Origin of the sequence: Arthrobacter sp. UNC362MFTsu5.1, from assembly GCF_000685965.1 — a bacterium.
Taxonomy (GTDB): Bacteria; Actinomycetota; Actinomycetes; order Actinomycetales; family Micrococcaceae; genus Arthrobacter.
Map to the genome: position 1 here is coordinate 1 of NZ_JMLE01000031.1, position 56,514 is coordinate 56,514.

General features: G+C 67.1%; 43 protein-coding genes and 1 pseudogene. 15 read left to right on the forward strand and 29 right to left on the reverse strand.

The window, feature by feature from the left end:
• The 4 genes and pseudogenes from BS38_RS27985 to BS38_RS0120675 all read left to right on the forward strand — a co-directional run.
• Window positions 1-145, forward strand: a pseudogene (locus BS38_RS27985) (GmrSD restriction endonuclease domain-containing protein); the annotation flags it as partial.
• A gap of 482 nt (window positions 146-627) precedes the next feature.
• Window positions 628-1,443, forward strand: coding sequence for an AfsR/SARP family transcriptional regulator (locus BS38_RS0120665; protein WP_231511373.1), 816 nt, complete (start codon window positions 628-630; stop codon window positions 1,441-1,443).
• 139 nt (window positions 1,444-1,582) lie between these two features.
• Window positions 1,583-5,248, forward strand: coding sequence for a transcription-repair coupling factor (gene mfd / locus BS38_RS0120670; protein WP_028272491.1), 3,666 nt, complete (start codon window positions 1,583-1,585; stop codon window positions 5,246-5,248).
• Window positions 5,249-5,252: 4 nt separating this feature from the next.
• Window positions 5,253-6,077 (forward strand): metal-dependent hydrolase, encoded by an 825-nt coding sequence (locus BS38_RS0120675; protein WP_028272492.1) that lies wholly within the window; start codon window positions 5,253-5,255, stop codon window positions 6,075-6,077.
• Between the two features lie 137 nt (window positions 6,078-6,214).
• Here BS38_RS0120675 and BS38_RS0120680 read toward each other — a convergent pair whose 3' ends face one another.
• From BS38_RS0120680 to nirB, 13 genes are all read right to left on the reverse strand, one after another.
• Window positions 6,215-6,445, reverse strand: coding sequence for a hypothetical protein (locus BS38_RS0120680; protein WP_028272493.1), 231 nt, complete (start codon window positions 6,443-6,445; stop codon window positions 6,215-6,217).
• A 72-nt stretch (window positions 6,446-6,517) separates the two neighbouring features.
• The gene (deoC, locus tag BS38_RS0120685) at window positions 6,518-7,264 is read right to left on the reverse strand and encodes a deoxyribose-phosphate aldolase (protein ID WP_028272494.1); all 747 of its coding nucleotides are present in this window, start codon (window positions 7,262-7,264) and stop codon (window positions 6,518-6,520) included.
• 92 nt (window positions 7,265-7,356) lie between these two features.
• Entirely contained in the window at window positions 7,357-8,235 is an 879-nt protein-coding gene (locus BS38_RS0120690; protein WP_028272495.1) for an FAD-dependent oxidoreductase, read from the reverse strand.
• A gap of 251 nt (window positions 8,236-8,486) precedes the next feature.
• Window positions 8,487-9,893, reverse strand: coding sequence for a patatin-like phospholipase family protein (locus BS38_RS0120695; RefSeq protein ID WP_028272496.1), 1,407 nt, complete (start codon window positions 9,891-9,893; stop codon window positions 8,487-8,489).
• A complete protein-coding gene (locus tag BS38_RS27730; RefSeq protein ID WP_231511374.1) occupies window positions 9,890-10,390 on the reverse strand; it encodes a hypothetical protein in 501 nt (166 codons plus the stop codon). Before BS38_RS27730 ends, BS38_RS0120695 begins: the two co-directional genes overlap by 4 nt.
• Complete coding sequence (locus BS38_RS0120705; RefSeq protein WP_028272497.1) at window positions 10,387-10,869, reverse strand: DUF1772 domain-containing protein; 483 nt, start codon at window positions 10,867-10,869, stop codon at window positions 10,387-10,389. The genes BS38_RS27730 and BS38_RS0120705 overlap by 4 nt, the downstream gene beginning before the upstream one ends.
• Window positions 10,866-11,849 (reverse strand): acetoacetate decarboxylase family protein, encoded by a 984-nt coding sequence (locus BS38_RS0120710; RefSeq protein ID WP_051629064.1) that lies wholly within the window; start codon window positions 11,847-11,849, stop codon window positions 10,866-10,868. The genes BS38_RS0120705 and BS38_RS0120710 overlap by 4 nt, the downstream gene beginning before the upstream one ends.
• Complete coding sequence (locus BS38_RS0120715) at window positions 11,846-12,910, reverse strand: alpha/beta fold hydrolase (protein WP_051629065.1); 1,065 nt, start codon at window positions 12,908-12,910, stop codon at window positions 11,846-11,848. The genes BS38_RS0120710 and BS38_RS0120715 overlap by 4 nt, the downstream gene beginning before the upstream one ends.
• The gene (locus BS38_RS0120720; RefSeq protein WP_028272500.1) at window positions 12,907-14,979 is read right to left on the reverse strand and encodes a hypothetical protein; all 2,073 of its coding nucleotides are present in this window, start codon (window positions 14,977-14,979) and stop codon (window positions 12,907-12,909) included. Before BS38_RS0120720 ends, BS38_RS0120715 begins: the two co-directional genes overlap by 4 nt.
• Before the next feature lie 13 nt (window positions 14,980-14,992).
• The gene (locus tag BS38_RS26560; protein ID WP_028272501.1) at window positions 14,993-17,710 is read right to left on the reverse strand and encodes a GMC oxidoreductase; all 2,718 of its coding nucleotides are present in this window, start codon (window positions 17,708-17,710) and stop codon (window positions 14,993-14,995) included.
• Between the two features lie 177 nt (window positions 17,711-17,887).
• On the reverse strand, window positions 17,888-19,042 hold the full coding sequence (locus BS38_RS0120730; RefSeq protein ID WP_028272502.1) for a uroporphyrinogen-III synthase: 1,155 nt from the start codon (window positions 19,040-19,042) through the stop codon (window positions 17,888-17,890).
• 19 nt (window positions 19,043-19,061) lie between these two features.
• The gene (gene cobA / locus BS38_RS0120735; RefSeq protein ID WP_028272503.1) at window positions 19,062-20,096 is read right to left on the reverse strand and encodes a uroporphyrinogen-III C-methyltransferase; all 1,035 of its coding nucleotides are present in this window, start codon (window positions 20,094-20,096) and stop codon (window positions 19,062-19,064) included.
• 2 nt (window positions 20,097-20,098) lie between these two features.
• Entirely contained in the window at window positions 20,099-22,738 is a 2,640-nt protein-coding gene (nirB, locus tag BS38_RS0120740) for a nitrite reductase large subunit NirB (RefSeq protein WP_028272504.1), read from the reverse strand.
• Window positions 22,739-23,031: 293 nt separating this feature from the next.
• On the opposite strand from nirB, the gene nirD reads away from it, so the two are divergent.
• Window positions 23,032-23,397, forward strand: coding sequence for a nitrite reductase small subunit NirD (gene nirD / locus BS38_RS0120745; RefSeq protein WP_028272505.1), 366 nt, complete (start codon window positions 23,032-23,034; stop codon window positions 23,395-23,397).
• Between the two features lie 31 nt (window positions 23,398-23,428).
• Here the strand turns inward: nirD and BS38_RS0120750 are convergent, their stop codons facing one another.
• Window positions 23,429-25,168 carry a phospho-sugar mutase gene (locus BS38_RS0120750; protein ID WP_028272506.1) on the reverse strand — a complete coding sequence of 580 codons (1,740 nt, stop codon included), beginning with the start codon at window positions 25,166-25,168 and terminating at the stop codon, window positions 23,429-23,431.
• A 97-nt stretch (window positions 25,169-25,265) separates the two neighbouring features.
• Between BS38_RS0120750 and BS38_RS0120755 the strand changes: the two genes are divergently transcribed.
• On the forward strand, window positions 25,266-25,754 hold the full coding sequence (locus BS38_RS0120755) for an RrF2 family transcriptional regulator (protein WP_028272507.1): 489 nt from the start codon (window positions 25,266-25,268) through the stop codon (window positions 25,752-25,754).
• Here the strand turns inward: BS38_RS0120755 and BS38_RS0120760 are convergent, their stop codons facing one another.
• Window positions 25,755-26,573 (reverse strand): purine-nucleoside phosphorylase, encoded by an 819-nt coding sequence (locus tag BS38_RS0120760; protein ID WP_028272508.1) that lies wholly within the window; start codon window positions 26,571-26,573, stop codon window positions 25,755-25,757.
• 95 nt (window positions 26,574-26,668) lie between these two features.
• Between BS38_RS0120760 and BS38_RS0120765 the strand changes: the two genes are divergently transcribed.
• Window positions 26,669-28,084, forward strand: a complete 1,416-nt coding sequence (locus BS38_RS0120765) for an NAD(P)H-quinone dehydrogenase (protein WP_028272509.1) — start codon at window positions 26,669-26,671, stop codon at window positions 28,082-28,084.
• 38 nt (window positions 28,085-28,122) lie between these two features.
• On the opposite strand, the gene BS38_RS0120770 is transcribed toward BS38_RS0120765, so the two are convergent.
• From BS38_RS0120770 to BS38_RS0120790, 5 genes are all read right to left on the reverse strand, one after another.
• Window positions 28,123-28,764 (reverse strand): hypothetical protein, encoded by a 642-nt coding sequence (locus BS38_RS0120770; RefSeq protein ID WP_028272510.1) that lies wholly within the window; start codon window positions 28,762-28,764, stop codon window positions 28,123-28,125.
• Window positions 28,765-28,867: 103 nt separating this feature from the next.
• Window positions 28,868-29,137 carry a hypothetical protein gene (locus BS38_RS0120775; RefSeq protein ID WP_156037203.1) on the reverse strand — a complete coding sequence of 90 codons (270 nt, stop codon included), beginning with the start codon at window positions 29,135-29,137 and terminating at the stop codon, window positions 28,868-28,870.
• A gap of 467 nt (window positions 29,138-29,604) precedes the next feature.
• A complete protein-coding gene (locus BS38_RS0120780; RefSeq protein ID WP_028272512.1) occupies window positions 29,605-31,206 on the reverse strand; it encodes an FAD-dependent oxidoreductase in 1,602 nt (533 codons plus the stop codon).
• Window positions 31,203-33,440 carry a molybdopterin oxidoreductase family protein gene (locus BS38_RS0120785; RefSeq protein WP_028272513.1) on the reverse strand — a complete coding sequence of 746 codons (2,238 nt, stop codon included), beginning with the start codon at window positions 33,438-33,440 and terminating at the stop codon, window positions 31,203-31,205. The genes BS38_RS0120780 and BS38_RS0120785 overlap by 4 nt, the downstream gene beginning before the upstream one ends.
• Before the next feature lies 1 nt (window position 33,441).
• Window positions 33,442-34,854 carry an MFS transporter gene (locus BS38_RS0120790; protein ID WP_028272514.1) on the reverse strand — a complete coding sequence of 471 codons (1,413 nt, stop codon included), beginning with the start codon at window positions 34,852-34,854 and terminating at the stop codon, window positions 33,442-33,444.
• A gap of 268 nt (window positions 34,855-35,122) precedes the next feature.
• Between BS38_RS0120790 and BS38_RS0120795 the strand changes: the two genes are divergently transcribed.
• Entirely contained in the window at window positions 35,123-36,535 is a 1,413-nt protein-coding gene (locus tag BS38_RS0120795) for an MFS transporter (protein ID WP_028272515.1), read from the forward strand.
• A 66-nt stretch (window positions 36,536-36,601) separates the two neighbouring features.
• On the opposite strand, the gene BS38_RS0120800 is transcribed toward BS38_RS0120795, so the two are convergent.
• From BS38_RS0120800 to BS38_RS0120810, 3 genes are all read right to left on the reverse strand, one after another.
• Window positions 36,602-37,333 carry a glutamine amidotransferase gene (locus BS38_RS0120800; RefSeq protein ID WP_028272516.1) on the reverse strand — a complete coding sequence of 244 codons (732 nt, stop codon included), beginning with the start codon at window positions 37,331-37,333 and terminating at the stop codon, window positions 36,602-36,604.
• A 94-nt stretch (window positions 37,334-37,427) separates the two neighbouring features.
• A complete protein-coding gene (locus BS38_RS0120805; RefSeq protein WP_442853356.1) occupies window positions 37,428-39,284 on the reverse strand; it encodes an acetyl/propionyl/methylcrotonyl-CoA carboxylase subunit alpha in 1,857 nt (618 codons plus the stop codon).
• Between the two features lie 124 nt (window positions 39,285-39,408).
• A complete protein-coding gene (locus BS38_RS0120810; protein WP_028272518.1) occupies window positions 39,409-40,113 on the reverse strand; it encodes a Maf family protein in 705 nt (234 codons plus the stop codon).
• Between the two features lie 484 nt (window positions 40,114-40,597).
• On the opposite strand from BS38_RS0120810, the gene BS38_RS0120820 reads away from it, so the two are divergent.
• Window positions 40,598-42,199, forward strand: a complete 1,602-nt coding sequence (locus tag BS38_RS0120820; RefSeq protein WP_028272520.1) for an HNH endonuclease signature motif containing protein — start codon at window positions 40,598-40,600, stop codon at window positions 42,197-42,199.
• A 135-nt stretch (window positions 42,200-42,334) separates the two neighbouring features.
• On the opposite strand, the gene BS38_RS0120825 is transcribed toward BS38_RS0120820, so the two are convergent.
• Together BS38_RS0120825 and BS38_RS0120830 are read right to left on the reverse strand one after the other, a co-directional pair.
• Window positions 42,335-44,866 (reverse strand): MMPL family transporter, encoded by a 2,532-nt coding sequence (locus BS38_RS0120825; RefSeq protein ID WP_028272521.1) that lies wholly within the window; start codon window positions 44,864-44,866, stop codon window positions 42,335-42,337.
• Between the two features lies 1 nt (window position 44,867).
• Window positions 44,868-45,566 carry a TetR family transcriptional regulator gene (locus BS38_RS0120830; protein WP_081818998.1) on the reverse strand — a complete coding sequence of 233 codons (699 nt, stop codon included), beginning with the start codon at window positions 45,564-45,566 and terminating at the stop codon, window positions 44,868-44,870.
• Window positions 45,567-45,748: 182 nt separating this feature from the next.
• On the opposite strand from BS38_RS0120830, the gene BS38_RS0120835 reads away from it, so the two are divergent.
• Window positions 45,749-46,300 carry a hypothetical protein gene (locus BS38_RS0120835; protein WP_028272523.1) on the forward strand — a complete coding sequence of 184 codons (552 nt, stop codon included), beginning with the start codon at window positions 45,749-45,751 and terminating at the stop codon, window positions 46,298-46,300.
• Window positions 46,301-46,398: 98 nt separating this feature from the next.
• On the opposite strand, the gene BS38_RS0120840 is transcribed toward BS38_RS0120835, so the two are convergent.
• From BS38_RS0120840 to BS38_RS0120855, 4 genes are all read right to left on the reverse strand, one after another.
• Window positions 46,399-47,847: a dicarboxylate/amino acid:cation symporter gene (locus tag BS38_RS0120840; protein WP_028272524.1), complete on the reverse strand. Its 1,449-nt coding sequence runs from the start codon at window positions 47,845-47,847 to the stop codon at window positions 46,399-46,401.
• Between the two features lie 258 nt (window positions 47,848-48,105).
• Window positions 48,106-49,791: a DUF885 domain-containing protein gene (locus BS38_RS0120845; RefSeq protein WP_028272525.1), complete on the reverse strand. Its 1,686-nt coding sequence runs from the start codon at window positions 49,789-49,791 to the stop codon at window positions 48,106-48,108.
• Window positions 49,792-49,900: 109 nt separating this feature from the next.
• Complete coding sequence (locus BS38_RS0120850; protein WP_028272526.1) at window positions 49,901-50,089, reverse strand: acyl-CoA carboxylase subunit epsilon; 189 nt, start codon at window positions 50,087-50,089, stop codon at window positions 49,901-49,903.
• Window positions 50,090-50,172: 83 nt separating this feature from the next.
• Window positions 50,173-51,756 carry an acyl-CoA carboxylase subunit beta gene (locus tag BS38_RS0120855; RefSeq protein ID WP_028272527.1) on the reverse strand — a complete coding sequence of 528 codons (1,584 nt, stop codon included), beginning with the start codon at window positions 51,754-51,756 and terminating at the stop codon, window positions 50,173-50,175.
• Window positions 51,757-51,979: 223 nt separating this feature from the next.
• Here BS38_RS0120855 and BS38_RS0120860 point away from each other — a divergent pair, with 223 nt between their 5' ends.
• The 5 genes from BS38_RS0120860 to BS38_RS0120880 all read left to right on the forward strand — a co-directional run.
• Window positions 51,980-52,870, forward strand: coding sequence for an SDR family oxidoreductase (locus tag BS38_RS0120860; protein ID WP_028272528.1), 891 nt, complete (start codon window positions 51,980-51,982; stop codon window positions 52,868-52,870).
• A 50-nt stretch (window positions 52,871-52,920) separates the two neighbouring features.
• On the forward strand, window positions 52,921-53,889 hold the full coding sequence (locus tag BS38_RS0120865; RefSeq protein WP_028272529.1) for a biotin--[acetyl-CoA-carboxylase] ligase: 969 nt from the start codon (window positions 52,921-52,923) through the stop codon (window positions 53,887-53,889).
• Complete coding sequence (locus BS38_RS0120870; RefSeq protein WP_028272530.1) at window positions 53,882-54,508, forward strand: PH domain-containing protein; 627 nt, start codon at window positions 53,882-53,884, stop codon at window positions 54,506-54,508. The genes BS38_RS0120865 and BS38_RS0120870 overlap by 8 nt, the downstream gene beginning before the upstream one ends.
• A 55-nt stretch (window positions 54,509-54,563) precedes the next feature.
• Window positions 54,564-55,904, forward strand: coding sequence for an adenylate/guanylate cyclase domain-containing protein (locus tag BS38_RS0120875; RefSeq protein WP_028272531.1), 1,341 nt, complete (start codon window positions 54,564-54,566; stop codon window positions 55,902-55,904).
• 166 nt (window positions 55,905-56,070) lie between these two features.
• Window positions 56,071-56,514 (forward strand): hypothetical protein (locus tag BS38_RS0120880; RefSeq protein ID WP_231511375.1); only part of this gene is annotated, 444 nt, incomplete at its 3' end.

Here is a 56,514-nt window from a genome sequence, read left to right on the forward strand (position 1 = left end):
GGAGATGGCGTGGCTGGCGGACCAGGGCATTTCCACCGGCTGGGTGGAGGCCAACGGCACGGTGACGTACCGTCCGCTGCAGTCCATCAGCCGTGATGCGATGGCAGCCTTCCTCTACCGGATGAGCACCAGGACGGCCGGCTAGCACCGACGTTCGCACAGCAAACAAAAGCAGGCCCCGGTCCAACCGGGGCCTGCTTTTTGCATCCAATTCGTCACTCCTTTCCCACTCCGGGTACTACTCGCTCAGGGGTAACTCCATTAACTCCAATTACTTGGCAAAACTGCCGGGTACTCCTGTGGACCTCATCCCTACTACGTGGATTCCGTAACGGTCTTACCTGTCTTTATGCGCCATGAAAAAACAGGTATATCGATCCCTTGGACGTCCCCATTTGCCGTGTCACGGTGGTTTGGAAAGCCGGAGCAAGCAGCATCGCACTTTCTGCCTGCTCCCACCGGAAGACGCGCGCTAACTGCTTGGCCTGACAAATGGAGAACATCGTGGGGACAACTCCTGAATTATCAAAGTCAATATCTGTTCGTCTGTTCGGAATGTTCGACGTGCGGCGCAATGGAGTTCCACTGGCGACCTCCGACATTGGCGGATGCAAACCGAGGCATATTTTGGAATTACTGCTGCTGAACTTAGGCAGCCCCGTATCGAAGAGCCGGATCATTGAAATTCTTTGGGGTGCCAGGGCCGGCACCGGAACAATCGCGACGCTGGAGAGCTACATCTGCGGCATCCGCCGCGCCATCCAGCCGGGCGACACGCGGAACGGTCCGCTCCGCACCGCCAACAGCGGCTATGTCCTGGACCCGGAGCTCGTTGACCTGGACCTCTCGGCGTTCCGCCGGCTGGTACAGGACGCCGGTCAGGCGGCTCCCCGGGAAGCCTATGCGATGCTGACGGAGGCCCTGGAGCTATCCGCCGATCCGCTGCTCGGTTCAGAGCTGGCGTCCGACTGGGCCGATGAAGCCCGCATTCGGCTCGGCGCCGAACGAGTGGCGGCACAGGTCCGGACCGCAGAAACAGCTGTCCTGCTCAACAGGCCCGCGGAATCCGTCCGCTGGGCCCAGGCGGCCGTGGCGTCCGAACCCCTCAACGAACGGGCCTGGACCGTCCTGGTAACAGGCTATGAACTGTCCGGACTTCCGGTTGAAGGCCTGTCCGCCTACGCGCGGTGCCGAAGGATCTTCGACCGGGACCTGGGCTGCGCACCGGGACCCGCGCTGCAGGCCGCACACCTGAGGCTCCTGCGCCAGCGCGCCGAGGCGGACGTGGAGTTGTCCGAAGTCCTGGCCGCCCTCCTGTACCTGGGGGAGTCAATGAAAGGACACCGGCACGCACCGGAGGCCGGACCGGACGCCCTGCTCACCCGTGAGAATGCCGGACGGATCCTTGACTCCTTCCTTCAGCGCGCCAGGGCGGCCGTCTGACACCGGCCCGTCCATGGTCGAGGGCAACTAGGCCCACGCAGGCTCCGCCGTCGCGGTAGGCTGGGAAGACCCGGGATTCTTGCGAATTTCGGGTTTTCGTGTTGCCTGCTTTCCCGTGATCATTTCAGGAGCTTCTGCCATGAGCCTCAACGGCCCGTCACTCACAGGCCTTCGCCGCGCGCTCGCCGGAGACACAACGTTTGCCCGCGTGCAGGCTGAAGCGTCCCGGGGTTTCGGAACCCGCAGCGAGGATTACCAGATCAGCGCCCCGGCAGGCCTCCGCGCTGCCCTGCTGGCCGAGATGTCTGACGGCCTCGCGGCCCTGCATGCCGCCGAAGGCACTGCCGCAGTTGGAAACCACGACGGCGGCACGCCCCTGGTGCTGGCCGTCACCGCCACCGGCCGTGAAGCGGAGGACCTCACTGCCGCGCTGCGGGCCTTCCTGCCGGCCGATTCCGTGGCCGAGTTCCCCAGCTGGGAGACCCTCCCGCACGAACGGTTGTCCCCGCGCTCGGACACCGTGGGCCGCCGCTTGTCCGTATTGCGCCGGCTGGCCCACCCTGAATCTGTTGCCGGAGGACCGCTCCGCGTGGTGGTGGCTCCGGTCCGCGCCGTGGTGCAGCCGATCGTGGCCGGCCTGGGCGACCTGGTGCCCGTGACCCTGAAGGTCGGTCAGGAGGCCCCCTTCAGCAGCGTCGTCAAGAGCCTGGCCGACGCCGCCTACGCCCGGGTGGACATGGTGTCCCGCCGCGGCGAATTCGCCGTCCGCGGCGGCATGCTGGACGTTTTCCCGCCCACCGAGGACCATCCCATCCGGGTGGAGTTCTTCGGCGACGAGGTGGACCAGATGCGGTGGTTCGCCGTTGCCGACCAGCGCTCGCTTTCCTCGCCCGGCCTGCACCACCCCACGGAACTGCACGCCCCGCCGTGTCGCGAAATCCTGATCACCCCGTCCGTGATGTCCCGGGCCGCGACACTGAAGACACAGCTGCCGGCCGCCGCGGACATGCTGGAAAAGATCGCCGGCGGCATCGCGGTGGAAGGCATGGAATCGCTGGCTCCCGTCCTGGTGGATGCCATGGTGCCCTTCGTCGAACAGCTGCCCGCCGGGTCCATCTCCGTGGTGATCGAGCCTGAAAAGGTCCGCACCCGCGCCCACGACCTGGCCGCGACCAATGAGGAATTCCTCGAAGCTGCATGGTCCACGGCGTCCGACGGCGGCACGGCTCCGCTGGATCTGACGTCCGCGGCCTCGGCTGCCCTGCATTCGGCCAGCTTCCGCTCCCTGACGGAGACCCGCACCGCGGCCCTGGGGCAGGAGGTTTCGTGGTGGTCGATCACCTCGCTGGCCACCGACGAAGAGCTGACCCCGGACATCAACGTCCTCAACCTGCACGCCCGGGAACCCCGCGGCTACCAGGGCGACGTGGCGGAGATGATGGAGTTCATCGGCTCGAACGTCCGGGACCAGTGGCGCATTGTGGTTGTCACGGAAGGTCCCGGCCCGGCCCAGCGGCTGGCTGAACTGTTCCATGACGCAGACATCCCGTGCGCCCGGGTGGACTCGCTGGATGACGAGCCGCAGGCGGGCATCATCGAGGTGACCACCGCCGCCGTCGGACGCGGCTTTGTGCTGGACGGCCTCAAGCTTGGCCTGCTGACGGAAGCGGACCTGCTGGGACGCACGTCCGCCGGTTCCACCAAGGACATGCGCCGGATGCCGTCCAAGCGCAGGAATGCCGTGGATCCGCTCCAGCTCGTGGCCGGGGACTCCGTGGTGCACGAACAGCACGGCATCGGCCGGTTCGTGGAGCTGATCCAGCGCCGGGTGGCCGGTGGCGGCGACGGCGTGCGCGAGTACCTTGTCCTGGAATACGCCCCGTCCAAGCGCGGGGCGCCGGGCGACCGGCTTTTTGTGCCCACCGACCAGCTGGACCAGGTCACCCGCTACGTCGGCGGGGACACCCCGGCGCTGAGCAAGATGGGCGGCGCGGACTGGGCCAGCACCAAGTCCAAGGCCCGCAAGGCCGTCAAGGAGATCGCCGGCGAGCTGATCCGGCTGTACTCGGCCCGGATGGCCTCCCGCGGTTACGCCTTCGGCCCGGACACCCCGTGGCAGCGCGAGCTGGAAGAGGCTTTCCCGTATGTGGAGACGCCGGACCAGCTGACCACCATCAATGAGGTCAAGGCCGACATGGAGCGCGAGATCCCGATGGACCGGCTGATCTCTGGTGACGTGGGCTACGGCAAGACCGAGATTGCCGTCCGGGCCGCGTTCAAGGCCGTTCAGGACGGCAAGCAGGTCGCTGTGCTGGTCCCCACGACGCTGCTGGCCCAGCAGCACTACGAGACGTTCACCGAACGGTTCTCCGGCTTCCCGCTGGTGGTCAAGCCGCTGTCCCGTTTCCAGAGCGGCAAGGAGGCAAAGGAAACCGCCGACGGCGTTAAGGCAGGTTCCGTGGACGTCGTCATCGGCACGCACCGGCTGCTGTCCAAGGACTTCGGCTTCAAGGACCTTGGCCTGGTGATCGTGGACGAGGAGCAGCGCTTTGGCGTCGAACACAAGGAAGCGCTGAAGAAGATGCGCACCAACGTGGACGTCCTGGCCATGAGTGCCACGCCGATTCCCCGCACCCTGGAAATGTCCCTGACCGGGATCCGCGAGACCTCCACCCTGGCAACGCCACCGGAAGAGCGCCACCCGGTGCTGACCTATGTGGGCCCGTACACGGACAAGCAGACCTCCGCTGCGGTCCGGCGGGAACTGATGCGCGAGGGCCAGGTCTTCTTCGTCCACAACCGGGTGTCGACGATTGAGCGGACCGCCGCCAAGATCCGCGAGCTGGTGCCCGAAGCCCGCGTGGAGGTGGCCCACGGCCAGATGTCCGAAAGCCGGCTCGAGCAGATCATCGTGGACTTCTGGGAGAAGCGCTTCGACGTCCTGGTGTGCACCACCATCATCGAAACCGGCCTGGACATTTCCAACGCCAACACCCTGATCGTGGACGGCGCGGACAAGTACGGCCTCTCCCAGCTCCACCAGTTGCGCGGACGCGTGGGCCGCGGCCGCGAACGCGCCTACGCGTATTTCCTGTACCCCTCCGAGAAGCCCCTGGGCGAGGTGGCGCTGGAACGGCTCAAGGCCGTGGCCACGCACAACGAACTCGGCGCAGGCATGCAGCTGGCCATGAAGGACCTCGAAATCCGCGGCGCCGGCAACCTGCTGGGCGGCGAACAGTCCGGCCACATCCAGGGCGTGGGTTTCGACCTCTACATCCGCCTGGTGGGCGAAGCCGTGGCGGACTTCCGCGGCGAGGCCGAGGAGAAGGCCGCCGAAATGAAGATCGAACTGCCCGTCAACGCCCACCTGCCGCACGACTATGTGCCGGGCGAACGGCTGCGCCTCGAGGCCTACCGCAAGCTCGCGTCCGCGCTCACGAACGAAGCGATCGACGAGGTCCAGGCCGAACTCGTGGACCGCTACGGCGAACCGCCGCTGCCGGCGCAGAACCTGATCGCCGTCGCGCGGTTCCGGGTGGGGGCCCGCGAAGCCGGGCTGTCCGACGTCGCCCTGCAGGGGAACTTCATCAAGTTCTCCCCGGCTCAACTGCCCGAGTCCAAGACCATGCGCCTCAACCGCATGTACCCCGGTGCGCAGTCCAAGCCCGCCCTCGACGCGGTGCTCATTCCCAAGCCGAAGACCGCCAAGATCGGCGGCCGGGACCTGCAGGACGCCGAGATCCTGGAGTGGGCCAACGGGGTCATCCGGAACATCTTCTCTGACGCGCCGTTGGCGGTGAAATAAAAGAATGATGGGAGGACATCACGCCGCGTCGGGAGCCGCGGCGTGGGTAGCCATTGCCTCAACGGGGCCGTACACCCTGGGCTGGTACCCGCTGGACGCCACCGGAATCCTGATCGGCGGCATGGCGACGGCCGGAACCGCGCTGGTGTGCGACTGGGACCACCGGCACAGCACCGTCGCCAATTCGCTGCCGCCGCTCTCGAACGTGATTGCCGTCGGGATCGAAAACGCCAGCGGCGGCCACCGGCAGGGAACGCACTCGGTACTGGGGGCGGCCTTCTTTGTGCTGCTGGCCACCATTGCCGGGCAGATCCAGCTGCACACGGACTGGGGCCTGCTGTCCGTGGGCGCCGGCCTGCTCTGCATGTTCATGATCAATATCGCCGCCAAGGCCCTCAAACTCTTCCCCAAGTCAGGCTTTATCAGCAACTGGCTCTTTGCCCTGACCATGGCCGGCCTCGTCACCTGGTTCGCGCCGGATCAATGGACCTGGCTGCCGGTCTCGATGCTCACCGGGGTGGTGGTCCACATCGTCGGAGACATGATCACCACCGGGGGAGTCCCCCTGCTCTGGCCGATCGTGATCAAGCCGCCCAAGTTCCTGCGGAAGCTGCCGGTGCTGAACGACGTCTGGAAGGCCAACGGGGCGTTTTCCATCCCCCTGCTGGGGCGGGCCGGCTCCCGCCGCGAGTGGCTTGTGCTGATTCCGGTGAGCGCCTACGCCATGGTGGGGATGTGCGTGGCCGCGTGGGCGCTGGCCAAGGCGCATTACCCGGCCGCGCTTGCCCTCGGAAGCACCCTGGTCAACAGCCTGTTCGGCGCCGGCTAGCCGCACCATGCAGCCAGCGGCGCAGCCGGACGCTTAAACGGCCGGCTGCTAAGCGGCTGGCTGCTAAGCCGCCGCCCCGTTTAAAGAGCTGAAGCCCCCGGAAGATCCGGGGGCTTCAGTCGCTTAATTTCGAAGGCTTAGTGCTCGCCGGCCGAATCCGAACGGCCCAGGATGGTCTGCGGGATCCAGAACGCTGCCGCAAACAGGCCCAGGCAGACGGCCATCGGCCACGGGTTGCCGAGCGTGAGGAAGGACAGCGAGTAGATGGAGCCGAGGAACAGGACCATCATGACCGCGAAAACGGCAATGCTCCCGGCAAGGCTGTTCTCGTTCTGAGGGGTCTTGGGGCTATCAACGGTCTTGGACATTCATTCCTCCTCGGCCCCGCAGGGCTCAAAACGCCCCGAAGGGCTCAAAAACTGTGGCGTTTCCGGATCTGGTCAGTACGCGGACGAACCCTGTTCACCCTTGACGATCGCAATGCCGGAACTGGCGCCAATACGTGTTGCACCTGCTGCAATCATAGCCTGCGCGTCAGCCAGTGAACGCACGCCGCCCGAGGCCTTGACGCCGACATCCGGGCCCACCGTGCGGCGCATCAGGGCCACGTCGTCAACAGTGGCCCCGCCGCCGTTGAAGCCCGTGGATGTCTTGACGAAGTCAGCCCCGGCCTCCACCGCCGCCTCGCAGGCAAGGACTTTCTGGGAATCGCTGAGCAGCGCTGTTTCGATGATCACCTTCAGGATCGCGTCGCTGCCGTGCACAGCTTCGGCGACGGCCCTGATGTCATCAACCAGCGCGCCTTTGTCATCGGCGCGGGCGGCTGCGATGTTGATGACCATGTCCACCTCGTCGGCCCCGTCCAGCACAGCGCCGCGGGCCTCGAAGGCCTTGACGTCGGTGGGCGTGGCTCCCAGCGGGAAGCCGACCACCGAGCAGGTCAGGACGCCGGAGCCCTTGAGCGCGGTGCTGACGGTCTTGACCCACACCGGGTTCACGCAGACGGACTTGAAGTGGTATTCGGCGGCTTCGGAGCAGACTTTGAGGATCTCCGCCTCACTGGCCTCCGGCTTCAGCAGCGTGTGGTCGATGAAGGAGGCGATTTCTCCGTGTCCGGTGGCCCCGGGTGCGGTGACTCCCGCAGCGGTGGCGTCAGGTGTGCCGGCCGCGCTGGCTTCGTTGCTCATGGTGGTCCTTCCTGGTGGGCCTGCCGGGCCTCGTGGGCAGCAGGCGCCGTTTTCTTCGTGGCTTCTCAGGTGACCATCTTGCCACAACGACGCTAGGCGGCAGCCTGCACAGGCGCCTGCAGAGTTGCCTGCATGAGCTGGTCTGCGCACGCCCCCGCCGCGGAGCCTGAGGCCACCAGGAGGCCCAGCCGGACGCCGTCGTACGAGGCGGCGTCGCCGATGGCCCAGATTCCCGGGACGGAGGTCCGGAAGTCCTGGCCGATCACGATTCCGCCGTTCGCAGCCGTCTCCAGGCCGGCACTGGCCGCCAGGCCGTCCCGAGCCACCCGCTCCTCGGCCAGGACCACCAGGTCGCCGTTCATGCTGCTGCCGTCGTCGAACACAATCCCGGCGGCCGGGAGCACGGAACCGGCGAGCGTCGGAACCACGGCGGCCGGCCGGAGCGTGGTGCGGACGGGCCTCACCCCGCGGGCGCGCAGCACCGCTTCGGCCTGGCCCGCCTCCGGGCCGGTTCCCACCAGGATCCCCAGCGGCCGCCGGCCCAGGACGCGGGTGACTTCCTTGACGGCGTCGCCGATGCGGGCGGCGTCGTCGATGGTGGAGTAGCTGAGGCAGCGGCCGGCGCCGTCCACGGGAGACAATGCCGGGGCGGAGCCGGTGGCAATCACCAGCTGGTCGTAGCTGAATTCCATGCCGTCAGAGGTGGTCACCACACGGTTGGCCGCATCGATGAAGCTGGCCGGCTGGCCGAAGCGGATCGAGACCTGGGGGAGCGCCGCCAGTTCCAGGAGCTCGGACGGGGCGTCGTCGCGGTTGCTGAGTACGGTGATGCTGCCTGCGAAGCGGGACCCGTCCAGCTTGCCCACCAGGGCACGGGCAGCAGGTCCGGCTCCGGCGATGACCACGCGCTGAACAGGCGGTGACGCCTGGAACGAGGCGGAGGAGGGAATGGACGGTGCCGAGGCGGACATGTGAAGGCCCTTTCGCTGGTGAGGCCTTCGTTTGGCCCCGGTTGGTGATGAAACCCAGCGTAGGCTTCAGGTTTTTCGAGGGTGTTTCCCGGTTGTTGCCGGAATGTCCCTGCCCGTTCCACGATGTTTACCAGCCGGCAACAAACGTGTACTTTCGATGTGTCCTGCCTCACAGTCAGCTCGCGTCCGGCCCTGCCTCCCGGCGTTGCCACCAGTCTGCCTCCCGGACCCTTGCCGCCTGCGGGGAGCGCTTAGCCATACCGGCGGAAAGCCTCGCGAAGCCCCCGGGCTGCAATGGTTGCGAGGACGCCGGCCCTGCCTCCGGGGCCGTGGACGCCGGCCGGTTCCACGGAGGCGATCAGGGCCGCGGCATCGGCCAGCCCCATGGTGACCGGCACATCCAGCAGTGAACCCACTGTCAGGCGGGCCTGCCTGGTGTCGTCCCAGGCGTCCGGGCCGGGATCGTCGTGGAAAACCCGGGCAAGGGACAGGCGGTGCCAGGCGCCGCCCGCACGAACGGAAGCCCGGTAGATCACTGAGTCGCCGCGGACGTCCACCCGTCCGCCGGCGAGGAAGATCCGTGGACCGAACGGTGCGTAGTCGAGGAACCCTGTGAGCCGGGCCGCTGCGCCTGAACCGTCGAGCGGCAGCGCCACCGTGATCGTCAGGCGCACTTCCTCATCGGGTGGGCCGTCGCCGTCGCCTGCCCAACCGCCGTCCCCGCCGTCGCCGTCCCCGCCGTCCTGGCCGACAAACCGCTCGGTGAAGCGGATGCCTGCCGGAGGTTCCACCATCGCAGTGCAGGATGCATCCTTGGGCAGGCCCTCGGCAGTCATGTCCTTGAGGTAGCTGCGGGCATCCCGGTACCCCATGCCGATCAAGGTGTCCGCGTCGATCCGGTTCAGGTAGAACTCCGGATCCAGCGGCAGGGGATTCTCTGGCCTGACAACGTGGAGGATGAAGTCCCTGCCGGCAGCCTTCGCGGCCTCGAAGTCGGCCAGGAGGGCGCCCATGGCGCTCATTTCGATCATGTGGACGTACTGTTCCAGCGGGCCGTCGCCCCAGTAGCCGGTGTTGCCGATGCACCAGACAAGCCACACCTCGTCCGCCCCGCGACGGAGGGCTTCGGCCACGTTGGCGTCGCGGACCCAGACCGCGTCAGTCCAGATCTTCCCGTCGCGTCGCAGCGGCGTGAGGAAAATGGGCAAGGACATTCCGGCTGCCATCAGTCCGGCATCGATGTCCCGCGCGTCGATGGCATGGCAGAGCTTTCCGGTAAATTCAACCACGTTGAAGGTGCCTTCGACGGCGCCCGGCAGGGCTGCCCGGCGCCGGATCTCGCCGTCGTCGATCCCGAGGGCCGGAAACACCTTGCCGAGCAGGCCGTCCGCGTCGCCGATGGCGGGCAGCGACCACGGCCCCTTCGCGTAGTCGCCGAGCGGAAGTGCCGAGCCGAAGTCCTTGACGTTCACGCCGGACCAGTTCCGGCACATGTCCTCGGCAGGCACCCCGGACAGCAGCATGCCGGCTGTCAGGATGCCGCCGGACGTCCCGTCAATGTGGTCGAAGTGCAGGCCTTCTTCAGCGAGCGCGCGGACCACGCCGGCCTGCCAGGCCACCCGCATCCCGCCGCCGGCCAGTACCAGCGAGCGTTTCACGGTCGTGTCCCCGGTCCGGTTCCCAAGCCGCTTCCAGGGCCCGTTCCGGACACACGGGGACCGCTTTCCCAGTAAATCCGGCGAAGGTAGATCAGGCAGATCGCCGCCGTCGCAAGGTCGAAGACCGCCACCGCCAGCGCCACCGGCGCAAAAACACCGTTGATGACCCCGATCGCGACGGCGGCGCAGGCCCCCGCCTTCTGCACGCCGGACCACAGCAGCACCTCGGCCGCGGGCCGGGGGCGCAGCAGCGTGTGCAGCAGGAGTCCGCCCACCACCACCATGAACATGCCCACGGTGCCGAACAACTGGCGCGCCGCCGTCGTCGGCTCCGCCCCCAGCAGCTCAAGGACGGCGCCGCCGAACGGTATCTGGACAGCACCGGAAAAGACGGTGACGACGGCGATTGCTGCCAGGACGGCGCGCAGCGGATCCGCCGCGATCCAGGCGCCGACGCCGGGAACTGCCGCCCCGGACGGGCGGGCAATGCCGCTCATGCGAACGCCTCCCACAGCCGGCCCCGGTCCACCAGCAGCCAGACGATGGCCAGCCAGGTGAGTGTGGAGACGTAGAAGCGGATGTCGTTGAGCAGCATCCACCGGCGCAGCAGGGAACGGAGTTCGGCGTCGTCGGCGAAGTCCCCGCCCCGGATCCTGATGTTGACGGGAATGATCATGGCCTGGCCCACCACCGTGAGGACGATGATGCCCAGCAGGCAAAGGACCGCGGGGACAATCCGGACCGTGCCCCACCCCGTCCAGACCAGAATGATGCCGGCGATGAACATCGGCGGCACCACCACGGTGAAGAACTTGGTGGCCTGGCGGGTGGGGATGCCGAAGTGCATGTCCACGTTGCCGCGGTCCAGGGACTCCCACGTGGGGTAGAGGAAGAACTTCAGGACCCACATGGTGCCCACGTACATGGTGGCGCCGAACAGGAAGTACAACGCGTTCAGCAGCAGCAGCCAGTTCACGGCGCATCTCCGGTGCCGGAACCGGTGCCGGCACCGCCGGACGTGCCCTGGGACGTGCGTCCCCGGTCCGGCGCGGGCAGCCATTCCTGGCCCTGGCCCAGGCCGACGACGGACTCCAGCGGGTCGCCGCCGGGGATCCGGGCGGCCTCCTCCGCGGTTGGTGCGGTCAGGAACCACGCCTCGTAGTGGTCGTCCAGCACTCCGCGGGCTTCGGGAAGATAGGCGGTGAACACGGGTTTTTCCGCCGGCTGGAGGGTTTTGAGGACGGCAACGCCCGGCGCGTCACCCAGCACCAGCCGGGCCTTGGCATTGCCTCCCAGTGCGATGTCCCCGGTGGCTTCGAAGTAGATGTCGGACTTCATCAGCATTCCGCGGAAGGCGCAGTAGTTGGAGGCGGCCAGCTTCAGCGGGATGCCCATTGGCCCGGGGCGTTCAATTTCGACGAAGCACCCCAGCCTGCCGGCGTCGTCGTACTGCGCGGAAACGGTTGAATCGGTGACCACGAAGTCCAGGCTGGCCCGGTGCTTGGGCATGCCCCAGATGCCTTTGCCGCCCTTGACCGAGATTTCGGTGCTGACAGGTAGGTCCACCACGTACTGGCCGAGCCCGAACGTCTTCTGGAATACCAGCGGCAGGAGCGGGGGCGCCGGCCGGGAACCGTGCGTGACGGCGATCGCCAAGGAGTATTCAATGTATTGGCCGATGTCCGTCGATTTGTAGTTCACCACGGTGACCACCAGCAGCCCCTTCCCGCTGAGGCTGAACGGCCGGAGCTCCGTGCCGGGCAGGACGGCCGCGGCGGCGCGCTTGTTGATGGGGAACGCCGCCATCAGCACCGGGGAATCGTCCGAATTGACGGGCATGGAGTATTTGATGCCGTCCACCGTGGCATGGTGTCCGCGCAGGCGCTCCTGGCGGTGCGGCACCGGGGAAGGCGCCAGCCGCAGCAGGGATGCAGCCAGTCCGATGAGTCTGTTCATCTGTTCAGCTCCTTGAGGATGACGGGATAGGTGTCCGCCCAGGCGCGGACTCCAAAGAAGACGTCCAGGTGCCCGTAGCCGGACAGCAGGTGCAGTGAGTCCTTGCCGGGACGGTGGCCCTGAAAGAAGCTGAAAGTCCGCTCCTGGCTTTCGGGCAGGAAGCAGCGGTTGTTGCGCCCGGCCAGGAAGGAGAACCTGGCGTCCGTCTGCGGCGCGTCGGCCAGGAAATTCGCGGGCAGTTCCGGGTGGTTTCCGGCGGCCACCATGCGCCTGGCCAGTACGCTGCGGCCCATCTCGGACAGGAAGGTGAACGGCACTTCCGCGAACTCGCCGCTGATCCAGTTGTGGGTGGCCTCATCCAGGTTCTCGTGTGACCAGAGCGCTGGCCGGCCGCTGCCGTACGTGAAGCTGACCAGCCGGCACACCAGGTTGTTGCATTCATGGTGGGTGGCCTTGACCATGGACCGGAGGATCCGGGAGAGGTACCCGTTGGACTTGTAGCCCCATGCCGGCGACAAGTACGGAGTGAACGGTTTCAGCAGCTCGGCCAGGTACGTGATCTTGACGATCGACCACAGCGGGATCACCGGGTGCAGGGATACGGCGTTGGAGACCACCGTGTCCACCCGGGGGAGGAGCCCGGCCACGGCCGCCATGGTGAAGGACACCGAGCCCTGGCAGTGGATGACCGCCTTCAGCGTTTCGGCACCGGTCGCGCCCAGGACATAGTCGACGGCGGCAGGGTGGTCGTACACCGCTGCGTCGCCCAGGGTCCACGAGAGGGGTTCAAAGTCGATCGAGGCCCGCCAGTTCAGCAGCCAGACGTCCCAGCCGTCTTCCAGCAGGGCATCCACCAGGGTACGCGGCAGCGGCGGCCGGAAGAGCTCGGCCCGGACTCCGGCCCCGTGGACCAGCAGCACCGGCCCCTTCTCGGGCGCTCCGGCGTCAGGAGGCACGGCGGAGGTGATGTGCACCAGGGTCAGCGGCGTTCCGTCGCCGGCCGGAAAGGGGATGACTTCCGTGACGTGGTCCGCCCGGGTGATGGTGCGCGGGTTGTTCATGGCGGGAATCCCTCCCTGGCGATGGTGATCGGCGGTTCGAAAAGCCGCAGCGGCGGCAGCCCGCCGGCCGGGACCGGGCGGAGGCCGCCGTCGTCGTTCCTTTCCACATCCCAGTCCCGGCAGATCCGGTCCACTGCCACCGGATAGACCGTCAGGTTGCCGTCCGGGGCGATCCGGATCCGCAGGAAGCCCTTGTGGTCTTCGATGGCCTGCCCGGACATGGCCCACGAGGCCACTTCGCCGCTTCCCGTGCCCAGGATGAAGAAGGCGAACGCTTCGCTGCCGGCCGCGTAGCCGGTGGCAAACGTGAAAGTGAGCACCAGTCCAAGGGTCAGGAACGGCGGCAACCCGGCCGGCCAGGGAAGGAGGAGGACGACGGCGATCCCCGCCCCGAGCGCCGACAGTTGCCAGAGCGCGCCCCGGGCAACAGTGAACCCGGCGCCGTTTTCCCGCGGATCGCGGTTGAGTCCGAGCGCGGTGCCGAGGGTGGCCAGCAGCAGAAGCAACAGCAAAGGCACGCCGAGGAACGTCAGTGCCAGCAGCATGGTGTTGCCTGTTTTCAGGGTGGCGAGGCTGTCCGGGAAAGAGAGTCCGCGGAACGCGCTGAACACGGTCCAGAGGGTCAGTGCCGCCAGCATGTGGGCGACACCAAGCGCCGAGCCGAACCCCGGATTACGCACCGGAAGCCAGAACGGTGAGAGCGGATTGGCGAGGCGTCCGCGGAACTGACGGGACTCCGCCCGTCCCGGGAATGTCCCCGGAGCCAGGACGAAACGGCGGCCCCGGGCAGGCTGGTGGTCCGCCGGCATGTGGTCCGCCGGTGTGTGGTCCGCCGGCATGTGGTCCGCCGGTGTGTGGTCCGCCGGTGCGGGTGCCGGCCGGTGTCCGGGAAGCGTGAGCTCCGGGGGCAGCCACCCGGCGTCCGCCAGGAAGGCGCCGCCCAGGCCGCAGGTGATGAGCTGGGTCCGGCACGGGTCGGCCCCGGTCCGGTTGTCGGCGGTTGAGTCAGCGTCCCCCGGCAGTTCCCCTGGCAGTTCCTCGTAGCGCGAATAGTGGTGCAGGTCCCCGGTGAGCCACAGCCGGACGGAGGCGCCGGTTTCCTCGAAGATCCCGGCGCGGCGGTTGAATCGCCGCCGAAGGTAGTCCTGCTCGAAGAAATGCACCTGCCGGAAGGCGTTGGCGTTTTCCGTTTCCCGCACCCAGTAGGGGGCCGCAACGCAGAGGATGACGGCGTCGCCCGGCAGAAGCCTGGTGGTCACCGTGTTGTAGAAGTAGTCGAGCTGCGGTTCGTCGATGTATTGGCCCAGCTGGCTGTCCAGCCCCACGAGCCACCAGCCGGGAGCGTCGTCCCCGCCGGTGAGGCGGAGGGCAAAGTAGCTTCGCGTCTGGATGGTCCGCCAGCCGCCGATGTTCCGTTGCCGGGTGAACAGCCGGATGAAGGAGGTCAGGCCGTCGTACCAGTCGTGGTTGCCGGGGAGGGCCAGCAGCACGCCGGCGCGGCCGGGGGAGCGGCCGCCGGGAAGCGCCGTCCGGTAGGGACCCACCATGCGGTCCTCGTACGCGGCGGGTGATGCCACCGGATACACCTCGTCGCCGCCCAGCACCAGCACCTTCCCGCGGCGAAGCTCCTGGCCGTCCACCTGCAGCGACGCTTCCGCCAGCAGCGACGCCACCGTGTAGGTGGGGTCGAAGCCGTCGCCCAGGTCAGCCGTGAAATCCAGCCACAGGTCTTCGGCCCCGGAAGACCGTTCCGGCCCAGCGGTGCCAGCCTCCGCCGGGCTAGCCGCCGCACGGGCATTACCAGCACGGGCATTACCAGGACCGGGCAGGCCAAGGCCGCGGACCACCGGCTGCGCGGGCTGGCCCGCGACAGGCAGGCGTTCCAGGTCCAGCTCGTAACGGGGAAAGCCGCCCTCCAGTTCGCGTTTGTCACCGAAATCGGCGAAGACGGACGCGAGGACAACCCGCACGGCGGTCCTGCCCAGCTGGGCCGGTGCCAGCCAGCGCACAGCGTCCCGCGGAGTGAAGCCAAGTCCGTTGCTGTGCTGCGCCAGCTCAGCCCGCTTCATGCCCCGCCGCCCTTCATTGCCGGCCGGTGACCTTGCCGGTGACTCTGCCGGAGTACACCTGCCACAGCTCACCCAGGAACACCTTCCCGAACGCCGCAAGGGCGCTCGCAGGCGACGGGCCCACCGCCCGGAAAGTGGTCAGTTGCCGGGCGAAGTCCCACGGCCGGATGTAAAGCACTCCGGCCCCCGCCACGGCAGCACCGGACGCGGCGGCGGCAGCAGTGGCAGCAGTGGCAGTGGCAGCGGCGGTGGCTGTGTCCGGCGGCGGGAGGTGCCCGCGGAGGACGGTGACGTACAGCGTGGTGGTGTCAGCCCAGACGTCGAAGCCTGCGTCGTTGCGGACGTCCTTGTGGCCCACGAAGGTGAGCGGGGTGCCGCCGGGATCCCGCAGCCAGAGGCGGTAGAGCATCTTCCGTCCGGCCGCATCAGGACCGCCGTCCTTGACGAAGAGATTGAACCAGCCGCGTTCCACCGGAAGGCGGCCGCCGAACTGGTCCGCCAGGACGTAGCCTTCCGCGGTGGCCGGATGGAGCGGATCACGGACAAACGCGTCAATATCCGGGGCCGTGATGGTGAGCTCGAACATCATCCGGCGGCTCCGGTCACGGCCCAGGCCGCGGCCCTTCTCGGGGTCCGACACGCCGGCGCTGAACCATCCGTGCATCTGTTCGGTGAAGCTGACCGATGTCGGCCCTGTTTCGGCCAGCTCCGTTTCCTCTTCGATTTCGGCCTCCTGCAACGCCTCGCTTTCGGAAAGCACTCCGGCATCTGCGCCTCCAGCATCGCCGGGCCCGGGCCCGGGGCCGGGGCCGGCGCCGGGCTGCCCCAGCGAACGGCTGCGGGTGCGCGGGACCAGCGTCCTTTCCTCCCGGGGTGCCTTCGCACCTTTGGTGGCGTCCGGCACCAGGGCGCGCGGCGGCCCGCCGTCGTAAGTTCCGCCGTCGAACGGCCCGCCGTCGTAACGCCCGCCCTCGAACGGCTCGTTGGAAGCGCCAGGCCGGACACCGGCGTCATCCAGGCCGCCCCGCTGCCCGGCGCCGCCGGTTCCCTGCAGGATCCGGTGGCAGGCCCGTTCGGCAAAGGCGGCGATGGTCAGGGCGGGGTTGGCTCCCACCGGCCCTGGCATCGCGGCGCCGTCCACCACATGGAGCCCGGGGTAGCCAAACACCTCACCGTACGCGTCGCACACGCCATCGCTGGTGTTCCGGCCGGCCGGGGCACCGCCGAGCGGATGCACGGTGATGACGCGTTTGCTCCACCACAGCGGGTTCTGCTTGAAGCTGCCGCCCAGTTCCCTGGCGATCGCCTGCATGGTGGCCTGCATCCGGCCGAAGTACGCGGCTGAGGTGGCCAGGGTCCAGTTGATGGCCAGCCGGCCGCCCTGCAGGGTCATGACGCCGTCCGGGATGTCCCGCCCCATGCCGAGCAGGGGAACCGACGACGCCGAGAGCCGGCCGTCTCCCAGGGCGGCGGCCAGATCGGCGGAGATGTTGGATCGCTGGGCCTGGAAGAGCCGGTCCTTGAGGAGCTGCACCATCACTTTGCCGGCGCGCTTGGCCACCTGGCGGAACTGTCCCGTTTCCAGGAGCCAGTTCATGAACGAGGGGTACCCGGCGTCTTCGATGTAATAGCCGCGGCCGTCACCGCCGTCGGTGGAATCGGGCGTGCGGATGGCCGTGGTGATTACCGGCCCGATGCTGCCCGAAAGCGTGCGTGTGACGCCGTCGGGGTCCTTGGCATCCAGGACAAAGCCCAGCAGGTCGCCGTTTCCGCTGAACCGTGTGCCCAGTGCCGGGCTCAGCGCAGGCAGCGACGCGCGGTTGCGCAGCAGCAGGAACGTGGTGCCGAAGGTGCCGGCGGCCAGGATGAGCCGGCGGCAGAGGATCACCTGTTCCTCCAGGAGCCCGGGCCGGGCGTCGGCAGGATCGTGGACGACGTAGCGGACCTCATAGCCGCCGGCCGGGAGGGGGCGGATGCCGCGGACGTCGTGGTGGGTCCGGATGTCCGCTCCGGCAGCCTTGGCCGCGGACAGGTAGTTGTGGTCCAGGGTGTTCTTGGCGCCGGTGTTGCAGCCGATGTCGCATTCCCCGGACAGGGTGCAGGTGGTGCGCACGGTCCCGTCGCCGTGGATGCTTCCGTATGGTGCGGGAGCCAGCGCCCGGTTCCTGGCGGGAGCCTCTCCGGGGGACGCGGCAAACGTGACGGCGATGGGCGGCCGCGTGATGCTGAGTCCGAGCGCGCGGGCGGCCGTTTCCATGGCCAGGGTCTTCGGCGTGTCCTGATAGGGGTAGGGCACGGGCCGGAGCATGGCTTCGGCTGCCTCGTAATAGGGGTCGAGGTCCTGCCTGCTAAACGGCCAGCTTTCGTAGCCTCCGCCGGGCACGGGCGATTCCTTGACGAACCACTTTTCGTCCTTGCGCAGCAGCACGTTCGCATAGATGAGTGAGCCGCCGCCCAGTCCGCTGGAGACGATTCCTTCGAGGCCGCGGAAAGTCCAGGCGTCAAAAAGCCCGTAGAGGCCCTTGTCCGGATCCCAGAAATTCCGGCCCATCTCGGACGGCGTCCTGGCGAAACTCCCGGGCGGATAGGCCTTGCCCCGTTCCATCAGGACCACCGACTGGCCGCCGGCCGCCAAACGGTAGGCCGCTACCGATCCGCCAAAGCCGGAACCCACCACCACAGCGTCCACTGACTCCGCGGGATCGTCGTCGCCCTGCACCACCGGTTCCACGCAATTCCCCTCGGAAGAGCTGAATCGCCGAACGCCCCGGCAGCCGGGCACCCAAGGAGTGCCCAAGCGGCCACGGGGCGGTCAGACGCAAACCATAGCGACATGTTCCCACCGCGGACCGGGTCTGTCCACGGACGGGAAAGTGCGGAGCCTTGCGGGGACGTCCGGCAGGAACCGCTAGACCCGGATCCGGTACCCGCGCTTAACCACGGTTTCCACCATCCGGCCGTCCGGCAGGGAGGAGCGCAGCCGGCTGACAGTCATGTCCAGGGCGTGCACCGAGCCACGCAGTTCGAGCAGGTCGGAGAGCGATTCGCGGGACAGGACCGCGCCTTCGGCACCGAGCAGCGCCCGCAGGAGCAGGAGCGGTGCCGGCGCCATTTCAACAGCCTCCCCGTCGATCCGGAGCGACCGTCCGCGGAGCTCCACGTTGCCGGACCGGGTGTCCAGGCGGCGCACATGGTTCAGGGCAAGGTGTTCGCAGACCAGCCGGATCAGGGCACCCATCCGGAAGCGTTCCGGAACCAGCGGCGTGATCCCGGCGTCGATCAGCGGCTGCGCGGTGATGGGGCCCACCACCGCGGTGGTGACCGTGGTTTTCAGGGCGTCGACGAGCTGCTTGTAGAGGCCCATCTCGTGGGCTGTGCTCCACATGGCATCGACGGCGGGCGCACTGGTGAAGGTCAGCACGTCCAGGTTGCCGCTGCAGACGGCCTCGATCAGGCGCGGAAGTTTGTCCTCGCCGTCGGGTTTGACCCAGCGGTAGGGGGTGACGGTCAGGACGGTGGCGCCGGACATCCTGAGGCGCTCAAGCTGGCGGACGTCCGTGTAGCCGTGCAGCTGGACGGCCACCGTCTTGCCGCGGACGCCTTCCTTCAGCAGCATGTCCACCAGGGTGGCCGTGGTTTCGTCGCTGCTGATCCCGACGTCGGCAAGCCCCGCCGCCCGGACGGCGCCGCGGGCTTTGGGCCCGCGGACGAACATCCGGCAGGCCGCGAGGGTCTCCAGCAGTTCGTCGCCGATGCCGGACGCGTCCGCCGCCTCGCACCAGCGGCGCATGCCGTAGGCGGTGGTGGCGATGCAGAGGTCGGGTTTGGCGGCAATGATGGCCCGGGTGTCGTCGATAAGCCGCATGTCCTCCTGCACCGGTGCGATCTTGAGCGCAGGTGCGTGCAGCACCTCGGCTCCGCGCCGCTCCAGGGCCTCGATCAGGTCCTGGGAACGCCGGTGCGACGTCACGCCGATCCGGAATCCCTCCAGGGGCGAATCGGGGCCGTCGGCAGCAGGGGAGTCCTGCGGGCCGGGGCCGGAAGCGGGGGCAATAGAGTTCATGGCGCTCATGGGTTTTCTTTCACGATTCCATCAGTGACGCTGCGAGGCGGTCGAGATCAGCCGCCGCCTCGGCGTGCCCGCGGTTGGCTTCAGCCACCCGCACCACCTCGCCGATGACCAGCACAGCCGGGTTGGTGCAATCGGCGGCCGCTTTAACAATCGTACCGAGCTGGGCGATCGTGGTGCGCTGGCCGGGGCGGTAGCCGCGTTCGACGACGGCCATCGGCATGTCTGCCTTCATGCCGGCGCGGCGGAGGCCGGCGGCCAGCTGGTGCAGCGTTCCGATGCCCATGAGGACCACAATGGTCCCGCCCAGGCCGGCAAGGTGCGTGAGCTCCTTCTCAGTCAGCGGTGCGTGGCCGGACACCACGGTGAACATGTGGCTGACCTCGCGGTGGGTGACCGGGATGCCGGCCGCCGCCGGAACGGAGATGGCGCTGGTGACGCCGGAAACGACCTTCACCGGAACGCCGGCCGCCACACAGGCGGCAACTTCCTCGCCGCCGCGGCCGAAGACGTAGGGGTCCCCGCCCTTGAGGCGGACCACGTTGTTTCCGGCCAGGGCGCTCTGCACCATGAGCTTTTCAATGTCGCCCTGGCTCACTTTGTGGTGGCCGGGCTGCTTTCCCACATCCACCAGCTCGGCCGAGGTCAGGAAGGGCAGCTCCTGGTAGGGGGCCAGCCGGTCGTAGAACACGACGTCGGCATCGCGCAGCGCCTTGACAGCAGCAACGGTCAGCAGCTCGCCGACGCCGGGGCCGCCGCCCACCAGGGTCACGTGCCCTACTGCTCCCGCAACCGGTTCCACGGCCACGGGGATGCCGGTGGCGCGGCAACGGTCCAGCAGCGCGTCCCAGCCGGGCTGGCCGTCGTCGACGGCAGCCACGAGGAACGGACGTTCGGGCAACGGCCCGTCGTGGCTCGCACCCTGCGGTGTGCTGAGGCGGGAGACGACGGCGCCGGCAGCCTGGTAGCGGCGGACTGCCTGCCGGGCGGCGTGGTCGGATCCGGTGACCAGGACTTCACGGCCCGTAAGATCAATGCTGAGCTGCATGCCTATACCTCGTTCTTGTCGAGTTCCGGAGTGGAGGGACGCATCGGGATGGTGGCCCCGATGAGGACTTTCCCCTTCTCTTCTGCCGTTGCCGGACGCATCTGGCCGCGCTCGTCGGAGACAAAGGTGATGGAGTCGTCCTTCTGGTCCGGGGCGTTGACGAAGGAACGGAACCGGCGCAGGCGCTCGGGATCCTTCAGGGTGTCAGCCCATTCGTCGATGTAGGTGTCGACATGCTTTTCCATGGCGGCTTCGAGGTCTGCGGCGATTCCCAGGGTGTCCTTGACCACCACATCCTCGACGTGCTTGATGCCGCCGTCGAGCTCTTCCTGCCAGCGCGCGGTGCGCTGCAGACGGTCGGCGGTGCGGATGTAGTACATGAAGTACCGGTCGATGTACTTGATCAGGGTTTCGTCGTCGAGGTCCTTGGCCAGCAGCTGGGCGTGGGCGGGGGTGGCACCGCCGTTGCCGCCGACGTACAGGTTCCAGCCGTCGGCCGTGGCGATCACGCCGACGTCCTTGCCGCGGGCCTCGGCGCATTCGCGGGCACAGCCGGAGACGCCCATCTTGAGCTTGTGCGGGCTGCGGAGGCCGCGGTACCGGAGCTCGAGCTGGATGGCCATGGCCACCGAGTCCTGGACGCCGAAGCGGCACCAGGTGGAACCGACGCAGGACTTCACGGTCCGCAGGCTCTTGCCGTAAGCCTGGCCGGATTCGAAGCCGGCGTCCACCAGTTCCTTCCAGATTTCCGGGAGCTCCTCCAGCCGGGCGCCGAACATGTCGATGCGCTGGCCGCCGGTGATCTTTGTATACAGGTTGTACTTCTCGGCCACGGCGGCGATCACGCCGAGCTTCTTCGGGGTGATCTCGCCGCCGGCGATGCGGGGGACCACCGAGTAGGTGCCGTCCTTCTGCATGTTGGCGAGGGCGCGGTCGTTGGTGTCCTGCAGCGTTCCGCGGCCGGCGTCCAGGACGTAGGCGCTGTTCTGGCTGGCCAGGATGTTGGCGATGGTCGGCTTGCAGATGTCGCAGCCGGCGCCGGTGCCGTACTTGGCCATGATCTCTTCGAAGGAGGTCAGTTCCAGGACCCGGATGGCGTCGAACAGTTCCTGCCGGGAGAGCTCGATGTGCTCGCAGAGTGCCTTGGAGACCTCGACGCCGGACTTGGTGAGTTCGGTTTCCAGCAGTTTCTTGAGCATCGGCACGCAGGAACCGCAACTGGTTCCGGCGCGGGTGCAGCCCTTCAGCTCGCCGAGTTCCTGGACGGGTGCATTCCCGTCGCAGGCGCCGCAGCCGTTGACAGTGTCGCGGATGGTCCCGGCAGTCACGTTGTTGCAGGAACACAGGATGGCGTCGTCCGGCAGTTCCGTCTCCGGGGCCTCGCCGCCGCCGGCAGCGCTGAGGAACGCGCCCGGCTCGGCGGGAAGTTCGCGGCCCAGGAGCGGGCGAAGGCTCATGTACGGTGAGGCGTCGCCCACGAAGATGCCGCCCAGGAGGGTCTTGGCATCGTCCGTGGTGACGATCTTCTGGTAGACGCCGCGGGCAGGGTCGGCGTAGACGATCTCCAGGGCGTGTTCCGTGCGGGCGAAGGCGTCGCCGAAGCTGGCAACGTCCACGCCGGAGAGCTTGAGCTTGGTGGCGGTGTCGAAGCCGGGGAAAGTTGCGTCGCCGCCGTGCAGCCGGTCCGCGACGATTTCGGCCATGGTGTTGGCCGGGGCCACCAGGCCCAGGCACATGCCGCCGAAGTTGGCGACCTCGCCGATGGCCCAGATGCCGGGAACCTGGGTTTCGCAGCCGTCGGTGATGACGACGCCGCCGCGCTGGCCGAGATCGAACAGCTGCTCCTCGCCTTCAGCGGCGCGGAAGAGTTCATCGCGCGGCTTGACGCCGATGGCCACGACGACGATATCGGCGGGGATGATGCGGCCGTCCGCCATCAGCACTCCGGTAACCTGGCCGTCTTCGGAAAGTACTTCGGAGGGGAACACGCCGCCGTGGACGGTGAAGCCCTTGGCTTCGATCAGGCGGCCGAGCGCCTGGCCCGCGCCTTCGTCGAGCTGGGTGTTCATGAGCCACGGGGCGCCGTTGATCACAACGGGGGTTGCGCCGAGCTGTTCAGTGCCTGCAGCCGATTCGAGGCCGAGGAGGCCGCCGCCGATGGTGACTGCGTTGATCTTGCGGCCGAGCTTCTCGGTGAGTTCGGAGATCGCCTTGTTGATGGCCCACACGTCCTCGAGGGTGCGGTAGACGTGCACGTGCTCCGCGCCGGGGATCGGCAGGCGGGCGGCGTCCGAACCGGTAGCCACCACCAGTTCGTCGAATTCGTAGGTGTTGCCGGCTGCCGTCTCAACGGACTTGGCAGCGTGGTTGATCTTGATGACGCGTTCGCCGGTCTTCAGGGCCAGGGCATCGTGGTCCCACATGGAAGCGGCGCCGAGGGTGAGGTCCACGTCGCTGTCGGTGAGCGCCTTGCTGAGGGCCACCCGGTCGTAGGGGAGGTGGGCTTCCTCGGTGAGGACCGTGACATGCCAGCCTTCGAGGCCGCGGGCATGCATTGCGTCCGCAAAACGGTGGGCCGCGGGGCCGCCGCCGGCGACGACGATGCGGCGCGGAGTCTCGGTGCTTGAAGTCTGTTCGGTCACTGTGGGCCTTTCGCATGGGGCGCAGCGGTGATCTGCGACCATCTCAATCGAGGTGTCCATCCAGACTAGGTACGCGCAGTTTCGCTTCAGTTTCCCTTATGTTTCGTGAACTTAACTTCTGCATCACGAATGGATTTCCGGGCAGGTGAGTTGCCTTTTACGTGCCGGACACATTGACTGCACGCCGCCGAAACACCGCAGCCCTAGCTTTGAGATGTGGCCGCGTTGGCGGTCCGGGCCCGGCTGCCGTTCCAAGGAGCGCCGGGCGGCACGCGATGCGAGAGGGGTCGGAAATGACCGCAGTACTTGAACTTGAAGACCAGAGCACCGGCGTTGCGACGGGCTGGAACCGCGTCTGCGCCGTGGAGGAACTGGAACTGGCCTGGGGCGAGGCTGCATTGATCGCCGGCCGCCAGGTGGCATTGTTCCGCACGGCGCCCGCAGAGGTGTTCGCCGTGGCCCAGGAGGACCCCGCTACTGGCGCCCATGTGATGGCACGCGGCATCGTGGGCTCACGCGGAACGCGCCAGACCATTGCGTCACCGCTGCACAAGGAGGTCTATGACCTGGAGACCGGCGAGTGCTTCGGCACCGCAGAGCTCCGCCTCCCCACGTTCCGCACCCGTGTGGTGGACGGCTACGTCGAGGTTGAGCTCTAACTAGGGCCCAACCCGAGCACCAGGGCCCTGACTAGAGCCCCAGGGCTTCCCGAACGTCTCCCAGAACGCCGTCCAGGGCTGCCCGCGCCGCCTGCCGCGCCTCGGGCAGTTCCGCAGCTGAACCCACGCTGCGGACAACTTCGAGGTAGCACTTCAGTTTCGGCTCAGTGCCGCTGGGCCGGATGATCACCCGGCTGAGGTCCTTGGTGAGATAGAGCAGGCCGTCCGTCGGCGGCAGGTTTTCGCTGCCTTCGGCCAGGTCCTTGAACGTTTCGACGGCGGATCCGCCGAAGGATTCCGGCGGGCTCACCCGGAGCCGGTTCATCATGGCGTCCAGCAGGCCCAGGTCCGCGACTCGGATGCTGAGCTGGTCGCTGGCGTGCAGCCCGTGCACCAGGTACAGCTCGTCGAGGGTATCGAAAATCGTCTTGCCGTCGGCCTTGGCCGCGGCCGCAAGTTCCGCGATGAGCACTGCGGCGGAGATGCCGTCCTTGTCCCGGACCAGTTCCGGGGCCACACAGTAACCCAGCGCTTCCTCGTAGCCGTAGAGCAGGCCCGGAACGCGGGAGATCCACTTGAAGCCGGTCAGTGTCTCTTCGTGGGCGTACCCGGCCGCGGCGGCAATCTGCGCCAGCAGGCGTGAGGAAACGATCGAATTAGCGAAGACGCCGCGTGCCGCAGTTTCGCGGCCGGCGAGCCTGGCCGCAATGTGTGCCCCCAGCAGCGCGCCCACTTCGTCACCCCGAAGCATGCGCCACGCACCCGTGTCCGGATCCTTGGCGGCGACGGCTGCCCGGTCGGCGTCGGGGTCGTTGGCCAGCACGATGTCGGCGTCCACGCGGGCTGCCGTTTCCAGGGCCAGGTCAAGGGCACCGGGCTCCTCCGGGTTGGGGAAGTTCACGGTGGGGAAGTCCGGATCCGGCAGGGCCTGTTCCGACACCAGCGTGACGTCGCCGAATCCTGCCGCCTGCAGAACGGCAACGGCCGTCTCGCCGCCCACGCCGTGCATGGGGGTCAGGACGATCTTCAGGTCCCTGGCCGGGAACTGCGCGGGCAGGGCCAGGGCGGCCACCGCTGCCTCGTAGTCGGCGGTGATGGATGGGTCCAGCACAGTCCAGCCCGCCGGGGCGAGCGTGATGGAGTCCAGGGTGCCCACGCGGTCGATTTCCGCGGCGATCAGGGCGTCGTAGGGTGCCACGATCTGCGCCCCGCGCCCGCTTTCCTCCACAGCGTGCCGGCCGAGGTACACCTTGTAGCCGTTGTCCTGCGGCGGGTTGTGGCTGGCTGTCACCATCACGCCGCCATCGCAATCCAGGGCCCGGACGGCGTAGGCCAGCAGCGGCGTCGGCAGCGCCTGCGGCATCAGGAAGGTCTCGATTCCCGCAGCAGTGAACACCGCGGCGGTCTCCTCCGCGAAAATGTCGGAGTTGTAGCGCGCGTCATAGCCGACGACGGCGCGGGGCCGGGTGCCCGGCGAGGCTTCCGCGACGGCGGCGGTCAGGAACGCAGCGAAGCCTGCGGCCGCGCGCCGGACGACGACGCGGTTCATGCGGTTGGGACCGGGGCCAAGCTCAGCGCGGAGGCCTGCGGTGCCGAACTGCAGCGTTCCGCTGAAGCTGTCTTCAAGCTCCTGGCGGGCTGCAGGAACCCCATCCGAGGAAAGCTGGACGAGTTCTGTCAAAGCGGCGGCAGTTGCGGGATCCGGGTCCTGGGCGGCCCAGTCACGGGCGGCGCTCAAGAGCTGCGGAAATTCGGCATCGGAAGACGTCATAGGAACAAAGCTATCGCCTAACGACCCGGATGCGATGCCCGGCATGCGCAACCCGGAACCTTGACAGTAAATTTTCCGGACACGTAATGTCTGAAAAATGAAGATGGGGCAGGGGGTTGAGTGGTCGCTGCACTGCTGCGTCAACATGTCCTGGGCCCCCGCCGGGGAAGCCGTAAACAGTGCCAGGCTGGCGGAGCTGTATCAGTTGCCGGCGGCGTACCTGAACAAGCAGCTTCAGGCACTGGTCCGCGCCGGTATCCTGTCCTCCGTATCCGGACCCCGCGGCGGGTTCCACCTGGCGCAGCCTGCGGAAAAGATCACCGTGCTGGACGTTGTCCTTGCCATTGAAGGTCCGGAACCGGCGTTTCGCTGCGAATCCATCCTCGCGAACACGCCCGGCGCAGAGCCCGGCGAGGACTACCTGCGCAGCTGCCTCGTGTCGCAGACCATGCGGCAGGCCGAGCTTGTCTGGCGCCAGACGCTGTCCCGGCAGACCATCGCCGGCATTGCCGCCTCGGTTGAGCGGAAGTTTCCCGGCTCACGGAAGGACGTGCTCCGCCGGCTGATGCCCGCCAGGAAGCAGTAGTCAGAGCTTGGCGATGATTTCGGCGAGCAGCTTGGAGATGCGCGGGCCGGCAGCCTGCCCGGCTTCCAGCACTTCCTGGTGGCTCAGCGGCACCGGGCTGATTCCGGCGGCGAGGTTGGTCACCAGCGAGATGCCGAAGACCTCCATGCCTGCATGACGGGCGGCGATGGCTTCGAGCGCTGTGGACATGCCCACCAGGTCGGCACCGATCCGCTTGGCATACTGCACTTCCGCCGGAGTCTCGTAGTGCGGTCCGGTGAACTGCGCATAAATGCCCTCGTCGAGGGAAGGGTCCACTTCGCGGGCCAGTCCGCGGATCCGTGCAGAGTAGAGATCTGTCAGGTCAACGAAGGTTGCGCCTTCCAGCGGGGACGTGGCGGTGAGGTTTATGTGATCTTTGATGAGCACGGGTGTGCCGGGAGCCCAGTCCTCGTTGAGGCCGCCGCAGCCGTTCGTCACCACCAGGACCTTGCAGCCGGCCGCGGCGGCGGTCCGTACTCCGTGAACCACGGCGCGGACGCCCTTGCCTTCGTAGTAGTGCGTCCGGGCGCCGAGCACCAGGGCGCGCTTGCCTTCCCGGGTCAGGACGGAGCGGATGGTGCCTACATGGCCCTCCACCGCCGGCGCATGGAAGCCGGGCACTTCGTCCGCGGACAGCGTGGCTGTGGTCTCGCCGATCAGGTCCGCGGCGTCGCCCCAGCCGGAGCCGAGCACCAGCGCGACGTCGTGGCTGTCCACGCCCGTCTCCTCGGCGATGTAGTCGGCGGCCGCGCGGGCGGCGTCAAAAGGGTCCGTGTTCAGGAATTCTGTATTACTCACTGGTACAAGTTATCGTGCCCGCGGCGCCCTGCCCAGCAGTGGCGCAGGTCCCTTTTATTGGTGCGCGGCGCCGCATGGGTAGAGAATGGATCTTTGTGACTACGCATCCGGATTTCAGCTCACCTCGCATCGCAATACTCGGCGGAGGGCCCGGCGGCTATGAAGCCGCCATGGTGGCCGCCTCACTGGGGGCGCAAGTCACCATCGTTGAGCGGGCGGGCCTCGGCGGCTCGGCGGTGCTTACCGACGTCGTGCCTTCCAAAACCCTGATCGCGACGGCGGACCTGATGACCCGCGTCGGTGAGGCGGGGGAGCTGGGAGTGAAGTTCGACGTCGACGGCGGCGATTTCGCCCCGGTGATGAGGGCGGACCTGAAGCACATCAACGACCGGCTGCTCAACCTTGCGCGGAAGCAGTCCGAGGACATCCGGGCAGGGCTGGAACACCAGGGCGTGCGCATCCTCATCGGGTCCGGCCGGCTGCTGGACAGCCACACCATCGAGGTCCTCACTGCTGAAGGCACCGAGACGGTGGAAGCGGACACCATCCTGCTCGCGGTGGGCGCCCACCCGCGCGAACTTTTCACCGCCCGGCCGGACGGCGAGCGGATCCTGAACTGGGCGCAGATCTATGACATGGACGAGCTCCCCGAGGAACTCATCGTGGTGGGCTCCGGCGTTACCGGCGCGGAGTTCGCGTCCGCCTACAACGGCCTGGGCTCCAAGGTCACCCTGATTTCCAGCCGCGACCGGGTGCTGCCGGGCTCGGACACCGACGCCGCAGAGGTCCTGGAAGGCGTTTTTGAACGCCGCGGCGTAAAGGTGCTCTCCCGTTCCCGCGCGGAAACGGTCGAGCGGACGGACGACGGCGTGGTGGTCACCCTGGGTGACGGCTCCAAGGTCACCGGCAGCCACTGCCTGGTCTGCGTGGGCTCCATCCCGAACACGGCAGGCATCGGCCTCGAGGAAGCCGGCGTGGCCCTCACCGAAGCCGGACACATCAAAGTGGACGGCGTCTCCCGCACCACGGCACCGAACATCTACGCGGCAGGCGACTGCACCGGCGTCCTTGCCCTCGCCTCCGTCGCGGCCATGCAGGGACGCATCGCAGTGGCCCACTTCATGGGCGACAGCGTCACCCCGCTGAAGCTGCACCAGGTGGCCTCCAACATCTTCACCTCACCGGAGATCGCGTCGGTCGGCGTGTCCGAGGCGGAGATCGACTCCGGCAAATACCAGGGCGACGTGATCAAGCTGTCGCTGCGCAGCAACGCCCGAGCCAAGATGCGCAACCACCGCGACGGCTTCATCAAGATCTTCGCCCGCAAAGGCTCCGGAACCGTGATCGGCGGCGTGGTGGTCGGCCCGAACGCGTCCGAGCTGATCTTCGCGATTTCCATCGCGGTGACGCAGAAACTGCACGTCGACGACGTTGCCAGCACCTTTACGGTGTACCCGTCACTCAGCGGTTCCATCTCGGAAGCGGCACGCCGCCTGCACGTACACATGTAGCGTCCGGTGGTTGAGCCTGTCCCCGTGGTTGACCCTGCCTAGGCAGGTGCGGCCCGGATGGTTTCCGCGGACTCTGCGGAACGGGACATCCGGGCTGCCGCCAGGTACACCAGCCCGGTAATCAGCGGAATCACGCTGATGGCGGAGAGCGACACTATTCCAGCGAGGCTCCCCAGGGCTGAGAAGGCTATCGGGCCGAGGCCGAGGGCCACGAGCAGCCAGCCCGCAGCGTCCGTCCGTTTCAAGCCCAGGACTGCTGCCGGTAGGGCGAGCACCAGAATTGCGACGGCGCGGACGGGGCCATTGGCGTTCTCGAAGGCGCGCCACGATGCGGAATCCACGGCGAACCACATCCCTGCCACCACCAGCAACGCGGTCAGCACGGCCAGCGCCGGTGCAGCCCACCCGGGACGAAGCCAGGCAAGTACGGCCAGCGCGGCCAGCGGAACAGCCCAGGAGAGGACTATCATGAGGCCTTCGGTGCCGCCGGGATCAGTCAGGGCGTAACCGCTGATGAACAGGCCGGCGAGGACCGTAAACGCGGCCATGATCGCTGTTGCCGTCCACATCAGTGCTCTTGCCTGGGCGGATCGGTCCAGCTTCCGCAGGGAGACGATGCCCATCACGGCGGCAACCACGATGAGTGCGGCCGCGGCCAGGAAGATCGTGACGGCGAACATGGCAACCCTCCCTTGGACCCACGGACTCTAGCTTCCATGACACCCCTTGCCCCTTGTGCAGGGCAAGGGGTCCAAGGTCCCTCAAAACCTCGTGCGGGCGTCCCTACCGGATGACAGCGAGAATGATCTTGAGGGCGTCCTCAGGCATGGTGCCAGGAACGTTGCCCAAAGAAGCGTTGTACATATGGCTGCCGGTGCAGACCTGGGCTTCATAGACACCAGCCTTTTCCGTGGCGGTCCAAGCGGACCACCCCCGTTCGCGGGCGAGGGCATCGACGTGTGTCACCCCGGGAGCCAACGCACTGTACGTACAGCTGGCGGTCAGCAACGCCTGGATCTCGTCGGCCTCTGATAGTTCCGCAAAAGTCAGCACGGCAAAGGGTCTGGTTTCGTCACCGGCTGCTTCAGAATAGGCGCAGCCGCTCGAGTCCTGGGGCTCCGGGGCTTCGCTCTCGGGCTCATAGCGTGACAGCCCCGGAAAACGCGCCAAATATACCTCTCCGGCCGCGCAGAAGTCCGGCACCGGAAGGCCGGACGAGGGAAGGCCGGACGAGGGAAGCCCGGACGAGGGAAGCCCGGAGGGAGGACCCGCAAGGGGGCCGGACGTTTCCGGCGACGCGGCAACGGTGGCAGTAGCCTGCTGGACACCTGGTTCTGTACCGGACGCAGCCGGCCCCGCCACTGGGGCGGCGCACCCCGAAGCCAACAGTGTCCCTGCAGCCAGAACGCCCCACGCAGCCTGGTTCACTGCACCCCCAACCCTCGATGATGGTTCAGGCTAGCAGGCGGGGACACAGGAGCGGCAGGACCCCCGAGGGGCCCCTGCCGCTTCACGTCACGTCAGGCGGCTGTTGCCGCCTGGAAGTGTTTTTCGATGATGTCCTTGATGTCGGAGTGGCAGCCGCCGCAGCCGGTGCCCGCGCGGGTGGCTCCGGAAACCTCGGCCACGGTGGAGCACCCGTCAGTAACGGCGTCCTGGATCTTGGTTCCGCTGACGCCGGCGCACCGGCAGACGGTGCGCGCCGGGTCGGTGTTGGCAGCGGCAGCCAGCTGGTCCGGGCCGTCCAGCCGCAGCAGCAGCGACCTGTCGGCCGGGAGTTCGTCGCCGCGCTCAAACAGCGACACCAGCTCCGCAGCAGTGCGCGGCATCCCCACGGCCACGAGGCCTTCCAGGACTCCGCCGCGCGTGGTCATTTTGACGTAGCGGCCGTGTTCCGGATCCGCCCACTGCGCAATCTGCAGGCGCGGGCGGCCGTCGACGGCGCCGGCCGTGAGTACTTCCTCGTCCCACGGTTCGGCGGCGTTGTCGCCGGCCACGGCCATGTTCAGGCCGCGTGCCTTGAGAACAACGACGCCCGGCTTCTCCATCGGGAGTTCCGGCAGGGCATTGGCAACCTCCGCCGACGCGGCTTCGCTGCCGCCTTCAGCCGATGCCTCGGCTGATCCCTCGGCAAGAAGTGTCAGGTACTCGGCGAGCCACTCGGCCTGCCGCCAGCCGGGTCCCACCAGGCCGGACGGGCCGGGGGCGGTGCGACAGTCGCTGCAGGACGGATCCGGGCAGCGGACTTCGGCGCAGTCGCCGATCGCGAAAATGTGCGGCTCGTGGTGTGCCCGCAGCTTGTGGTCCACCAGGATGCCCGTGGCCGTGGACAGCCCGCAGCCTTCGGCCAGTTCCACGCGGGGCCGCACGCCGCAGGACAGCACCAGCAGGTCGCCGTCGATCGCTGAACCGTCATCGAGCAGCAGGGCGGAGAATCCGCCGTCGGGAGCGTTGTGCTCAAGGCCGGTGGAGCGCGCGTTGCCGGCCATCCGGACGCCGCAGTTGCGCAGGTTGGCGGCCAGCACCGCACCGCCGCCGCGGTCGATGTTGCGGCCGAGCGGGTGCGGCCCGTTGTGGACCACGGTCACGGTAGCGCCTTCCTCGGCGGCGGCCAGCGCCGTCTCGAGTCCGAGGACGCCGCCGCCCAGGACAACCACGCGCTTGCCGCCGGAAACGGCCGAACGAAGCACCTCGGCGTCGCGCAGGTCGCGCAGGGCGGTCACGCCGGCGGGCAGCACGGGGTGGGCCGGGTCCGGGTTGAGGCCGGTCAGGTTGGGAATAACCGGACGGGAGCCGGTGGCGAACACCAGGCGGTCATAGTGCGGCGTGGTGCCATCGGTGAGGATCACCTGCTGCCGGGCGCGGTCCACGCGGCGGACGCGGACGCCGAGCCGGACATCCACGCCGTCGGCGATCAGGGCAGCGGCGTCGGACAGCGCCAGCGCCGCGGCCGTGGTGCGCCCGACGCCGAGGTCGGCCACGAGCACGCGGTTGTATGCGGCGTCTGCTTCCTCGCCGATCACCGTCAGGCGGACGAGCCCGCTGCGAACTGCCGGCAGCAGCTCGTCGATCAGCCGTGCGGCAACCGGACCAAAGCCAACAACTACAATCTGCTCACTCATGAGGCCTCCGATGCTTGAAGAACGCTGTGCTGAAGTCCGTTTGCGGCCGCCCGGACCCATACTTTGTTGAATTTGAACTCGGGCATCCCGGAGATGGGATCCGTGGCGGCCTCCGTCAGGCGGTTGGCGCTCTCGAGCTCCGGGAAGTGGAACGGCAGGAAGACCGTCTCGGGCCGGATGGCCGTGCTGAGTTCGGCCCGGCAGAGCACCTCGCCGCGCTCGTTGGCCACGGACACGAATGCCCCGTCGGTGATGCCCATGGACGCGGCCGCGGCAGGGTGGATCTGCATCTTGGCCTCCGGCTGGGATTCCAGCAGCTCGGACACGCGGCGGGTCTGCGACCCGGACTGGTAGTGCTCCAGCAGGCGGCCGGTGATGAGCGTCATGGTTTTGGCGCCTGTGAGGTCCCGGCGGATATCGCTGGCGGGATCCGCAGCAGGAGCACGACGGCGGCGGGGCGCCACCGGGGTCATGACCGCCTTGCCGTCGGCGTGGGCGAAGCCGTCCAGGAACAGCCGAGGCGTGCCGGTGCTTCCCGCAGGGTAGGGCCAGTACGCGGCCTCGCCGCGGTCCAGCATGGCGTAGTCGATCCCGGAGTAGTCGGCGAGCCCGCCGGCCGAGGCCAGGCGAAGTTCCTCAAAGACCGTCTCGGGGTCCTCGCTGTAGGTGGACGGGGCGTCGAGCGCTTCGGCGAGCCGTGCCATGATCCAGAGTTCGCTGCGGGCGCCGGCGGGCGGCTGCAGGGCACGGCGGCGGCGCAGGACGCGTCCTTCGAGGTTGGTTAGCGTGCCTTCCTCCTCGGCCCACTGAAGGACCGGCAGGATGAGGTCGGCTTCGGCAGCTGTCTCGGAGACGAAGAAATCGCAGACCACCAGGAAGTCCAGGCTGCGCAGGCCGGCAATGACCGCGTTGGCATCGGGGGAGGCCACCGCGATGTTCGAGGCGTGCACGAAGAGGCAGCGGACGCCGTCGGGCTGTCCGAGGGACTTCAGGAGCTGGACGGCGGGGAGGCCGGGGCCGGGAATCAGCGCTTCCGGTACGCCCCACACCCCGGCCACGTGTGCACGTGCGGCGGGGTCGGTGATCTTGCGGTAACCGGGGAGCTGATCGGCCTTCTGGCCGTGCTCGCGGCCGCCCTGGCCGTTGCCCTGGCCGGTGAGGGTGCCGTAGCCGCTGCGGGCGGAACCCGGCAGGCCGAGCAGCAGGCTGAGGTTGATGGCAGCTGTGGCGGTGTCCGTGCCGTCCACGTGCTGCTCCACACCGCGGCCGGTCAGGATGTAGCTGCCGCCCTTGGTGGCACCGTGGGCCAGCCTGCGGGCCGTCTCGCGGATCAGGTCCGCGGGCACGCCGGTCAGGGACTGGACGCGCTCTGGCCAGAAGGCGTTGACGCTGCGGGAGAGGGCTTCGAAGCCGCTGGTGCGCGCCTGGATGAAGTCGGTGTCCGCCAGGCCTTCGTGGATCACCACGTGGGAGAGGCCCAGGAGGAGGGTGAGGTCGGTGCCGGGCAGGGGCTGGAGGTGCAGGCCGCCGCCGTCGGACGTGAACGCCGCCGTGGCGGAACGGCGGGGGTCCACCACAATCAGCCCGCCGGCGTCGCGTGCGCCCTGGAGGTGCTGGACGAAGGGCGGCATGGTCTCGGCAACGTTGGAGCCGAGCATCAGGATGGTGCTGGCACCGTCGAGGTCTGTCAGCGGGAACGGCAGGCCGCGGTCGACGCCGAAGGCGCGCATGCCGGCGGCGGCGGCGGAGGACATGCAGAACCGGCCGTTGTAGTCGATCCGGGACGTGCCCAGGGCGAGCCGGGCAAATTTGCCCAGCATGTAGGCCTTCTCATTGGTCAGGCCGCCGCCGCCGAACACGCCGACAGCGTCCGCGCCGTAGCGGGCACGGGTGTCCTTCACGGCTGCGGTGATGAGCTTCAGTGCGTCATCCCAGCTGACGGGGCGGTGCACGCCGTCGGAGCCCTTCAGCATGGGCTCGGTGACACGTCCGGGGTGGCTCAGAAGGGACGCTGACGTCCACCCCTTGCGGCAGAGTCCGCCGCGGTTGGTGGGGAAGTCGCGGCCGGAAACTTCGAGGACGGGTCCAGCCGGGGCGGCCACGCTCTGGGCGGATGGAGCCGGCACGGGGTCTGACCCCGGCTGGACAGCCGGGGTCAGAGCCGCTGGGGACTTCAGCGTCATGGCGCACTGCAAAGCGCAGTAGGGGCAGTGCGTGTCGGCGCTTGTGGTCATGTTAGACGTGTCCCATCGCATTTCGGTTGGCATTGCGGATGTAGCAGCCCCAGCAGACCACCAGCATCAGGACGTAAGCCCCGACGAAGCCGTAGAAAGCGGGGGTGTAGGAACCGCTGGCCGTGTTGGAGGCGTTCAGCACCTGCGGGATGACGAACCCGCCGTATGCGCCGATTGCCGAGATCAGGCCCAGGGCGGAGGAAGCCAGTCGCTGGGTCTGCACCGTGCTGGCGCCCTTGCGTGCTGCCCGGCTGTTGGTGGCAAAGATGATGGGGATCATCCGGTAGGTGGCGCCGTTTCCGAAGCCGCTGGCGGTGAAGAGCATCAGGAAGAGGACCAGGAAGAGCCAGAAGTTCTTCAGCGGCAGCGTCCAGATCATCGTGAGGGTGATGACGGCCATGGAAGCAAAGGCTGCGACGGTCATGCGGGCGCCGCCCATGCGGTCCGCCATGCGGCCGCCGTAGGGGCGGGCCAGGGAACCGACCAGCGGGCCGAGGAAGGCCAGTGAGAGAGCCACTGTGCCCACGCCGATGGAGGAGAAGGCGGGGAAGTAGTCCTTGATGAGCTTGGGGAATACACCGGCGAAGCCGATGAACGATCCGAAGGTGCCGATGTACAGCAACGCCATGATCCACAGGTGCGGTTCCTTCAGCGCGGCGATGGAGCCTGCCACGTCACCCTTGGCGCTGGTGAGGTTGTCCATGTACTTGTAGGCGCCGAACGCTGCGAGCAGGATCAGCGGGACCCACATGAGGCCTGCGACCGGAAGGTTGACGGTTCCGGCGGCCAGGAGCGTGATGGCGATCGGCACAGCAAGCTGTGCGACGGCGGCACCCATGTTGCCGCCGGCGGCGTTCAGGCCCAGGGCCCAGCCCTTTTCGCGGGCCGGGTAGAAGAACGTGATGTTGGCCATGGAGCTGGCGAAGTTGCCGCCGCCGAAGCCTGCAAGTGCTGCCACCAGGAGCATGACACCGAACGGAGTCTCCGGGTTGGAGACGCACATTGCCAGTCCAATGGAGGGGATCAGGAGCAGCAGGGCCGAGACGATGGTCCAGTTGCGGCCGCCGAACTTCGGAACCATGAACGTGTAGGGGATGCGGAGGGTGGCACCCACCAGGCTGGGCATGGAGATCAGCCAGAAGATTTCAGAGGTGGAGAATGTGAAGCCTGCCGCGGGGAGCTGGACCACCACGATGGACCAGAGCTGCCAGACGACAAAGCCGAGGAATTCGGCGAAGATGGACCAGTTCAGGTTGCGCCGGGCGATGGAGCGGCCCTGGGTTTCCCACTGCTCCTTGTTCTCGGCATCCCAGTTGGCGATCCAGCGACCGGGGCGGACTTCAAGGGCGGGGGCGTGAACGGTGCGGGTAGTGCCGGGCTGTGCGCCGGCCTCTGCCGTGCGGTCAACAGTCACGGTGTACCTCCTTCGGGGGTTTGTTGTTCTTCAAAGGTAGGGAGCCCGCGTTTCGTGAAGCGTCGCCGTTTGTTAACGTGCTGTGAAGTTTGCCTATCGGGGCATTTGTGACGGCGTGAGGCGCAATTAGTGAGACGAATCGAAAAGTCCGCATAGTGGACTGTTTGTCCAGTCGCTGGACGGCGGGAACTATTATTGAGAGATACGTATCCCTTAGCCGGGCAGTCTTTTGGGGCACCCGTCCGGTTTCTCACGAAAGCGTTACTACATGTCATCCACTGCCACCTCACCGCAGCCGGGGTCAGCCAAGCAGGTTAACTCGCGCGGGCGCGTGATCGTCGCCAGCCTCATCGGCACCACCGTTGAGTTCTACGACTTCTACGTCTACGCCACGGCCGCCGTGCTCGTATTCCCCAAGCTGTTCTTTCCCGGACAGAACGAGACCACCCAGCTGCTGAGCTCCTTCGCCGTGTTCGGCGTCGCGTTCATTGCCCGCCCGCTCGGATCGATTGTCTTCGGCCACTTCGGCGACAAGTTCGGCCGCAAGGGCACCCTGGTGGCATCGCTGCTGACCATGGGTATCGCCACGTTCCTGATCGGCTGCCTCCCCACCGCACTGGTTCCGGGCTGGGGCTTCTGGGCTCCGGCGCTGCTGGTGGTCATGCGCTTCGCCCAGGGCCTGGCCCTCGGCGGGGAGTGGAGCGGCGCAGCCCTCCTGGCCACCGAGAACGCCCCCGCCAACAAGCGCGCCATCTACGGCACGTTCCCGCAGCTGGGTGCACCCATCGGGTTCATCATTGCCAACGTGATCTTCCTGGTGGCCAGCTACACGCTGTCACCGCAGGCGTTTGAAGCCTGGGGCTGGCGCGTTCCGTTCCTGCTCAGCGCCGTCATGGTGATCATCGGACTCTACGTCCGCCTGAAGCTGATCGAGACCCCCGCCTTCACCAAGGTGCTGGAATCCAACGAGGTTGCCAAGCTCCCGCTGGCCCGCGTCTTCAAGACCAGCTGGCGCCCGCTCATCCTGGGCACGTTCATCATGCTGGCCACGTACGTGCTGTTCTACCTGATGACCACGTTCACGCTCACCTACGGAACACGCCCCGCCACGCTGGATGCCGCCAAGGCGGCCGCGGAAAAGGCAGGGAAGCCGATGAGCGAGGCCGCAGCGGCCGCGTTCGTCCCCGGCCTGGGCTTCACGCGCAACGACTTCCTCTGGATGCTGATTGCCGGCGTCGTGTTCTTCGGCATTTTCACCCTGGTCTCCGGCCCGCTGGCTGAAAAGTACGGCCGCCGCAAGATGCTCATCGGCGTCACCGCCGGGATCTTCGTCTTCGGCATGCTGTTCGTGCCGCTGTTCAGCGGCGGCTTCGTGGGCACCATGGCCCTGCTGATCCTCGGCTTCACCCTGATGGGCCTGACCTTCGGTCCCATGGGCGCGCTGCTTCCGGAACTCTTCCCCACCAACGTCCGCTACACGGGATCAGCGGTCAGCTACAACGTCTCCAGCATCCTGGGTGCTGCCGTGGCCCCGTTCATCGCGGTATGGCTTTGGGAGATGGCGAAGGGCAGCCCCGTGCTGGTGGGTGTCTACCTCAGCGCCATGGCCGTGCTGACCCTCATCGCCCTGTTCCTGAGCAAGGAAACACGGGACCTGGATTACGAGAACAACGTAGCCTGACCCGTTTCGCCCGCAACAAATGCCCGGTGCCCCTTGGGGGTACCGGGCATTTTGTCGTTTCCGGTGCTACTTCGCGTAGCGCTCCACGAAGTTGCGGAGGATCTTCATCGGTTCCGTGGCGGTGAACTGCCGGGCGTCATTCATCAGCGTTTCGGCCGATTCGGGCGGGAAGTAGCCGGCATGGCGGTAGATGTCGATCCTGGTGACCAGCCCTTCCGCATCCAGTTCGGGGTGGAACTGGGTGGCGTACAGGTTGGCCTTGATCCGGAACATGTGCACCGGGCAGGCCGCTGAACTGGCCAGCAGTACCGCGTGGGAGGGGAGGACTGTGCAGCCCTCCTTGTGGCCGGTGAAGGCCGTGAAGCTTTCCGGGAGTCCGCGCAGGAGGGGATCCTGCAGTCCTTCCGCCGTCAGTTTGATGGTGGTGCCGCCCAGCCCCTCGCCGTTCGTCCTGTCGATGACTGCTCCCTGGTGCAGGCCGAGCGTGCCGACACCATAGCAGGCCCCCAGGAACGGGAAATCGGCCGGCACAATACGGTCCAGCAGCAGGCGCAGCTCTCGCTCCACCCGGTGCTGGGCTGCACTTTTGTGCTCCGCGGGGTCGCTGGATGTAAAGGGGCTGCCGCCCACAATGACGCCGGAGTAGTCGGAGAGGTCCAGCTCCGGCAGGGGCCCGGCTTCCATCCGGATGCGCCGGAGTTGGGCGGGCTCAAGGCCGCCGTAGCGCAGGTAGGCTTCGTATTCTTCCTCGGCCGCCCTGTCCTCGGCGCGTGATGCAAGAAGGAGAAATGGCTTCACACGCTAAGTCTGCATGCAGCCGCCCCCGGGCGCCATGGGCGCGCCGGGGGCGGCTGGTAATGCTGTGGTTCGAGCTTAAGGTGAGCCGGCGGGATCAGTCTTCGATCGTGGCGATCACGGCGCCGGCGGACACCGTCTCGCCGGCGATGGCGGCCAGGCCGGTGATGGTGCCGCCCCGGTGCGCCGTGAGCGGCTGCTCCATCTTCATCGCTTCGAGCACGACGACGAGATCACCTTCGGCAACAACGTCGCCTTCGGCGACGGCCACCTTGACGATCGTCCCCTGCATGGGAGAGGTCAAGGCGTTGCCGCCGGCGGCTGCAGCCGGCCCGCCGGAGCGGGAGCGCTTCTTGGCCTTGGCCGGCTTGGCAGGGCCGCCGCCGCCGCTGCTGAACGAACCGAGCGAAGCAGGCAGCACCACCTCAAGGCGCTTGCCGCCCACCTCGACGACGACGCGCTGGCGATCGCCGGCGTCGGGCGCTTCACCCTCGGCACCGTTCGGCGTCCACGCCGGAATGTCGTTGACGAAAGCCGTCTCAATCCAGCGGGTGTGGACCTTGAACGGTCCTTCCGCAGGGGCAAAATCGGGGTTGGTGACCACAGCGAGGTCAAACGGAATGACGGTGGGAATGCCCTCCACCACCATCTCCTCCAGGGCCCGGCGGGAGCGCTGCAGTGCCTGCTCGCGGGTGGCGCCCGTGACGATCAGCTTGGAGAGCATCGAGTCGAAGTTGCCGCTGATGACATCGCCCTGCTCCACGCCGGAGTCAATCCTGATGCCGGGTCCCGTGGGGTTTTTCAGCGTGGTGATGGTGCCGGGGGCGGGCATGAAGTTGCGGCCCGGGTCTTCGCCGGTGATGCGGAATTCAATGGAGTGTCCCCGCACCTCCGGATCGTCGTAGCCCAGCTTTTCGCCGCGGGCCAGCCGGAACTGTTCGCGGACAAGGTCGATTCCGGTGACTTCCTCGGAAACGCAGTGCTCCACCTGGAGACGGGTATTGACCTCCAGGAAGGAGATGGTGCCGTCCTGGCCCACCAGGAATTCGCAGGTTCCGGCACCGAGGTAGCCGGCTTCCTTGAGGATGGCCTTGGAGGACTCGTACAGGCGGCGGTTCTGCTCTTCGGTGAGGAAGGGTGCCGGGGCTTCTTCCACAAGCTTCTGGTTGCGCCGCTGCAGGGAGCAGTCGCGGGTGGAAACCACCACGACGTTGCCGTAGGCGTCCGCCAGGCACTGGGTTTCGACGTGGCGCGGGGCGTCCAGGAAGCGCTCGATGAAGCACTCTCCGCGGCCGAAAGCAGCGACGGCCTCGCGGACGGCGGATTCAAAAAGTTCGGGGATCTCTTCGCGGGTGCGGGCCACCTTGATGCCGCGCCCGCCGCCGCCGAAGGCAGCCTTGATGGCCACGGGCAGTCCGAACTTGTCCACGAACTCGAGGATTTCCTCGGCGGATTCCACGGGGTCGGCCGTGCCGGGGACCTGCGGGGCGCCGACCTTTTCGGCGATGTGCCGGGCCTGGACCTTGTCGCCGAGGGCGGAGATCGCCTCCGGGGACGGGCCGATCCAGGTGATGCCGGCGCCGATGACCATGGCCGCGAACTGGGCATTTTCGGCCAGGAAACCGTAGCCGGGGTGGATGGCGTCAGCGCCGCACTCGTGGGCGACCTCGATGAGCTTTTCCATCACCAGGTACGACTCTGCGGCAGTGTTGCCGCCCAGCGCGTAGGCTTCGTCCGCCAGGCGCACGTGCAGGGCGTCACGGTCCGGGTCGGCGTAGACGGCCACCGATGAGATGCCTTCGTCGCGGGCGGCGCGGATGATGCGCACTGCGATTTCACCGCGGTTGGCGATCAGGACTTTGCTCAGCCGCTTGGAGCTCGTCAGGGCGGCACCTGCGTGGCTGGGGGCGGTGGACTGCTCTGGACTTGCGGACTGCTCCGTATTTGCTGACAAGGCGTCTCCTTCTTTCCTTCAGGGAGCCTAGCGCGATTTTGAGGGTTCCGCCGATATTACTTGCGGATTCCGCGTGTAAAGCTCCGGTCCTTTGTAGGGAAGCTACAAAGAGTTGCGAATTGGCTCACTCAGCGCGGACTTCTGCGGGGTCAATGGCGCCGCCGGTCCACAGCTCGGTAATGCCCACCTGCGCCTGCCCCAGCAGGGCGCGGAGGGTGGAAATGGAAAGCCCGACGACGGTGTGCGGGTCGCCGTCGACCTTGCGGATAAAGGCCCCGCCGTAGCCGTCGATCGTGAACGAACCGGCGCACTGGAGCGGCTCGCCGGTGGCGATGTAGGCATCGATTTCGTCGACGCTCATATCCATGAAGTGGACCTCCGCGGAGGTGACGGAGCCCAGGGTGGCGCCCGTGCCGGTGCCGGTGCTGGTGTCGGAACCGGATTCGGCGTCGGCGTCGTCGTCCGGCTCGGTGTCGCGGCAGTCCACCAGCCAGTGGCCCGTGTGCAGCACGCCCATGGCGCCGCTCATGCGCAGCATCCGCTCTTTGGCGACGTCGGCCGTGTACGGCTTGCCGTGTGCCTCTCCGTCGAACTCGAAGACGGAATCGCAGCCGAGCACCAGGGCACCCTCCGCCTCGGGCAGCGAGGCCACGGCCTCCGCCTTGGCGCGGGCCAGCAGCAGGGCGGTGTCGTGCGGGTCCGTCACGCCGTAGCGGGCCTGGACCGCGTCCTCGTCCACATCGGAAACCAGGATCTCGTGCCGGATGCCGGCATGGCTCAGCAGCTTGGTGCGTGCGGGGGACTGGGAAGCAAGAATGAGGCGGGTCACCGGTCCAGCCTAGTTCCCTTCTGTCTGGTTGGCAGTGGTCCTTTTCTTCGTAGGTCGCTGGGACGGTCCGCGCCGGCGTTGTCGCTCACGTCTTATTGTCGGAGGTTGGCGGGATAGTGGGTTCATGGACGGGAACCATGGACCGGAAGCGGCAGGGACAATGGCCGGGCGGAAAGAAGCCAACCTCCCCCGCGTGGTGGAGGTGTGCAGTCTCGCGCTTCGACAGATTACTGTGCCTGAGGGCAGTGCAGAGCTATTCGAATTCTGTCGGCGGCTGGACGAGGTGGGCTCCGCCTTGGCTACTATCGGGACGCGCGCCCAAGTGGCGGTTGTCCTGAGCCGTGCCCGCATAGGCCCATGCGGGTTCGGGACCTCACCGATGGCATCCGAAGCGGCCGACCGGCTCCTGCGGGCCACGATCAATCTCCTGGCCGTTAGTGGCAGGGCTCAAAATACTGTCAGAGCCCAGAGAGACACTTGAGCCATGGACGGTCTTGGGGGATCCGAAGAGACGCCGGCACTGGCGGTGGGGTGCGGTTGCGCTTGCAGCTGTGGTCAGGGGCCGGCAACGCAGGACCCGGCCTGGGGGCTGGACGGTGTTCCGCCCGGGGACGGTGGTGCGGGCATGATCGATGAGATCCGGGCGTTGGAGGATCGGAAGTCTGCGTTGGCTGCCCGTCAGGCCCGGTTGACGGTGGCCTTTGATCTGCTGCAGCGCCGGGCGCAGTCGATTGCCGGGGTCCCCGCAGACCAGCTCGGGGCGGGTGTCGGGGCGCAGGTTGCGCTGGCCCGGCGGGAGTCTCCGGCGAAGGGGAGCCGGTTGCTGGGTCTGGCGAAGGCTTTGGTGACGGAGATGCCGCACACGCTTGCTGCCTTGGAAGCGGGGCAGTTGAGTGAGTGGCGGGCCACGTTGCTGGTGCGTGAGACGGCGTGCCTGTCGGCGGACGACCGGTGTGCGGTCGATGAGGAACTCGCGCCGGATTCCGGGGCGCTGGCCGGCTCCGGTGACCGGGCCCTTGTTGGCGCGGCCCGGGCCGCGGCGTACCGGCTGGATCCGCGCTCTGTCGCGAAACGTGCTGCGCATGCTGTGACGGAGCGGCATGTGAGACTCCGTCCCGCCCCGGACACGATGTGCTATCTGACGGCCCTGTTGCCGGTTTCGGCCGGTGTTGCGGTCCATGCTGCGCTGACCCGGCAGGCTGATACTTTGCGTTCGTCCGGGGACATCCGCTCCCGCGGGCAGATCATGGCGGACGACCTGGTTGAACGCGTCACGGGCACACCGGGCGGGATCAGCGGTATTGAGATCCAGCTGGTGATGACCGACCGCACCCTCTTCCAGGGCGACAGCGAACCGGCCCGCCTGCCCGGCTACGGTGTAGTTCCCGGCGGCTGGGCCAGAAGCCTTCTTGGCCCGGCCGGAGCGGCGCCTGCAAATTCCGAGTCCGACGCTTCCGTGTCCAACGGTTCTGTGCCAGCCGGATCCGTGCCAGGCGCTGTGCCCTCAGAAGCGGCAGCTGACCAGGCGTTCAACACCTGGATCCGCCGCCTGTACACAGCCCCGGGCTCGGGTGAGTTGGTGGCGATGGACTCCCGGGCGAGGCTTTTCCCGGCGGGGCTCCGGCGGTTCATCGAGGCCCGCGACGACACGTGCCGTACCCCGTACTGTGATGCTCCCATCCGGCACCTGGACCATATCGTTCCCTGGCACGGCGGTGGCGCTACAACGGCCGGCAACGGTGCCGGGCTCTGCGAGGCCTGCAACCACACGAAGGAATCGCCGGGCTGGAGAGCACACCCGGCCAGCGCACCAAACGCACCCGCCGGAACGAGTGTTCCCGGCGGGACGAGTGGTCCCGGCAGGGCCAGGCATGGCATCCAACTGACAACTCCCAACGGCCATACTTATCACTCCACTGCGCCGCCGTTGCCGGGGAGTCAACGAGGCAGCCCGGCCACAGACTCCGGCCATCCGGAAGAAATCCGCTACCGAGAAGATTCCAGTCGTCGGAAAGAGCTCCGCCACCACGCCAAGGTTCACCGACGTGCCCTCCGGTCACGGCGTGTTGCTCCACTCGCGGCCTAACTCTGGCGCGGCCCACAGAGCGCGGCACGGAGAACAAGGCCCACAGAACAGGGCCCACAGAACATGGCCCACAGAACAGGCCGCCCGCCGATCAGTTGATCAGCGGGCGGCCTGTGGCGGACTAGGGGAGCCCGGTCAGCGTGCGCCGACTTCTTCCGGTTCCACCTCGGCGGCCGGCGCAGGTTTGCGGAGCTTGGCCCCCTCCACATCCACGTCCGGCAGGATGCGGTCCAGCCAGCGCGGCAGCCACCATGCCTTTTCGCCGAGCAGGTACATCACGGCCGGGACGATCGTCATGCGGACCACGAAGGCATCAATCAGCACGCCGAAGGCCATGGCGAACCCAAGCGGCCGGACCATGTTCAGGTGCGAGAAGATGAAGCCGGAGAACACGCTGACCATGATGATCGCGGCGGCTGTGACCACCGCGGCCGCGTGGCTGAATCCCGACCGGACGGCGTGCTTGGCTGATTCCCCGTGCATGAACGATTCCCGCATGCCGGAGGTGATGAAGACCTGGTAGTCCATGGCCAGCCCGAACAGCACGCCGATCAGGATGATCGGCAGGAAGCTCAGCACGGCACCGGGATTTTCGACGCCGAACACCGCTCCGAGCCAGCCCCACTGGTACACAGCCACGACCGCGCCGAACGCTGCGGCGAGCGAGAGCAGGAAGCCTCCTGTGGCCAGCAGCGGCACCCAGATGGAGCGGAACACCAGCAGCAGCAGGATCAAGGACAGACCAACGACAATCGCCAGGTACGGCGGCAGTGCGTCACCGAGTTTGGTGGAGACGTCGACGTTGCCGGCGGTCTGTCCTGTGAGCCCGATGCTGACGCCCGTGGAGTCCTTGATCTGGCCCTTTTCGGCACGGAGTTCGGAGACCACCTGCACGGTGCTCGCGCTGGCCGGCCCTTCATTCGGAATGACTTGGAACACCGCGGTGCGGCGGTCCTCGCTCAGTGCCAGCGGCACGGCGGCGGTGACACTTCCGGTTTCGCGCAGAATGTCCGCGACATCGAACTGCTTGGCCTGCGCCTCGGCGTCGCTGAGTCCTTCGGGGAGGTCGCCCACCACAATGATCGGGCCGGTCATGCCCTCGCCGAAGCTCCGCTTGGTGACGTCATAGGCCTTGAAAGCCTGCGAGGCGACCGGCTCGGAACTGGCATCCGGCAATGCAAGCCGGAGCTGGCTGGCGGGCAGCGCCACCACACCGAGCAGGACGACTCCGGCCAGCAGGGCCAGCCACGGGTGATTGGTGACCATGCCGCCCCAGCCGTGGCTGCTGCGGTATTCGTCCCGGGTGCGGTCCTCGGTTTCGTGCCCCGGGGCGGCGTTGTGCTTCTCCGCCTTGGCCCAAGCACGCTTGGAGATCAGCTTCCGGCCCACCAAGGAGAGAACAGCGGGGGTCAGGGTCAAGGCAACGACGACGGCGACGGCCACTGTGGCGGCCGCGGAGAGACCCATAACTGCCAGGAACGGAAGGCCAGGGACCACCAGGGCAGCCAGGGCAATGATGACGGTCAGTCCGGCGAACATCACCGCGTTGCCCGAAGTACCGGTGGCCAGGGCCACGGATTCCTCGGCATCCATGCCGGTCAGCAACTGGCTGCGGTGCCGGTTGACGATGAAGAGCGAATAGTCGATTCCCACTGCCAGGCCGAGCATCAGCGCCAGCATGGGCGAGATGGAACTCATTTCCGTGGCACCGCTCAGGGCGATCGTTCCGCCCACACCGACGGCCACGCCGACGATGGCCATCAGCAGCGGAAGCCCGGCGGCGATCAGGGTCCCGAGCATTACCACCAGGACCAGGGCCGCAACGGCGATGCCGATGATCTCGGCGGTGCCAAAGAGTTCGGAGATGTCCTCGCTGATTTCCTTGCTGGGCAGGGCAGTGACGTTGGCGGCCGAGACCTCCTTGACGATGTCTTGGACCTGCTGGCGGACGTCGGGCGTCAGACCGTTGATGGAGGTCCTGAACTGGATTTGTGCGATTGCGGCCTTGCCGTCCTCGGAGACGAAGCGGAGGCCCTTCGAGGCGTCCAGCTGGCGGGCGCCAAGCGCAAGCTTGGCTTCGCCCGCTTCCAGTTCCTTAGTGCCGGCGTCGAGCTTTGCCTGGCCCTCGGCGAGGGCTGCTTTCTGCTGGCCGAGCTGTGCCTCGATCGCGGCAGCCGGCAAACCGGCGGCCGCCATCTGCTGTTCTGCTGCTCCCAGCTGTGCCTTTCCGGCGGCAAGCTCGGCAGCGGCCTGGTCCAGCCGCGCCTTGCCGGCCGCGGACTGCTCCCTGCCGGCGTCGAGATCTGCGACCGCCTTGTCCAGCTGCGCCTGGGTGGCGAAGGGATCGACTGTTCCCTGGACATCGGGAAGGGTCTTGAGTTTCGTCAGCGCAGCAGTGACCGCATCCCTTCCGGCCTGGCTGAACCGGGCGTCGTTGGCTTCGAACACCACGCTTGCCGAGCCGCCGGAGGACGAGGGGAGCTCCTTCTTGAGCTTGTCCGCCATCTGCTGCGTTTCGGTGCCGGGGATCTGGAAGTTGTTGGACAGCGTGCCGTGGAAGGCGGCGGCAGACCCGCCCACGGCCACCAGCGCTGCCAGCCAGAGCGAAATGACCAGCCAGCGGCGGCGATACGAGAACTTGCCGAGGCGGTAGAGGAAGAGGGCCATGTCAGTGCCGATCTGTGGAGAGGTTGGCGGTGGGCGTAAAGCCTGAGCCAAGGAGGCCCATGGCGTCGATCAGGAGCTGGCGGAGCCTTGCAAGCGACGTGGCGGAGAGGTCTGCGCCGCGCTCGGCGAACCAGACGTCCATGGCGGCTTTTCCGCAGGAGATGATGGACCCCGCAAGCGCGCGCAGGTAGAGCTCGTCGAGCTCCTCGCCCGTGGTCCGGGCGAAACGTTCGCGGGCCGCATCGATGATTTCCGCGGTGCAGTGGTCCCACGCCTCAAGTTCGGAACGGTTGAGCTGCGGATTGGACTGCGCCAGGCTGTACAGCTCGGCCATAGGGGCCACCGTCATGGGGTCGGCCAACTGAACCAGGGCAGCCCTCGCCGACTCAAGGATGGGCTCGTCGGCGGGCCGCAGCCGGAACTGCGCCAATGCGTTGTCCAGGAAGCCGTGGGTCACGGAGGCCAGTGCCGCCTCGGTGCTGCTGAAGTAGTTGAAGAAGGTGCGCCGCGATATCGCTGCGGCGTCTGCGATGTCCTCCACCGTGAAGTTTCCGGGCCCCTTGCTGCGCAGAAGCTGCAGGGCGGCATCGGTAATGGCCTGGCGTGTTGCGGCTTTGTTGAGTTCCCGGCGCGAGGGCGGCGGCGGTTCGGCGGTTTCACTGCGCGGCGGGATGGCTGGCGCATTCTGGGTGGGTGGCACGGCATTACACTACGTGCATTTTTACACTCTGTGCAAGTTTCTCAGAATGTCCGATTCACAGCTTCCTAACAGCTTCATGACAGGTCTTCCATAAGTGGATGCCGGAGCCTTGAGGAAGGTAGGCGCACTGTACCTGCCACCAGAAGTAGCCGCGCTGCTGCGGCAGATCGAGGAGACGTGCCATGACAAGCAGAAAGAAGTTGGGCCTCGGCCTGGGCGCCGCTGCCCTGGTTGTCGGGGCCGGGATCGGCATCAGCGGAATTGCGTCCGCAGCTACCACTCCGACCCCCACTCCGTCAGCCAGCGCATCGGCCGGTGCTAACACCGACGGCCACGACCGCGGCCACAAGGGCGGCCGCCACGGGCACGAAGGGGGCGTGCAGGCATCGGAGCTGGCGGCCAAGCTCGGGGTTGACCAGGCAAAGGTCACGGAGGCGCTGAAGGCGTTCCGCGATGCCAACAAGCCGGCCACACGGCCCGCCGAGGGAGAGAAGCCGGACCGTGCGGCCAGGGAAGCCGCCTTGGCCAAGTCCCTCGCGGAGTCGCTCGGGATAGAAGAATCCAAGGTCACCTCCGCACTTGAGGAGCTGCGCGCCGCGGAACGGTCCGAGCGCGCGGCGGCCCTGAAGTCCCGGCTGGACAAGGCTGTCGCGGACGGCAAGCTCACCCAGGCGGAAGCCGACGCCGTCACCAAGGCCGTGGAAAACGGCGTGATCGGCGGCGGCGGCCGCTAGGACGTCCCACCACATCAGCGCGAACGTACAGTTGAGGCCCCAAACCCGTGTGGATTTGAGGCCTCAACTGTACGTTCGCGCTTCGGCGACGATGCGGGTTACGCCTTGGCGTCCGCCAGCTCGCGTTCGTCCCGTTCAGTTGCCGGAGCGGCCGCCGTCGGATCTGCACTGGCGGAGTCGTCCGCGAACGGGTCGCCGTTGCGCGGTGCGTTGTACAGCGCCTCGTCCAGGATGCCCTGGCGCTTGGCCACGATCGTGGGGACCAGCGCCTGCCCGGCGACATTGACCGCAGTGCGGCCCATGTCCAGGATCGGGTCGATCGCCAGCAGGAGGCCGACGCCGGCCAGCGGCAGTCCCAGCGTGGAGAGCGTCAGGGTCAGCATCACGACGGCGCCGGTGGTGCCGGCCGTCGCGGCGGAGCCCAGCACGGAGACGAGGGCGATCAGCAGGTACTGGCTGAAGTCGAGCTGGATGCCGAAGAACTGGGCTACGAAGATCGCGGAGATGGCCGGGTAGATCGCGGCGCAGCCGTCCATCTTGGTGGTGGCGCCCAGCGGTACGGCGAAGGAGGCGTAGGCGCGGGGTACGCCCAGGCTCCGCTCCGTCACGCGCTGGGTCAGCGGCAGGGTGCCCACGGACGAGCGGGACACGAAGGCCAGCTGGACAGCGGGCCAGACGCCGGAGAAGTACTGCTTGACGGACAGCCCATGGGTGCGGACCAGGACCGGGTAGACCACAAACAGGACGAGGGCCAGGCCGACGTAGATGGCAAAGGTGAACTTGCCCAGCGACCCGATGGTGTCCCAGCCGTAGACGGCCACGGCGTTGCCGATGAGGCCCACAGTGCCCAGCGGGGCGATGCGGATGATCCACCACAGCACCTTCTGGATGACCGCGAGGGCTGAGGCGTTGAGGTTCAGGAAGGGCTCGGCGGCCTTGCCCACCTTCAGTGCCGCCACGCCGACGGCGATCGCGATCACCAGGATCTGCAGGACGTTGAAGCTGACGGACGTGCTCACTGTCGTTGCAGCGTTCGCGCTTTCCGTCACAGTGGAACTGGCGCCGAGGCCGAGGAAGTTCTTGGGGAACAGGCCGGTGAGGAAGGCCCACCAGTCACCGGACTTGCCGCTGTACTTGGCTTCCTGGGTAATGCCGGTGCTGGCGCCGGGCTGCAGCAGCACACCCAGGCCGATGCCGATCAGCACCGCGATCAGCGACGTGATGGCGAACCACAGCAGCGTGTTCCAGGCCAGCTTCGCAGCGTTGGAGACCTGCCGGAGGTTCGAGATGGAGCTGACGACGGCGGTGAAGATAAGGGGCACCACGGCGGTCTGCAGCAGCGAGACGTAGCTCGAGCCGATCGTCTGCAGGGTGGCGCCGAGGGCATTGGGGCTTGCCTTGGTGCTGCCGGTGTACTTGGCCAGGAGGCCAAGGCCCAGGCCCACGATCAGGGCGGCAATGATCTGGAAGCCGAACGAGCCGGCCCATTTGGGCAGCCGGAAGCCGGTGTTTCCTGCGGGGGAGGGAGTGCTGGTTTGAGTGGTCACCCGAACACGCTAGGCGGCACAAAATACAGCTTCCATTCGACATTGAGAAATATTACGCGGCCCCATTCGGCCATCACGCTCACATGCAAGCAATTTCGGCGCCAGGTCAGCGTTTTATGAAGTTATTCCCAGGTCCGGTGTGGCAAACGTCTCGTGAACGGACCGGAGGGACGGTCATCCGGCAGCGTGCGTCCAAGCGAGGAACGAGCGAGCACGCCGAGGATGTCCGTCCCTCCGGGACGCAGCGTCGAGACCGGCCTACCCCAGCAGCGCGCGCTTCAGCGTATCGAGCCCCACGGAGCCGACGTTGAGTGCCTTGGTGTGGAAGGACTTCAGGTCGAAGCCGGGGCGGGCTTCGAGCTCGGCGCGGATCTGCTCCCAGAGGCGCTGGCCCACCTTGTAGGACGGAGCCTGGCCCGGCCACCCGAGGTAGCGGGCGAATTCGAAGTTGAGCTGGCCTTCGCTGATCGCGAGGTTCTGCTTCAGGAAGTCGTAGCCCTTGTCCGGCGTCCAGGTGCCGCTGCCCCAGCGCTCCGGCACGTCGAGCTCCAGGTGCACGCCGATGTCGAACACCACCCTCGCGGCCCGCATGCGCTGCATGTCGAGCATGCCCATGTGGTCGCCCGGGTCCTTGAGGTAGCCCAGTTCCAGCATCAGCTGCTCTGCGTACAGCGCCCAGCCTTCGCCGTGGCCCGAAGTCCAGCAGACGTTGCGGCGCCACTTGTTGAGCAGCTCCCGGCGGTAGATGGCCGTGGCGATCTGGAGGTGGTGCCCGGGCACGCCTTCATGGAACACCGTGGTGGTTTCGGCCCAGGTGGTGAAGGTGTCCTCGCCCGCGGGGACCGACCACCACATCCGGCCCGGCCTGCTGAAGTCGTCCGAAGGTCCGGTGTAGTAGATGCCGCCTTCGTCGGTGGGGGCGATCAGGCATTCGAGCGTCTTCATGATGTCCGGGATCTCGAAGTGCACGTCGGCCAGATCCGCCACAGCCTTGTCCGAGAGGCCCTGCATCCAGGCTTTGAGGGCGTCGGTGCCTTTGAGCTGGCGCGCGGGATCGCTGTTCAGGATTTCCTTGGCGTCCGCCACCGAAGCGCCGGGCCGGATCTCGTTGGCCACGCGTTCCTGTTCGGCGATGAGCCGTTCCAGCTCCTGGACGCCCCAGGCGTAGGTCTCGTCGAGGTCCACCGTCGCGCCGAGGAAGGCCCGGGATGCCAGCGCGTACCGGTCCCGGCCCACAGCGTCCTTGGCCGGTGCCGCGGGCAGCAGTTCGGCGGACAGGAAATCCGCCAGCTTGAGGTACGCGGCGCGGGCCGCGGTGGCGCCGTCGTCGAGCTTTGCCTGCAGTTCCGCCGAAAGCGGGCCGTCCGCGGTCTTGGCGCCGGCGGCCATCTTCGCGAAGAAGCCGTCCTCGGCAGCGTATCTGGTGGCCTGCTCGACGACGATGGACACTTGCCGGGAGGCGGAGACCTTGCCCTGTTCCCTGGCGTAGCGCAGCGACTCGATGTAGCCATCGATCGCGCCGGGGACGCTGTGGGCGCGCCCGGCGATGTGCTCCCAGTGCTCCGTGGAATCGGTGGGCATCAGGTCAAAGATGGCACGGATGTCCTGCGCCGGCGAGGCGATGTTGTTCAGGTCCGCGGCATCCCAGCCGGATTCGTGGATTTCCAGCTGCAGCCCCAGCCGCTCCCGCATGGCGTCGAGCGTGACGGCGTCAACGTCGTCCACCGGCTCCAGCCCGTCCAGTTCGCGGAGGGCCTTGCGCGCCGCAACGATGAATTCTTCGATTCCCGCAGGCGAGAAGTCCTGGAATTCAGTTTCGTGGCCGGGCACGCCGAGCGTGGTGGCGAAGCTCGGGTTGAGCCTGATCAGGGTGTCCGTGTAGGCGTCTGCGACGGCGTCGATGGCTGTGTGGGGGCGCGCTGAGGCTGCGGTTTCGGTAGTCACCCCACGAGACTAACGGGGCGATCCCAGTTATGAAAGACTCACTGAACTTTTCGGTGTGTCAGTTCCCGGCCGGTGCGGTGATGCTGCGGCCAGACGGCAGCTGCCGGCCTTAGCCGCGGCTTCGCTTCCACGCGCCCGGCCCCGGGGTGGGGGCCAGCCGCAGCTGCTGCCGCCGCACCCAGTGGCGGACGCTGGGCTTCGCATCGCCTTCGGGCGCGGTACTGCCGAGGGAAAGGACGACGGCGGTGAGCGCCGCGAGTTCCACGTCGGTCGGTTCGCCCTTGACCACCGAGAACAACGGTTCCCCGGCTGCTGTTTCAGGTGATGGTTCGTTCCCGGCCGGTGAAACGGCCGGGTGCGCGGCGGGCTCCACGTCCGGGGTCACAGCGGAATGTTCCCGTGCTTCTTGGCGGGAAGGCTGGCGCGCTTGTCCCGCAGGGCGCGCAGGCCCTTGATGATCTGCACCCGGGTCTCGGACGGCGCGATGACGGCGTCCACGTACCCGAGCTGGGCGGCCTGGTAGGGGTTGAGGAGCTCCTCCTCGTACTGCCGGATCACCTCCGCGCGCTTGGCCTCGACGTCACCGCCGGCCTCCGCCACCGCAGCAAGCTCGCGGCGGTACAGGATGTTGACGGCGCCCTGCGCGCCCATGACGCCGATCTGGGCCGTGGGCCAGGCCAGGTTCAGGTCGGCGCCGAGCTTCTTGGAACCCATCACGATGTACGCCCCGCCGTATGCCTTGCGGGTGATGACCGTGAGCTTGGGGACGGTGGCCTCGGCGTAGGCGTACAGGAGCTTGGCGCCGCGGCGGATGATGCCCTGGAACTCCTGGTCCTTGCCCGGCAGGAAGCCCGGCACGTCCACCAGCGTGATGATGGGGATGTTGAAGGCGTCGCAGTGCCGGACGAAGCGCGCGGCTTTTTCCGACGCGGAGATGTCCAGGGTGCCGGCGAACTGCATGGGCTGGTTGGCCACGATGCCGACGGTGTGCCCCTCGATGCGGCCGTAGCCGATCATCACGTTGGGTGCGTAGAGGGCCTGCATCTCCAGGAAGTGCCCGTCATCCACGATCTGCTCAACGACCTTGCGCATGTCGTAGGGCTGGTTGGCCGAATCCGGAATGAGCGTGTCCAGGGCGAGGTCGTCGTCGTCGACTTCGAGGTCCTGCTGGTGCTCCAGGACCGGAGCCTCGGCCAGGTTGTTGGAGGGGAGGAAGTCCAGGAGTTCACGGACGAACTCGATGGCGTCCGCCTCGTCCGAGGCCAGGTACGTGGACGTGCCGGTGGTGGCGTTGTGCTGCCGCGCTCCGCCCAGGGTCTCCATGTCAACGTCCTCGCCGGTGACGGTCTTGATCACGTCCGGTCCGGTGATGAACATGTGCGAGGTCTTGTCCACCATGACCACGTAGTCGGTCAAGGCAGGGGAGTAGGCCGCGCCGCCGGCGGAGGGGCCCATGATGAGCGAGATCTGGGGGACCACTCCGGACGCGTGGACGTTGTTGCGGAAGATGTCCGCGAACATGGCCAGGGAGGCCACGCCTTCCTGGATGCGGGCGCCGCCGCCGTCGAGGATGCCCACCACGGGGCAGCCGTTGCGCAGCGCGAATTCCTGCACCTTGACGATCTTCTCGCCGTTGACCTGGCTGAGCGAGCCGCCGTAGACGGAGAAGTCCTGGCTGTAGACGGCCACGGGGCGGCCGTCCACCGTGCCGTAACCGGACACCAGTCCGTCACCCAGGGGCTTCTTCTTCTCCATGCCGAAGGCCGTGGAGCGGTGGACGGCCAGGGCATCGAACTCGACGAACGATCCCTCATCCAGGAGGAGGTCGATGCGCTCGCGTGCCGTGTTCTTCCCGCGGGCGTGCTGCTTTTCGATGGCTTCGGGGCCGGATGGCTGTTCGGCACGCGCCTGGCGGTCGCGGAAGTCTGCAATCTTTCCCGCAGTCGTTGTCAGATCGTGGCTCATCAAGTGTCTCCGGCTCTGTAGCTGATTGTTCGCTGTAGCTGATGGTGGCTGGCCCTGTGTCGCGACGGCGCTTAAGTAGCTTCCGCACAAAAACAGGACCCTGTTGGCTAGTCTAGTGACGCTATTGGCCGGGACCGCTGTAGAAAACCTACAATTTTCTGCCGTCGGGTGACGCCGACCGTTATGTTACTCACCGGTAACATACTTCGGCTAGAGTGTCCTTATGACTTCAAGCAACGATGCTTCGGGCACCGCCGCAGGGCCGTACCAGGCCGCCGGTTCCCTTCAGGGACGCACCATTTTGATGTCGGGCGGCAGCCGCGGCATCGGCCTCGCCATTGCGCTCCGCGCCGCGCGCGATGGCGCCAATATCGTGCTGATGGCCAAGACCGGACAGCCGCACGCAAAACTCGAAGGCACGGTCTTCAGCGCCGCGGAACAACTGGAAGCAGCAGGCGGCCGGGCGCTCCCGATCGTCGGCGACGTCCGCAATGACGACGACGTCGCCGGGGCGGTTGCCGCCGCCGTCGAACGGTTTGGCGGGATCGACATCGTGATCAACAACGCCTCCGCGATCGATCTGTCCAAAACCGACGCCGTGGACATGAAGCGCTACGACCTGATGCAGGACATCAATGTCCGGGGAACCTTCCTGCTCTCCAAGCTCGCCCTGCCGGCACTTCGCCGCTCAGCAGATGCCAATATCCTGACGCTGTCACCGCCGCTGAACCTGGATCCCAAGTGGGCAGGCATGCACCTTGCCTACACCATGGCCAAATACGGCATGAGCCTCACCACCCTCGGCCTGGCCGAGGAACTCAAGGAAGACGGCATCAACGTCAACTCGCTCTGGCCCTGCACGCTGATCGACACGGCTGCCATCCGGAACATGCCCGGAGGCGAGAACATGGTCAAGGCAGCCCGCGGACCGGAGATCATGGCGGATGCGGCACATGCAGTGTTGACGGGAAGCAACCTGGCGGGCCAGGCGGGCCGGCGGAGCGGCAACTTCTACACGGACGAACAGGTGCTCGCCGCGGCCGGCGTCACCGATTTTTCGCCGTACAGCCTCGGGGCGCCGGAGGGCCGGCTGGTCCCTGACATTTTCCTCTGAGAACCCGTCCGCCCGCCGCCGGAGCCGCGCCAACTCGGTAGGATTCAACTATGGACGCCCCACAGCCCGCCGACGGCCAGGACCCGATCACCCCGCAGTCTCCCGCTGCCCGCGTTGGACTCAACAGGAACGAACTGGGCAGTGAGGATTTCCTGGCTGCCAACGGCATAGCGCAGCTCACCGTGGTGGATTCAACAGGTTCCACCAATGCGGACCTCCTGCAGGGAGTGACCGTCGATCCGCGCGCCTGGCCGGACCTGTCCGTCCTTACCGCCGAGCACCAGACCGCCGCCCGCGGCCGCCTGGACCGGCACTGGGAGGCGCCGCCGCTGAGCTCCGTGTCCGTGTCAATCGTCCTCCGGCCGGTGAACGCCGAAGGACGGCCGCTGCCCACGCACAGCTACTCCTGGTTCTCGCTGCTCGCCGCCCTTGCCCTCCGGGAGGCCCTCCTGGAAACGGCAGGGATCCCGGCCGAGATCAAGTGGCCCAACGACGTCATGGTGCGCGGCCGGAAAATTGCGGGCATCCTGGCCCAGCTCGGACCGATGGGGGACGGCACTGTGCCGCCTGTGATCCTGGGCACCGGGCTTAATGTGACCCTGACTGCCGAGGAGCTTCCCGTCCCGACGGCCACATCCGTGCTGCTGGAAAACGCCCGGACAGTCGACCGGACCGCGCTGCTCAAGAGCTACCTGTCGCGCTTTGCCGCGCTGTACCGCAATTTCTGCAATGCCGACGGCGACCCCGCCGCCGGGATGGCCGGCGGACCGTCGCTGCACAAGCGCGTGGAATCGGTCATGTCCACCCTCGGCAAGCAGGTGCGCGCACAGCTGCCCGGCGACCACGAGATCATCGGCCATGCCTCCCGCCTGGACGAGTACGGCTCCCTGCTGGTGGTGGACGCCGGCAAGCACGAGCATGTGGTGACGGCCGGCGACGTCGTTCACCTCCGCCCCTGGACCCCGCCCGGTACCGGAACCGATACGGGAACCGGCACCGCGGAAAGCGGATATGCGTAAAGAGCTCCTGCCGGGTGAACAGGTCATCACTGTTACCCGGCCGCAGCCCCGGAAGCTCTTTTTTCCGGGGCTGCTGTTCATCGCCGGACCCGCTGTGGGCGCCTTCGCCAGCGCTTGGATCGTGAGGGGCGAGCCGGCCAGGCTGGTTCCGCTGATCTCCGAGGGATGGACTATTTGGCTTGTCGCAGTGTGCGTCGGCGGTGTTGCGTGGATACTGTTGGGATACTGCCTGCCGCGGCTGCTCAGATGGCACGCCACCCAGTACGTGCTGACGAGCCGACGGATAATTGCCCGTTACGGTATGTTGCGCAGGCGGGACATGCAGATCCCGCTCGCGGCGGTTCATCATGTCGGCGTCAGTCAGTCACTGTGGCAACGCATATTGCGTTCCGGGAATATATCGTTGGATACCGGACACGGTGCCGAGTCGGTCATCCCGGATGTTCCGGAAGCTGCGAAGTTCCGGAACTTCGTTCTCGATGCCATCGATGAACTGCCGGCCGGAGTGATCTACGAGGCGGACCGGGCGCAGGACATTGCCGGGGACATGCCGCGGTACCGGCCGTGGGATAGGGGAGAGACGTGGGATACGAGAGAAGGTGGAAGAGATGAGCGCTGAGAATGCCGGACCCGTGGACAACACCGGAACCGTCGACCAGGCGGAGCCGTCTGAGCTGCCCTCTCCGCCGGACGCCGTAGTGGAGACCGCCACCCTCGAAGCCGCTGTCCTGGAAACGGCCACCCTGGATCCGGTTTCATTGGAGGCACCGGTATCCGTGGAGCCGCCCGTTTCCTTGGAGGCGCCGGTGCTTGAGGTATCCCCGCTTGGAACATCCGTGCTCGAGTCGTCGGTGCCAGGCGACCCTGCAGCCACCCCGGCATCAGCCCACCAGCCAATACCCCACGACCCTGCCCAGTATGACCCGTCTTCGCCGGGATCGTCCTCGAGTGAAGCTGCTCCCACGGGAACCCTTTCTGCCGAACGGCTCGCCGCGAAGGCGCTGGAGGCCCGGCTCCTCGGCGGTGAGCGCAAGCTGCGCCGCCGTGAGGTGGCGGCCGGTGCCGGGCTGTCGCTGCTGTCCGCCCGCAAGCTGTGGCGCGCCCTGGGCTTTCCCAACCTTGGCGACGAGGATGTTGCCTTCACCGAACGCGACCAGGCGGCACTGTCCACCGTGGTGGACCTGGTCCGGGCGGGAAAGCTCACCGAGGAGGCGGCTATTTCCGTCACCCGGGCCATCGGGCAAATGACCGACCGCATGGTGGTCTGGCAAATTGAAGCGCTTGTGGAGGACATGGTGCACCGGCAGGGTGTGCCGGACGCCGTCGCCCGCAAGAGGCTGGTCAACCAGCTGCCGTCCCTGGTGGATGCACTCGAGGAAATGCTGGTTTACTCCTGGCGCAGGCAGCTCAACGCGGGGGTCCAGCGGCTTGCCGTACGGGCCGAGGCCGGACTGCAGGCCAGCGAAGAGGGCCGCGAGGGCGACGAGGATGACGCACCGCTGCCACTGGCGCGGGCCGTAGGATTTGCCGACCTGGTTTCGTACACCAGCCTTTCGCGTCGCATGAACGAGAAGACCCTGGCGCAGCTGGTGCAGCGCTTCGAGAACAAATGCGCCGAGATCATTTCGGTCGGCGGCGGACGGCTGGTGAAAACCGTGGGGGATGAAGTCCTCTATATTGCCGAGACACCGGCGGCGGGTGCGGAAATTTCCCTCGCCCTGTGCCAGGCCTTCACCGAGGATGAGATCCTGCCCCAGGCCAGGGTGGCCATGGTGTGGGGGAGGATCCTGTCGCGGCTGGGCGACATTTACGGTCCCACCGTCAACCTCGCCGCGCGGCTGACTGCGCTGGCGGATCCGGGCACCGTGCTGGTCGATTCGATGACGGCCGCTGCGCTCGAACACGACGAACGTTTTGTGCTGGTCCCGCAGGCGGCCGAAGAGGTTCGTGGCTTCGGTGAAATACACCCCGTCCTGTTGCAGCGCGGCAGTGGCCGGGGACTCGTCCTGGACTGATATCCACCCGTATTGCTCCACCTGCGTTCCCCGGACTCCCGCATCAGCGGACGGAGGAGCGGGTTTCTAAAATTGATGGTCTTATGACATAGTCGGATTGACCCGGTATGTCGCTTTATGGGGCCTTAGCGTGCCCGGAATGCATTTTTGTGGGGGAAAACTGGCAATGAAACGGCTACTTCGATCCGTGACGCCCAAATCGGAACGGACGCCGAGTTATCGGCGTGCCGGGATCCTCCGCGGCACGGTTTTTGCGGTGGCCGGTGCTGCGTTGGTGGCGGGGGCGGTGATTTATCCGGGGTTTAAGACCACTGAGGTGGAGTTGAACGACGGCGGTGTGTGGGTGGTGAGTAAGGCCAGGAATGCTGTTGGGCGGTTGAATTATCCGTCGCGTGTGCTGGATGGTGCGGTGACTCCGGCGAGTACTACGTTCGATATTCTGCAGAATTCCGGTGATGTGTTTGTCGATGATGAGACCGGTTCGACGTTGAATCAGGTGTCGCCGGCGAATATGCAGTTGGGCGGGGATAAGCAGTTGCCGGGTGCGGCTGAGGTGAGTTTTGGTTCCGGGGTTATTTCGGTGACGGATCCGGCCAAGGGCAAGGTGTGG

Coding starts and splice junctions, on each gene's coding strand:
- BS38_RS0120680 (WP_028272493.1), bottom strand. CDS start 6,445: ATGTCCAAGACCGTTGATAGCCCCAAGACCCCTCAGAACGAGAACAGC.
- nirD (WP_028272505.1), top strand. CDS start 23,032: ATGACCGCAGTACTTGAACTTGAAGACCAGAGCACCGGCGTTGCGACG.
- BS38_RS0120855 (WP_028272527.1), bottom strand. CDS start 51,756: ATGAGCCACGATCTGACAACGACTGCGGGAAAGATTGCAGACTTCCGC.
- BS38_RS0120785 (WP_028272513.1), bottom strand. CDS start 33,440: ATGACCACAAGCGCCGACACGCACTGCCCCTACTGCGCTTTGCAGTGC.
- BS38_RS0120780 (WP_028272512.1), bottom strand. CDS start 31,206: ATGAGTGAGCAGATTGTAGTTGTTGGCTTTGGTCCGGTTGCCGCACGG.
- BS38_RS0120720 (WP_028272500.1), bottom strand. CDS start 14,979: ATGAAGCGGGCTGAGCTGGCGCAGCACAGCAACGGACTTGGCTTCACT.
- BS38_RS0120730 (WP_028272502.1), bottom strand. CDS start 19,042: ATGAACTCTATTGCCCCCGCTTCCGGCCCCGGCCCGCAGGACTCCCCT.
- BS38_RS27730 (WP_231511374.1), bottom strand. CDS start 10,390: ATGAGCGGCATTGCCCGCCCGTCCGGGGCGGCAGTTCCCGGCGTCGGC.
- BS38_RS0120825 (WP_028272521.1), bottom strand. CDS start 44,866: ATGGCCCTCTTCCTCTACCGCCTCGGCAAGTTCTCGTATCGCCGCCGC.
- BS38_RS0120675 (WP_028272492.1), top strand. CDS start 5,253: ATGATGGGAGGACATCACGCCGCGTCGGGAGCCGCGGCGTGGGTAGCC.
- BS38_RS0120755 (WP_028272507.1), top strand. CDS start 25,266: ATGAAGATGGGGCAGGGGGTTGAGTGGTCGCTGCACTGCTGCGTCAAC.
- BS38_RS0120860 (WP_028272528.1), top strand. CDS start 51,980: ATGACTTCAAGCAACGATGCTTCGGGCACCGCCGCAGGGCCGTACCAG.
- cobA (WP_028272503.1), bottom strand. CDS start 20,096: ATGCAGCTCAGCATTGATCTTACGGGCCGTGAAGTCCTGGTCACCGGA.
- BS38_RS0120750 (WP_028272506.1), bottom strand. CDS start 25,168: ATGACGTCTTCCGATGCCGAATTTCCGCAGCTCTTGAGCGCCGCCCGT.
- BS38_RS0120820 (WP_028272520.1), top strand. CDS start 40,598: ATGGACGGTCTTGGGGGATCCGAAGAGACGCCGGCACTGGCGGTGGGG.
- deoC (WP_028272494.1), bottom strand. CDS start 7,264: ATGAGCAACGAAGCCAGCGCGGCCGGCACACCTGACGCCACCGCTGCG.
- BS38_RS0120835 (WP_028272523.1), top strand. CDS start 45,749: ATGACAAGCAGAAAGAAGTTGGGCCTCGGCCTGGGCGCCGCTGCCCTG.
- BS38_RS0120870 (WP_028272530.1), top strand. CDS start 53,882: ATGCGTAAAGAGCTCCTGCCGGGTGAACAGGTCATCACTGTTACCCGG.
- BS38_RS0120690 (WP_028272495.1), bottom strand. CDS start 8,235: ATGTCCGCCTCGGCACCGTCCATTCCCTCCTCCGCCTCGTTCCAGGCG.
- BS38_RS0120715 (WP_051629065.1), bottom strand. CDS start 12,910: ATGAACAACCCGCGCACCATCACCCGGGCGGACCACGTCACGGAAGTC.
- BS38_RS0120865 (WP_028272529.1), top strand. CDS start 52,921: ATGGACGCCCCACAGCCCGCCGACGGCCAGGACCCGATCACCCCGCAG.
- BS38_RS0120710 (WP_051629064.1), bottom strand. CDS start 11,849: ATGAACAGACTCATCGGACTGGCTGCATCCCTGCTGCGGCTGGCGCCT.
- BS38_RS0120795 (WP_028272515.1), top strand. CDS start 35,123: ATGTCATCCACTGCCACCTCACCGCAGCCGGGGTCAGCCAAGCAGGTT.
- mfd (WP_028272491.1), top strand. CDS start 1,583: ATGAGCCTCAACGGCCCGTCACTCACAGGCCTTCGCCGCGCGCTCGCC.
- BS38_RS0120770 (WP_028272510.1), bottom strand. CDS start 28,764: ATGTTCGCCGTCACGATCTTCCTGGCCGCGGCCGCACTCATCGTGGTT.